Source organism: Gelria sp. Kuro-4, from assembly GCF_019668485.1.
Classification (GTDB): Bacteria; Bacillota; DTU030; order DUMP01; family DUMP01; genus DUMP01.
In genome coordinates this window covers 1,240,816-1,296,301 of the sequence record NZ_AP024619.1, presented here as the reverse complement: position 1 = coordinate 1,296,301, position 55,486 = coordinate 1,240,816, and the positions used below count along the sequence as shown (strand labels likewise).

Here is a 55,486-nt window from a genome sequence, read left to right as displayed (position 1 = left end):
AGACGTTGCTGGTCATGTGGTAGCGGTAGCCCCGCCCCACCGGCACAAAGGGTGGTATGCCGTCAGCATCCGGCCGGAAGGGGGTGTACTCGCCGGGCGGGACCGTCGGCGCCTTGCGCTCCACCAGGGCGATCTCGCTTGGGTCGGGCAGGACCACCTTCTCCCTGAGGTGACCGACGACCGCATCGGACAGGAGAATCACCGGCGTGCGGAACTTCTCTGCGAAGTTAAAGGCGGTGACGGTGAGATCGTACGTCTCGCGGACGGTGGACGGCGCCAGCACGATGATGGGGTGGTCGCCGTGGGTGCCCCAGCGTGCCTGCATGACATCCCCTTGAGCCGGCAGCGTGGGCAGGCCCGTGCTCGGTCCCCCGCGCTGGACATCCACGATGACACAAGGGATCTGCGTCATGGCTGCGTAGCCGATGTTCTCCTGTTTCAGCGTAAAGCCGGGGCCGCTGGTGGCCGTAAGCGCCTTCTTGCCGCCGATGGAAGCTCCGATCACCGCCGCCATGCTGCCGAGTTCATCCTCCATCTGGATAAAGGTGCCGCCCACCTGGGGCAGCCGGGCCGCCAGGATCTCGGCGATCTCCGTCGCCGGCGTGATGGGGTAGCCGGCGAAGAAACGGCAGCCGGCCGCCAGGGCCGCCTCGGCGCAGGCCTCGTTGCCCTGCATCAGCCGCACCCTACCGTTATCACTCATTTTCTACTCCTCCCACCTCAAGCGCAAAGTCCGGACACCTCAGTTCGCAAAGTCCGCAACCTGTACACTCGGTCTGGTTAACCACGTCTACTTTGCCGTCCTGTCCCAAAGCCAAGACTCCCTTGGGGCAAAACTCCACGCAAATCCCGCAGGCCTTGCACCATGCTTTGTTAACCTTGACTTGATAGCGCACCTCTCTCACCTCCATACGCAGCCGAAAGCCAATTAGGGAAGGCTGCCACGCCAAGCAGCAGCCTTCCGTCGGTTTATGCCGCCACTTTGTTGTCAAGGTTCGTGCTTCACAATCCAATACCTTTGGCCAATATGCACAAATCCCCTAAGGTCTGAACTGGGGAAATAGTACCAGGTGGCGCTGCAGCCCGCATATGAGCCGCGGCGCGACCTGTCGGCCACAGACCTCCCGGCACGGCGCTTCCTGAGAGACAGTATTGGGCGGTCCCCACATAAAACTCTGCCCTTCTTTTGTTTATATTGCACAAAGTTTACTTTCCTCAGGCTGTATCGTACTCTTTGCCTACCATCACATATAAAATCATATATGATTTAGCAGGAGTTTACACATCGTTGGAGAAATCATAGTAGCGAAACCACAGAGTGTACCCGTCCACACGAGTAAGAAGGGGGTGCATCATTTGCTTCTGAGCAAAGAAAAAGTGGTGCGTTCCGAGCCGCAGGCTATACTAGAGACTATCTTCGCCGGCATGAGCCATGCCGCACGAGAAGATGTGACCAGCCCTGTTATCGGCCCCTTAGCGAACAGCGCTTACGGTCCCGAGCTGATTCGAACCCTTGAGCAATACCTGGCCGACAACCTTAATGTGTCCCAGGCCGCCAAGCATCTCTATTTACACCGCAATACCCTGCTGTATCGCCTGGCCAAAATCCGTAGCTTGACCGGCCTTGATCCGCGCAATTTTGAACAGGCGCTGGAACTCAAGCTCGCTCTCCTGCTTTGGCAGCAAAACAATGGGCAGAACAGTGGCGGCTTTTTGAGGAGGGGCAAGAACCTTGGTGCAGAACCCGCCAAGTACGCTCTCCGTTGAATCCTCCCCCGATACTGTTCTGATGCGCGTGGCCTGGTTGCTCAATGCCGCTGCCGTCAGCTTTATAGAGGTGGACGACCTGCTTGCCGAAATAACCGCTACGCTACCGGAGGCGGTTTGCTTTCTCCGCAGCACCGAGCTGCCGGACGACCGGTGGCAGTTTCTGCATTCCGAACTCAACCGCTTTGAAAAAGCGCGCACTGCGCTGGCCGCCAGGCTGGCCGCCGCCGGGGGGGCTGTCCGTGAAAACCAAACTTTACCCTAAAATCATGACAGCCAGAGAAGCAGTGAACCACTTTATTCGGCCCGGCACTCATATCGCCTTCGGCGGCTTTGCCATCCTACGACGCCCCATGACCATTGCTCGGGAAATCGTACGCCAGGGCATCGGGGATCTTTTTGTCACCATGAACGGCGGCACCACGGTGGAAGAGATGCTGGCCGGTGCCGGCCTGATCAAGTGGTTAGAAACCACTTATCTGGGCATGGAAGGCGGCATGCCGGTGGCCTACGCCGTGCGGCAGGCCATCGAGCAGGGCGAGATCGAGCTGGTGGAGGATTACAGCAACTGGAGCTTCGCCCTGCGGACGGTGGCCGCGCGCTACGGCTTACCCTTTATGCCGTGCCTGAGCGACCTGGGCAGCGACCTTCTCACCCACGATACCTTCGGCAGGGCCGGGCTGCGCGGACGGGACGAGAATGGTCGCTGGCTGCATCCCGGAATCCCCCCGCGCAAGTATGCGGTCGTGGATGATCCGTTTGAGGGCTGGGGGCTGCGGCCGCGGGAGTACCGGAGCGGCCCCGACACCTGTGCCAACAGGAGCAACGCCTACCGCCGGGCCGACTCGCTTCCCGCCGCGTATACCGGGAAGCCCGGGGTCAAAGTGGCTTTGGTTCCGCCGCTTTTGCCGGAGGTCACGGTGGTCCGGGCGCAGCGGGTCGCCCTGGACGGAACGGTGAGAATTGAAGGCCTGCTCGGGCCGGACGTAGATCAATCCCTCGCCGGTCGCATCCTTATAGTTGAGTGCGAGCGCATCTGCCCACCGGAAGAGCTCAGGGCCGTCCCGGAACACAATCAGATCCCCGGCCACTTCGTCAGCGCCATCGTCGAGCAGCCGTTCGGAGGCTATCCCACCGCCGTCCCGAATTATTACGACTACGACTACGAATGGTTCCGCGAGTACGGGCAGGCCGTGCGCGGCCGAACCCTGGCCGAGGTGCGCGCGTACTGGCACGAACAGGTGGCGACCACCCGTGACGACTGGGACTACCTTTCAAACCGCGTGGGCCTTAAGCGCCTGGCCGCGCTGCGCGCCGATCCACGCCACCACTATAACCCCGAGCTTGGCCGATTTAAGTAGAGGGATGATAGAAGATGTGCGCGCTCGATGCGAAGTACGAAGCCTACCTCGCCCAGCACGGCCTCACGGCCTCCGAGTTTACGCCGATGGAGCTTCTCGCCTGCGCGGTGGCCCGCGAACTTACGGACGGAGCCTTTGCCTTCGTCGGGACGGGGCTTCCTCTTCTGGCGGCCACGCTGGCCAAGAAGACTACGGCCCCTTCGCTTACCATTATCCTCGAGGCAGGAACGTTCGACCCGGAGATCGCCGACCTCCCCATTTCGGTGGCCGATCCGCGCGCGGCCTTTGGCGCCGCAACCCTGGGCACCCTGGCCGACGCCTTTGGTACCATCGCCGCCCGCGGCTACTGTACATTGGGTGTCCTGGGCGCGGCCGAGTGCGATATGTACGGCAACCTGAACTCTACGGCCATCGGCAGCCCCTTTCCGGCCGGCATCTCGCCGACCGGCAGGGGGCCGGACGTTCGCCTCACCGGCAGCGGCGGGGCCAATTCCATCGCCGCTTTGGCCGATAAGGTCGTCGTGATGATGGTCCACGAAAAGCGGCGTTTTCCCCCGCGCGTGAGCTACGTCACCACCGTCGCCGGCCGCCGCGGCCCGGCGGGCGAAAGCCGTTTTGATTACGGCCTCTTTCGGGGCGGGGAGCTTAAGGTTATAACCGACCTCTGCACGCTCAAGCCGGACCCGGTCACCGGCATCCTCGTTCTCGACGAGGTCTTCCCCGGAGTCACCCCGGAAGAGGTGCGGGAAAACACGGGGTGGGACTTGGACGTCTCCCACGCCCGGCCCTTCCGCCCGCCGAGCGAAGAAGAGCTCAGGGTGCTCCGCCTCGAAGTCGACCCGCACCGTTTTTACCTCGGCCGGACGAGGAAGGGCGGACGTTAGGCGGGCGGGAAGCCTCCGGAATGTCAACCAAGGAAAGAGGCAGACCGAAAAACTACCACCGCCGGACATAAGCGGCGGTGGTCGTGCTGTAAAGTTAGGATGCCTTCGCAAAAAGCCCCTCCCTTGGGAGAGAGGCGCTATCTTTTACAGGTTCCCCTAGGTCCGGTGCCGTCTCACCTCGCCCGCCGCGCCGGGACTTGTTCGGAAAGCACCCAACGCCAGGGTGAGGAAGCTCACCAGGAGGCCGGGATAGAGCGGATCGGCCGCCGCGCCGCCCACCTTCCAGAGGATGGCCGTCAAGGGGCCCAAGATGACGGCCAGCCGCCCTGCCGGCCGCGCTATACGGCCGGGCCAAAACAACGCGGCGAGAAGAGGCAGGCATACCGTCGCCCCCCTCAGCCCCATGGAAAGATACGTCCATTCCAGGATGAGACTCTTGAGGTTGCCGCTCAGCACCACCACCAGGCTCAGGCCCGTGACCGCAACGATCACCAGGCGGGAGACGAGGAGGCTCCGGTCCGCTCCCGCGGCACCTGGAAAGTAACGCCGGTAGATATCCTTGGTGACCATGGTGCTGATGCCGAGGGCCAGCCCCGCCCCCGTCCCTACCACGGCGACGAGCAGAGTAGCCAGGGCTACGCCGGCGAGCGGCGCCGGGAGAAAGCGCAGCACAAAGGCCGGGAAGGCCTGAGCCGGGTCCAAATCAGGAAAATTCTTGCGCATGAAAAGCCCGATAAGGATGCCGGGAACCCCGGCCGGAGGAATTAAGAAGGCCGCGAGCAGTGCGCCGCTCCGGGCCGCCCCAATGCTCCGGGCGGAGAACATGGCCTGAATGTATGTTTGGGTGGAAAGCACGCCGACAAGCAAGGAAAAACCGGCCGCGAGGTCTGCGGCTGCGCCGCGCCCCAGCAGGCTGAACCAGGGATGGGCGGGGAAAGTGGCCCGCAGCCCCTCCCAACCCCCTAACCCGGTGTAGGCCAGCGCGCCGGTAATCAGGAGTATCCCGTAGAGCAGCGCAAGTTTGGCCAGGCCGACGAGCCCCGTACCCCAAACGCCGCCGAACGCCACGTATGCCACCATAAGCCCCGCCGCGGCCAGGGCGGCCGCCCAGGCGGGCAGCGCCAGCATTGAGGTGAGTAGTGCCACCGCCGCCAGCACCTGGGCCACGAGGTTGAGAAAAGTGCCCACCGAAGAAAACAGGCTGGCCGTCACCGAGGCGTAACCGCCGTACGCTTTGCCCAAGAGTTCCGGCATGGTTTCGTTTTCCGTCGCGCGCAGCGGCCCGGCCAAGGCCAGACCCAGAATCAGGCAGGCGATACCGCCGCCCAGGGTGAACCACCAGGCCGAAAGGCCGTAGCGGAAGGCCAGCTGCGCCGTGCCAATGGTGGAAGCGCCGCCCACCAGCGTCCCCATGATGGTGGCGGCCACCAGCACGGAGCCGGCGCGGCGGCCGCCGAGAGAAAAGTCCGCGGCCGATTTAATCCTGCGACCGGAATACACCCCGACCGCAGTAACCAGGCTGAGGGTTGCTATTATGCTCACCATGTGAGCCGTGGTCAGGCCGCTCACCTGCCGGCACCCTTCGCTCGGTCCGAGGAAATCTGGAATAAAAGCGTTCGCAGCCGGCGCAGAGCTGACCGGCTACGGGCGCCGTCCGGCACATTCGGTACCTCCATTCCTCGCTCTCCCCCATCTGCGTTCCCTCGCCTCAGGCCTTTTCCTTGAGCACGGCGCCGCGCCAAACGCTGTCCACCAGCTGGCTGTAGCGGCGCAGGTATCTGCTCTGTACCTTGGGCGGAAGGGGGACCCACCTCTCACGCCGCCGCGCAAGCTCTTCCTCGCTCGCATGCAGCGTGAGGGTGCGGGCCGGTATGTCAATAGTGATGAGGTCTCCCTCCTCAACCAGGCCGATGGTTCCGCCCAGCGCCGCCTCCGGTGCCACGTGGCCGATACACGGCCCTCGCGTTGCCCCGGAAAAACGGCCGTCGGTAACGAGGGCCGTACTGTCGCCCAGCCCGAGCCCCATGAGTACCGAGGTCGCAGCGAGCATCTCCCGCATGCCCGGTCCGCCCTTGGGGCCCTCGTAACGGATGACAATAACGTCGCCCCGGTTTATCTTCCCGGCGAACATGGCGGCGACGGCCTCTTCCTGGGAATTGAATACCCGGGCCGGACCGGTGTGCACGAGCATGGTGGGCGAGACGGCCGATTGTTTGACTGCCGCCCCCTCCGGCGCCAGGTTCCCCTTGAGGATGGCCAGGCTGCCCTGTTCGTGAAGGGGCTGCGAAAGCGGCGTGATCACCCGCTCGTCACGGTTACGGAAGCCGGGCAAAATCTCCCGCCAGGTCTTGCCGGATACCGTCCGCGCGTCCAAGTCGAGGTACTTCTCGCCGAGTTCCTTCATGAGCGCGGGAACCCCGCCCGCCAGATCGAAGTCGAAGAGGGTGTACTTGCCCGAAGGCTTCACGTTCACCAGATGCGGCGTGCGCCGGCTGGTCTCCTCGAAGTCGTCCGCCGTCACCGTATAGCCGAATTCGTGGGCCACCGCCGGGATGTGAAGCAGGGTGTTGGTAGAGCCTCCCAAGGCCATGGCTACGGTGAGGGCATTGGCGAAGGAAGAACGCGTCACAATATCTCGCGGCCGGATCCCCTTCTTCACCAGCTCTACCGCGAGCATGCCGCTCTCTTTCGCTTGCCGGAGTTTACGGGAATACACCGCATGGGTTGTAGCGCACCCCGGCACGGTAAGCCCTAAGGCCTCGGCCACACAGGACATGGTATTCGCCGTGCCCATCATGGCGCAGGAGCCGGCCGAGGGGCAGATGTTCTCTTCCATTTCCTTAAACTCTTCCGGGGTCATTTTACCGGCCTTAAGCAGCCCGGCCGCCTCCCGGATTTCGTAGATGGCCAGGTCCCGGCCCTGGAACTTCCCGGGAAGCATCGGTCCCCCGGTCACCACCACTGCCGGCAGGTTAAGCCGGCCTGCAGCCATGAGCATTGCCGGAACGATCTTGTCACAGGAGGCGATGAGCACCAGGCCATCGAGCTGCTGGGCCTCAGCCACCACTTCCACAGAGTCTACAATCACCTCCCGGCTGGGCAGCACGTAACACATGCCGATGTGACCTTGAGCAATGCCGTCGCAGATACTTACCGTATTAAACTCAAACGGCACCCCGCCCGCCAGGCGGATCCCGTCCTTGACCGCCTGGGCCACTTCGCGCAGGTGTTTGTGCCCGGGATGCATCTCGTTCCAGGAGTTGACCACGCCGATAAAGGGACGGCTAAGTTCATCGTCGAGGAGGCCGATGGCCTTCAGGTGGGCCCGCATGCCGGCTCGGTCGATGCCGTCTACGATGATGCTGCTGCGAAAGGGTTTCTTCTCCATCGCCTGCACCTCATTCCCATCTATCATACTGGATACATACTACGGTACTCAGGCTTTTCCTCCTCAGATCTCTTGTGCAGTTTAGACAAGAATATCTTCCTGTCATCTTTTTGTTAAGGTGGGCGAAGGAATTGCCGGGGCTGTGTGGAAAAATGAAGGTAAGCTAAACACCTGCAGAGTGGTTTTGGTGTTCGCACCGGCGAAGGGGAGGAATCTCAACTGCTTCAGCAGCCGCTAAACCAGTACAGGTCAAAGAGCGAACGGGTTTATCACGCCATAAAGGAAGCCATCATCAGCGGCGAACTCAAGCCGGGAGTCCGTCTGGTCATGGCCGATATTGCCGAAAAGCTGCACGTCAGCACGCAGCCCGTGCGCGAGGCGCTAAAGCGTTTGGACACGGAAGGCTACGTGAACTGGACCCTCAACGTGGGTGCCGTAGTTTCCGGCATTTCGATCGCGGACCTCAAGGAGGACATCCCCATCCTGCGCGAGCTGGAGGGGCTGGCAACGCGGGAAGCTACCCGCCACCTGACGCCCGCGGTACTCGAACAACTGGAAAGCATGCTGGGAACCATGCGGCTGTATGTGGCAAACAATCGGCCGGCGGAGTACGGAGTCTTAAATAAAGAGTTTCACCGCACCATCCACGCCTGTGCCGGCAACAACCACCTGCTTAAGATCCTCGACGATCTCTGGGCGCGGCGCGACCGCCTGCGGGCCGTTTTCCTCCTTTCCCCTACGCGGGCGGCGGAATCCCTGCGTGAGCACGAAGCCATTGTCGCGGCCCTCAAGGCTCGCGACGCAGAAGAAGCCGGCAAGCTGGTGGAAGAACACCGCATAAAAGCAGCGGCTGAACTGCTCAAGTACCTCGAGCCGGAAGGTGTGGTCAACCTCTTTCTCTAGGCTCTTGCGGCGCTGGCGTTTCCGTTGCCGGTTGGACGCGAGACTCCTCCTTGTCCTCTGGCGCCCCCGCGACCGGGGTTACCAACCGAGGGTGCCCTGGCAAGTCTCCGTGACAAAAGGGTAACAAAAGGCCCCGGTCGAATGCCGGGGCCTTTCCGCTGCAGGCCGATTGGTCACTCAGTCGGTATAAACGGTCACCGAACCCCTGGTATGAACCCGAAGGCTTGGTTTCCCTTGCCCGAAGACGGCACGAGCCTCCACCGGCCCCTCCGCTTCGGCCGCGCGTTCCCGGTCCGGCCCCGGCGGCGTGTCCGCGCCGGCTATCTGCCAAGGGGCGTTCCCTGCGAGAGCGCCGCGGTGGTCCACCTGGGCTTCCACCGCCAGGTTGGTGCCCTTCGGCACCGTAATGCAGACGTCACCGCCGGCAGTCACCCGCCAGTCCTGGCTCAAAGCGCCCGGCCTAAGCTCCAGCCCCTCCCAGCCTTGGCTGTTCAACTCCAGACCGCAAGCGCGCGGGACCACCAGATCGTACGTCACATCAACCTCCCCTCGGCCGAAAGGTCGCGCCACTGCCTCATGCGCCTCCACCTTCCCTCTCGCTGTTATTCTCATTCGGCTCCTTCTCAGCCGCATCCTCCTCAACCGCACTTCGCCCTGCCGCGCCTTTCTCTGCGGCTCGGCCCGGCACGCGCGTCCCCAGGAGGAGTCTCACGCCGACAACCATGAGGATGACCGCCACCGCTACAGGCTGCAGGTACCGTACCAACCGGGGATTAAGCTGCGGTACCAGCAGCCGGTCCGCCAGAAGAAGGAGTCCCGCACCCACCAGGGCGTAACCCAGCCAGCGTTGGACTGTGCGTTGGCTCCCGCTGGAGAAGCGCGCCGCATTCGGCCCGCTCGTTTCCGCAAGGAGCGGCAGCTCACCCAGCACGTCGAACGCGCTGTAAAACCAGAGCAGCGGCAGAGCGACAAAGGCCAGGTTGAGGCGCAGTAGATTGTTGACGAAGAGCACCAAGAGAAAGCCGCCCAGCAGGCTGAGCCCTTTTTCCATTTGTCCCAGGTACATGTGCCCGACGCCGGGCACCAGGCTCAGCGCCGCGGCGACGGCCCCGCTTCTGCCTCCGTGCAGGAGCGCTGTATCTAATTCTGCCACAAGGCCGGGCCGGGAAGCACCGACCCCTCGTTCCCGCGCGCGCCAGCCCTCGAGCGCATCAAAAAAGCTGTACACCCAGATGATGGGCAGGAGCCCCCAGAGGGTGATGAAGCCGCCGGCCACTCCCGCCGCCAGAAAGCCGACAAAGGTCAACCACCCGAAGAAAAAGACGGCCAGTGGCAGGCCGCGGTCCATCTCCCCCAGGTACATCTGCCCGCCGCCCGGTACGAGGGCGGCGAGAATGAGCAGCTCCCGCTGGAGGGTGTCAGTGCGGCCGGTCAGCTGCTGTGCCGGTTCCGCCGCGCGCCCGGGGAAGAGGAGAAAGGCATCCACCAAGGCTCCCAGCCACACGAAAGGCAGGGGGAGCAAGAGCACCAAGAAATTACTGCTCCCCACGGCTGCAGCCAGAAAGATGACCCCAAGGGTATAAAATGCCGTCAGAGCCATGATGAGAATGCCCCGCCCGCTGTAGCCCAGGTAGATCTGCGGCAGCCCGGGGATCACCCCCAGCAGAAAGGTAACCGCCTTACTTCTTCGCACTATCCTCAAACCTCCTCGTGATGACCTCCTTGAGCGGCGGCAGCGCCAACGGGCGATCGGCCGCGGGGAGCAGCCGCTCGGCTGAGCGGACAGGCCAGGGTGCCGATGAAACGGTTGTCAACCGGTCCTCCTGGTGCTGCAGCGCTTCGGGCAGCAGTTCGCCCAGCCGCACCTGGGGCAGGTCCGCCAGTTGGCTGAAGGCGCCGCCCAGGGTGAGGGCCATGGTCAGCGTCGCCGCCACCGCATAGGAGACCAGCCGCCAGCGCCGGCTGCGCTCTGCGTGCCGCTCCGGCTCCGCTTTCTTCACCGGCGCGGCGTGCCTCCGGGCGGCAGGTAAGCCGCGCATGATTTTCCCGGTGAAGTCATCGGGCAGCAGCAGAGCGGCCGCCTCCTCCGCCCGCGGCGTTACGGACGCCAGGTAACCATCCCGGCAGGCCGGACAGATCGCGAGGTGTTCCAGCATGGCCTGCTCCTTCCCGGCTTCCAGTGTCCCGGCGCGCAGCCGTCGCCATTCCTCTTCTTGATAGTGCCGCACCTACCCCTCCTCCTTTCCCTGCCACCTTGCCCGCAGCCAGCGGCGGGCGCGGTAAAGGCTCGACTCCACCGTCTTTTTACTGATCCCCAGCCGCGCAGCGATCTCTTGGTAACTGAGTTCACAAAAGTAGTACAGGTAGGCCACTTCTTTCTGTTGGGGCGGCAGGCGGGCCAAGAGAGCCGTCAGGGTCAGCCGTTCCTCGGTCGCCGGCCCGGCGGGTGTCCCTGCGCTTCGGTCCAGGTCGGTCGCCTCTTGCGCCATGCGGGCGAAGAGAGCCGCCCGGCGCCTGGCCCGGCGCCGGCTGTCGAGCGCACAGTTCAGGGCGATCCGTCCCAACCAGGCCTTGAAGCTGCCGCCGCGAAAATCGGCCAGGTTTTCGTAGGCGCGGAAGAAGGCCTCCTGGGCTGCATCTTCCGCTTCAGCCGGGCTCGGTACCACCGGCAGCACCACGGCCAGGACGTAGCCGCTGTATTCATTTACCAGGAAGGCATAGGCTTCCTTGTCGCCGGCCAGCACCCTGGCCACGGCCTCTTGCTCGGTAATCGCCGCTCCCTCCTCCCTGCTATATAGACGGCAGCAGTTCACCCGACCCCTGCACCCGCCTTGTTAAATTATTTTCCCAGGAGCTGCGCGCTGTACCGTCTTGACATTGCCCCACAGCCGGATATAATTAGATATGTATCTAATTATTTAACTTCAGTCCGCGGTCTCGTAACCACTTTTAATCCGGATGTCAGCACGGGGAAGAGAGGTGGGGAACACGCCGTTCAATCTGGTATTCAAAGCGCTGGCGGACGGGACGCGGCGGCGCATTTTGGAGCTCCTCAGGGAGAAGGATTTAACAGCAGGAGAAATCGCGGCCCACTTTGCGATCTCGAAACCCAGCATCTCCCACCACCTGGGCATTCTCAAGCAGGCCAACCTGGTGAGCGACGAGCGGCAAGGGCAAAACATCGTCTATTCCCTTAACACCACTGTCTTTCAAGAAGCCCTCGCCTGGCTGCTGGAACTGGCCGGCACCGGGATGGAGGATGGTCCTGCTCCGCCGAAGAATCCTTTAAGGGAAACGGGCGATCGGGAACGCTAACGCCAAGTGGTTATTTGTTCCCTGCTGAAAGCCATCGTTCCTTCGCTGGTAGTGGGTTTACTTTACCCTGACTGCCTTTTGCAGAGTTGAGAAAAACAGCAAAAAGTTGATACCTGACCCCGATAGAAAGGAAGTTGGGCGGAAGTGAAGAAAGACTGGCCCTTGTGGTTGCTTATGGTTGGAACGCTGGCTCTGGGCCTTTACCTGGAGCCGCGGCTGCCAGCGCAGGTCCCCAGCCACTGGAACTGGCGCGGCGAGGTGGACGGGTATGCCGGCCGTACGTTTGCCGTGCTCTTTCAGCCGCTGCTGACAGCTGGTCTCTACCTGCTCTTCCTTGTCTTACCGCGGGTGGACCCGCACCGCGCCAACTACGCCCGCTTCGCCGGCACCTACCAGGTTATCAAGGTGCTGCTGGTTGTCTTTCTGTCCGGGATGCAGCTCGCCATCCTGGGTACAGCACTGGGGTATGTGTCCGGCCCGACGCTTTTCCTTCGTCTGGGGCTGCCGCTCCTTTTCATCTTCTTCGGCAACGTCATGGGGCAAATCCGGCACAACTACTTCGTGGGTATTAAAACTCCGTGGACCCTGGCCAGCGAGGAGGTCTGGCAGCGCACCCACCGCGCAGCGGCGCGGCTTTGGGTGGCGGCCGGCCTGGTCGGGGCCGTGGGCGCGCTGTTCCCACCCGCCATCGGCATGCCGCTTCTCATCATCGCCCTCAGCGTGGCCGGGATCGTCCCCCTGGTTCATTCCTACCTGCTCTGGCGCCGGCTCCAGTAGAAAGCACAGACGGGGCCTGCCGGCCTTTTTCGCAAACCTGAGAAAAACTGTGGAAAGTTGATACCTGACCCCGAAACTTCACGAGTTTTCGGCTCCTTCGTCGCGCTTTACGGCGTGGCGGCGCTCCTTTTCCTCCTGGCCGGCCTGGTGCTCGACTACGGCACCGTGCATTACGCCGAACGGCGCTATCGGACCATCAGCGCCTGATCTCCCACAGCCCACAGGAAGGGAAGGAAAACAGCCGTGGAAAATGAAGCGTTAAAGCTTCTGCAGGCGCGCCTCGCCGACGCCGCCGGCTGGGTGCGCCGTACCGGGCGGGTGCGCAGCACTCCCTTTCTCGATCCGGCGGAAGCCGCCGCCGCCGCCCGCTACCTCAAAGGCGAAGCGGCCGACCTGCGCTTCGCCTTAAGTGGCGGCTACGCCGACGCCGAGCGCCAGGTGCTGCTCCTTTGTCCGGAATACCTGGACCCGGAGGCAGAACTGGCAAGCACCCCGCCCTTTGCCGTTCTTCTTATCACCTGGCCGGCGCGCTTTTACACCCTGCGCCACCGCGATCTTCTGGGGGCCGTCCTGGGGCTGGGGATAAAGCGGGAACAGGTGGGCGACATCCTGGTGGAAGAGGGGCGCGCCCAAGTGCTGGTCCTTAGGGAGATCGCGCCGTACGTGGCCGCCAACCTGAAAAGCGCCGGCCGCGCGCCGGTGAGCGTCGTCCCCCTTTCCCCGGCCGAGCTCACCCCACCGCCGCGCCCGGTGAAGGAGATCCGCACCACCGTCGCCTCCCCGCGGCTGGACAGCATCCTGGCGGCCGCTTACGGCCTTTCGCGCACCAAGGCCGTACCGCTCATCACCAGTGAACGGGTCGAGGTGAACTTCGTACCCGTCACCGACCCGGCGGCTGCGGTGCCGCCTGGCGCCGTCCTCTCGGTGCGCGGCCTGGGGCGGGCCCGCCTGGTGGAACTGGGCGGTAACACAAAAAGAGGCCGCGTCATCGCGGTCCTCGAGCGCTATCTCTAGTCCGGCCCCCGGCCGGGCTCTTTTTTCTGAGATCCCCTGACCCTGACAGGCACTTCTTGATGAGAGCCGCGGAAGAGCGCCCTGACGCCGCGCAGGTCTCCCGGGCCCTCCTCGCCCACGTCACCGCAGGAAATGATGTCCCCACTATTTTGATGCCCGTTTGAGACGCTTCCGCCGGCAGGCTACTTCTCCGGCAAATAGAACTCCACCTTGCGGCACTTAGGACAGGTCCAGACTGCGAGCTCGATCATCCCTTCCCCCAGCTCAGCCCACTCGCCAAAGAGGAGCTTCCAACCGCCCGTCGTCCCGCCGACACGGAACTGTTCGCTTCCGATGAACTCCAAAGGCGTACTGCAGGACGTGCATGTCTTCTCCACCCGTCGTCTCCTCACCTTTCTCTCCAGTTTAGCTCCGCTGCCTCCTTATTGACGTTGGCGCACCGCCAAAGGTTCCACTTAATTAGTATTTACGGCCGGGCCGACCCGCCGCACTCGCCTTGACAATCTTTCCCAGCTGAATCATAAGCTCGCCCGACCGGCGGCTACCCCCCGGGCTGAGTTCTTGGCCGATGCGGTTAAGCGGTTCATCGCTTAGGCGCGGCATCAGAATATAGCGCCCGGAACTCCGGGCGTTTTCTTGCGTCGAGAGCTCCACCGTAAGGGATACTATCCTTAACCGTTCCCGCCTTGAGTTTCGGCAGAGGTTGGCATATACTTAAGGCATCCAACCATTAACCTCTTCAAGTCATGGGAGGGTTTTGCCATGTCCGAAGGCCATGAATCCGAGAGAGAACTGCTGGCTCAGCTAGATAACACCCTGAGCCGCTTTATCCGCCTGCTGCATGCTCGTTACCGCAGTGCCGCCGCCGATTCGCTCACCCCCGCGCAGTTCTTTGTCTTGCGTCACGTGGCCTGTCAGGGTGAAAGCACCATTTCCGATCTCGCCGCCGTGCTGGGGGTGAGCCTGAGCGCAGTCACCAGCCTGGTGGACCGCTTGGTGAACGATGAGCTGGTGGAACGCCGGCACAGTGAGGAAGACCGGCGCCTGGTGCTGGTGCGCCTTACACCGCGCGGCGAGCAAGTGCTGGCGGCCAAACAGGCCGCCCGCACCCAGCTGATCGCCGCCGCCTTCGCCTCGCTGACGCCAAGGGAAATCAGCACCCTGACGGCCCTCCTGGAGAAGGCAACCGTCAATCTGACTGAGGCGCGAAGCAGCTAGCCGGCCAGGTCCAAGGACGCGGGGCTGTTTTCCCGGCCGCTTTCTGCTTCCCGTTCCAGGTCGGCGATAATCTGCATGAGTTCGCCCGAGACCTGCTGCAGCTCCAGAAAGAGCGCGCGGGCCTTTTGTTTTTCGCCTGCACCCCAAGCCGCTGTGATTTCCCGGGCCAGGGCATGGACCCGCGCGTGGGGGGCAGCGAGCGCTGCAAAACTGGGGTAAGAGCCGAACGCGGCCCGCCCCGGACCGTGATACCACCGGCCGAAGCGGCACTCGCGGTCGGAGGTGACCTCCGCCGCGCTCAAACTCTCCCGGCCTTCGAACAAGTTGTGCAAACGCTGGATCCAAGCCAGGTGGTCCACCTTGGCCAGGGCCAGCATGTCGTGGCCGCTCAAAGGGAGGTCGCCGATGGCCGTCAACCGCCGGAGCCCCTCTACCTGCACCGCCAGCTGCGCCAGCTCCTCCCCGGCCCCTCGGACACTCTGGGCCAGGGAGCGTGCCAGGTTACCCGCCTCCTGCAGGCTGCCGGCCGCCTCTTCGCTGGCGGCCGCCTGCTCTTCCGTCGCCGCGGCCATGCTTTCCAGGTGCCCGGTGATGCTGTGCAGGTGCTCCTGGATGGCCGTAAGCTCCGTCGGTGCCTGCGCCATCTCTGCCCCGGCCGCGGATGCCCGTCCGGCCAGCTCCTCGGCCCGCCGGGCGGCCGCTCCCAGGCGCTGCGTGATCTCGCTCACCAGCTCGCGTACCCGCCGCGCTCCTTCCTGAGTGCGGCGCGAAAGGCTACCCACTTCATCCGCCACCACCGCAAAACCGCGCCCCGCTTCTCCGGCGCGCGCCGCTTCGATCTTGGCATTAAGAGCCAGGAGGCGCGTTTGATCGGAAACGTCCGCGATGAAGGCGGCCACCTCTTCGATGCCACGCGCCACTTCCACCAGTCCCAGGACCTCGTCCTTCACCGCCAGCATCTCACTTTGCAGCGTGCCGAACGCCGCCAGCGCCCGGCGGACGGCCTGGATGTTGGCCGTGGCCTGTTCGCCCGCCGTTACCGCGTCCTCTGAGGCCTGGTTGGCGGCCTGGGCCACCTCGGTGGCCGCGGCCGCCAGTTCCTCCACCGCCGCCGCTGCCTGCTGCAGGCTCTCGCTCTGCCGGGAACTGGCCGCCGTCAGATCATCCACCTTCAGCTGCAGGGCGACGGCGCGGCCGGCCAAGCCGACCAAACCCGCGCTGAAACCGCTCACCAGGGTTCGGGCCGCCTGCCACGGCCGGTTGAGTACCGCAAGCGCGCGGTCGGTGAGAGAGGACACGGGGGCCGCCGGGGCCACCAAGCCCTGCCGTACGACGGCCGTGAGTTCCGCAAGGAAGACCGCCTCTTTAGCGCCGCAGGGATCTTGGGAGCCGGAGTGGGCAGTCCCCTTTGACCAAGGCAGAAGCATTGACTTCCCTCCCGGTAATTATAATCGTACTTCTTACTATTTAAGTATACCCGGGAGGGAAGCTATGGTCAAGTAGGTAGATATGCCCTAAGAAAAGAAACGGCCCCAGACCGGCGCGCAGTCTGAGGCAGTAAACGCGGTGTCACCCCGCCTCGGCTGAAGGGCCGGGGCGGGTAGTTTCAGGCTGAGTGCTTCGCGCGTCCTGCCAGGCCCAACGAACGCGCCGGGGCCAGGGCAAGGCCGTAGAGGAAGGGGGTCAGGAAGGTATTGATCACCGCCGTGGGGACCACCACCGTCACGAAAAGGGCCATAAACGGTGCCGGCAGGCCGACGATGAAAGCGACTGCGGTGATAAAGGCCAGGCCGCTCACGATGGTACCGAGGAAACCCACCAGACCCGCCAGCAGGTAAGTGTTCAGTCGTCCACCCAGAAGTTTGATCAACCCCATGGCCACGGCAGCGGTGATGAGCTTATCGATGATGTTCGGAAGCTGGCCACCCGGCATGGAGGTGGTGAGCGCGGCGATGATGCCCGCCGCCAGGCCTGCCGGCAGCGTGAGGCGCGCGTTGCGGATGATAAGGAAGGAGACAAACAGCATGGTGATGACAAAATCCGGCTTCATCCCAGCCAGGAGGCCGACAGTGATTTGGTGAAGGATAAGCCCCAGCGCCAGAAACAAGGCGGTGACGGCCATTTCTTTGACTTTCACGTTATCCACTCCTCGTTTGTTAAGAATCGGCGCCTTAATGGTCTGCTCCGCCCTTCACGTCATGCCGTTCGCCTCCTCCGGTAACAAAAAACCTCTCGTTCCGAAAAGGGACGAGAGGTTTGCTCGCGGTACCACCCTGCTTGGGCCGGAAAGGCCCCACTCGTAAGGTACGGGGCCTGTGCCCGATACCCTGTCCTTGTAACGGCGGACCGCCGGCAGCCACTACTCCGCGCCTCCTGCCGGCCGGCCCTGAGGCGCGTTTCGATCTGCTTCTCCCGGGTCCATTCGGTCCCCGCTCGCGTGACCGGGTTTCCACCTTCCCCGGCTCTCTCGGCACGCCCGCGCGGCCTACTCTTCCCGCTCATTGAAGTTCCCCTTGATTGTCTTTTACCCTATCACAGCCGCCCGGGCTTTGTCAAGCCCTATTCGCCGAAATGGTTCACTGCCTCCTTGAGCATCTCGCGGATGGGCAGGCTGTAGGGGCAGCGGCGCTCGCAGGTGCCGCACTCTACGCAGGCGCCGGCTTTGACGTCCAGGGCGCGGTAACGCTCCTCCGCCCATTCCTTAAGCCCGTAGCGCGTCCAGTACCCATCAAAGGTAAACACAAGGGGGATGCGGATGCCCTGCGGGCAGGGCAGGCAGTACTCACAGCGGCGGCAGAAGCGGTTGCCGAGCCGTGCGATCTGCGCCTTAAGCTCCTCTTTTTCCGCCGCACTAAGGGGGACAGCGTACTCCCCCAAGGCGGCGTTTTCCTGCACCTGCTCCACGGAATCGACGCCCGGGATGATGGTGGAAACCGGGTAAGCAAGCAGGAAACGCAGCGCCAAGGCGGCCGGGCGCAGCGCTCCGCCGGCCAGCGGTTTCATGACGATGACACCCAGGTCCAGCTTCTCCGCCAGCGGGAGCAGCCGCTCCGCCCCTTCCGTTTCCACTGCGTTGAAAGGAAACTGAATCGTTTCGAACTCGCCCGTCTGCACAGCTTCCACCAGCGTGTCCACCACGTGCCCGGTGATGCCCACGTGCCGCACCTTCCCCGCCGCCTGGGCCGTGCGCAGGGCAGCCAGGGCGCCGTCGGGCGCCAGGACCTGCTGGAGCTCTTCCCGGGAGCGGACGTTGTGCAGCTGGTAGAGGTCGATGTAATCCACCTTGAGCTCGGCCAGACTGCGCTCGATATCCGCCGTCATGCCCTCCCGCGTGCGGGCCATGGATTTAGTGGCGATGACGGGGCGCGGTCCTTGCCTGCCGAGCACCAAGCCAAACTTCTCCTCGCTGTCGGTGTAGCCGCGCGCTGTATCGAAGAAGTTGATGCCGGCCGCCAGCGCGGCCCGGAGAATCTCTGCCGCTGCTTCATTACCCACCCGCTGGATGGGTATGCCGCCCATCCCGATGAGCGAAACCTCAAGCCCGGTTCGGCCGAGCCTCCTCTTTTCCATATTTGAAAACCTCCTCAGCTAAAAGAAAACTCCTTCGTAACGTTCGCCACTCTCCGGCCGAATCCTGCCTGGTCTCCAGGCTTTTGTCATTGCTCCCCTCCAGGGTGCGTTCACCTGCCGTGCCGGGCCGGAATACACTGTGACAGGCAGAAAACGTTTCGGCACCTGGCCTCCAGGAACCGCGTCACCCACGCGACCGCGGGGCACATCTCCAGCATCGACACCTTCCGCGGTACGCAGCCGGCGGCCGTTACCGTAAGTGACACGCCCCCGGCATCGACCTCACACCCCGGTCACCGTACTCCACCGCCGACACCGTGGCCGGACCGACACCACAACCTATCTCGGCAGCGCCGACATCCTGGTCGGCTGGCCGCGCTGCACGTGCCGGCCGCCGCACTTTTTGAGAGGAGGGCTCAGACATGACCGGTGTCAACGTCGAGGAACTGCGGGAAATGATTGCGGGGCTCGAAGCCCGCGAAGGCACCCCCGGCTTCACTCCCCTCGACGCAGCGCGGCTTAAGGCCTGCCGGGCTGTGCTGGAACGCCTTAAGAACGGCACCCTGGTGGTAGAATCGTTCAAGGCGGAAAGCCTGGCAGATCTTGAACTCTAACGAGGCGGGGGGGCGAAAACCCCCGCCGCACGCCGGGGCGCAGCACACACGCCCAGCTTGTACTTCTTCGCAATCGGGCCGCCCCCTTGCAGGAACCTGCCTCCACCGTGGCGAATACACTCTAGTACTTCACCTCGAAAACTATCCTCTTCCTAGGAGGTGGGCCGTATGGGCCCGATTTTGGAGACAGCCGTTCGCTTCTTTACGGAAGATGACTGGAAATTTACCCGTATCGAAGGCAAGCCCATCCTCAGCCTGCCCTGCAGCGGCCACAACGGCAACTGGCAGTGCTGGGCCGAAGCCCGGGAAGAGCAGCAGCAGTTTTTGTTTTTCTCCGTGTGTCCGGTGAAGGTTCCGGAGGGAAAGCGAGCGGCGGTGGCCGAATACCTTACCCGGGCCAATTACGGCCTGGTGATCGGCAACTTTGAACTGGACTTTCGCGACGGCGAGGTGCGCTACAAGACCTCCATCGACGTCGAGGACGCCGAACTCACCCCGGCGCTCGTCAAGAACCTGGTTTACGCCAACCTGAGCACCATGGACCGTTACCTGCCCGGGATCATGGGTGTGATTTACGGCAACCTCACACCCCAGCAGGCCATCTCGCAGGTGGAAGGCTGAACGTGCGCCCACTGTCGCCGCGCCAGGCAGCAGGCGAGAAAAACATTGACTTGGTTCAACCGGCGTGCTATAATGCTGTCAAATTAGCTGAGCAAGGCACAGACGGGGTAGAGTAGGTTGCAGGTACCTGTCAGAGAGGTGCTGCCGGCGGCTGAAAGCAGTGCCCAGGGAAAGCAGCTGAAGTGCACTCCGGAGCCGCGGTACCGAAGGAAGTAGGTGCCGCCGGGAAGGCCCGTTAAAAGCCGCGGGGGATGATAGTCCTCCTTGCCGAGGTGGGCGTCTATGCCCAAGCAGAGTGGAACCGCGAAGCAAACCTTCGCCTCTGAAGAGGCGGAGGTTTTTCTTTTGGAAGGAGGTGGGCCTGGTGCGGTACGCGCGATGTCCAGAGGCAGACCGCAGTGAACACGACCGAGAAGACGACAGCTGTTGTGCGGGCTGTTCGCTCCGGCTTTGCGAACACCGGTACATGCGAAGTTTGAAAGGAGGAACCCTTTATGCTCGGCGAGCTCTGGCAGCTGGCACGGGCCATCCAGGCCCGGGACCCGGCGCGCCCTAGCCTGCTGGAAGTCGTCTTTTGCTATCCGGGGCTGCACGCCGTCTTTTTGCACCGCATCGCCCACTGGTTTTATGTACGGCGGTTGCGCTTTGGGGCGCGGCTGGTGTCGCAGGTCAACCGCCACCTCACCGGGATTGAAATCCATCCCGGGGCCCGCATCGGGCGCAACCTCTTTATCGACCACGGCGCCGGCATTGTCATCGGTGAGACGGCCGAAATCGGCGACAACGTCACCTTGTACCACGGGGTGACGCTGGGCGGCACCGGAAAAGATACAGGGAAGCGCCACCCCATCGTGGGCAACGACGTCTTCATCGGCGCCGGGGCGCAGATCCTGGGGCCGATCCACATCGGCGACGGCGCGAAGATCGGCGCCGGCGCCGTGGTGGTGCGGGACGTGGCCCCCGGGAGCACTGTGGTGGGTGTACCGGCACGCACGGTGCGTCCGCGCGCCCTGGCTGAGGCAGAGGCGTGGGCGCCGCTGGCACAGCGGCTGGCTTTTCTGGAACGGCGCGTGGCGGCCTGGGAGGCCCTCTGGACGGAGGCGGGATCTGCTGCCGCCGCTGCCGGCCGGCGCCCGCCGCGCCGCCGCGTCGAACCGGAGTACTACATCTAGAAAGGAGACCCTGCGATGAAAATCGCCAATGATATCACGGAACTGGTGGGGCGCACGCCGCTGGTGCGCCTGCGGCGGGTGGTGCCGCCGCAGGGCGCCACGGTCGTTGCGAAGCTGGAATTCTTTAACCCCTTAGGGAGCGTGAAAGATCGCATCGCCGTGCGCATGCTGGACGAGGCGGCCCGCGCCGGGAAACTAGGCCCGGACTCGGTGGTAGTTGAACCTACCAGCGGCAACACCGGCATCGGGCTGGCCTTCGCCTGCGCCGCGCGCGGCATACGCTGCGTTCTGGTGATGCCCGAGACCATGAGCCGCGAGCGGCAACAAATCCTAAAGGCTTTGGGCGCCGAGCTCGTCCTCACGCCCGGCGACGAGGGAATGAAAGGCGCCGTCGCCCGCGCCCAGCAGCTGGCCGCCGAAGACCCGCGGTATTTCATTCCCCAGCAATTTGAAAACGCCGCCAACCCGGCCGCCCATCGAGAAACCACGGCCGAGGAGATCTGGCAGGATACCGACGGTAAAGTAGACATGGTCGTCGCCGGAGTGGGCACAGGCGGCACCATCACCGGAATCGCCGAGGTAATCAAGGCGCGTAAACCCGGTTTCCGGGCCGTAGCCGTCGAGCCGGCCGCCTCCCCCGTTCTCTCCGGCGGCACCCCGGGGCGGCACGGCATCCAGGGCATCGGCGCCGGTTTTGTGCCCGCAGTGCTGAACCGCGACCTTCTGGACGAGATCATCCCTGTGCCCGACGAGGAGGCGTTCGCCATGGCCCGCCGCCTGGCGCGCGAAGAGGGCATCCTCACCGGGATTTCCGCCGGCGCCGCCGCCTGGGCGGCCGCCAAGCTCGCCGCCCGGCCAGAGAACAAGGGGAAGCTGATCGTGGCCATCTTCCCAGATACAGGGGAGCGGTATCTCTCCACTCCGCTTTTCGCCGACGTGTAGGCGCAAGCTTCCCCTCACTCGTAGGTTCTTGTGCCTTGACTTTCAGGTCTGGGTCAGATATACTACCCCTAGATGGTATGGGTATTCGAGCAGCCGAATGGGGGTAGAAACGATGGACCGTAACCGCTACCTGGTGCCTCTGCTCCTTGGGGCCGTCATCCTCGGCGGAGCTCTCTTCCTGGCCGGGCCGAGCGTCTTCGCCCGCCTCCTGCCGTACGGTCTGTTCCTGCTCTGCCCGCTCATGCACGTCTTCATGATGCACGGCCTGCACGGCGGACAGCACCAGCCGGGAAACTGCCATGAAAAGGCGCCGGCCCAGCTGGATAAAAGGCCTGCCGAACAACAGGACTGAATCTGTTTTCGGGCGAAAAAAGCAGCCAGGAAAAAGCCTGAGCTGCTTTTTTGCACCCGCCGGGCTGCCGGTAAAAGAGGAAACCACGCCTAGTACGTGGCCTCAATGGCCTTGATCAGGTTGGTGAGGACCTTATTCACCGGTGTGGGGATGCCGAGTTTCTCCCCTTCGGCCACGATGGCGCCGTTGATCACGTCTACTTCCGTCCGCCGTTTGGCCCGCACGTCTTGATGCATGGAAGACAGGTTGGGGCCGGTGAGCTCGGCCACCTTAAGACAGTTGGCCACCGGGTCGGCGTGGATAAGCTTTATGCCTTTGGCCGCCGCCACGCGCGCCCCTTCTTCCACCGCCAAACGCACCAGCTCTCGCGTGGCCTCGTGTTTCGGCAGTTCCCCGTTGGCAACCCGCAGGACGGCCGTTACGGCGTTGATCCCCACGTTCACCAGGAGCTTGCTCCACACCAGGCTGTCTACGTTCTCCACCGCCCGCGCTTCCAGGCCGGCGGCGGTAAAGGCAGCGGCCAGCCGCTCCAGCCGGGGCGTCAGCCCGCCCCTCAGCTCCCCCAGCACCGTTTCGCCGCGTCCCGCGTGGCGTACCTCACCAGGGCCGAGCATGGTGCCCCCGTGCGAGGTAACCCCGGCCACCACCTTCTCCGCCCCGACGATGGCCCCGATTTTATCGGCGTTGCCCAGGCCGTTCTGGAGCGTGAGCACCGTGGTCTCCGGGCCGATCAGCGCGGCCGCCTGGCGCACCGCCGTCTCCGTGAAAGCGGACTTGACAAACACGATCACCACGTCCTGCACAGGCAGCCCGGCGGGGCTGGTGACGGCATGCACGGGAATGGTCCGGTCGCCGCTCACGCCGGTAAGTCTCAGTCCCCGCGCGTTGAGGGCGTTGACGTGTTCCGCCCAGACATCGATCAGGGTCACTTCATGCCCGGCTTCCGACATGGTACCGCCGAAGATGCACCCCATGGCTCCCGCGCCCACCACCGCGATCCGCATCCCGACCCCTCCCCCTTAACATTACTCGAGTTTGCGCAGTTCCTCTTCCTTCATGGTGAAAGAGTGCTCCATGTCCGGGAAGGCGCCGGCATCCACCTCAGCGGCGTATTTCTCAAACGCCTCCAGCATGATCTTGCCTATGTTGGCGTACTGCTTCACAAATTTCGGGACAAAACGGTCAAAGAGCCCCATCATATCCTGCGTCACCAGCACCTGCCCGTCGCACCACGGACCGGCGCCGATGCCGATGGTCGGAATGGTAAGTTTTTCGGTAATCAGCCGCGCCAGCTGCGCCGGAATACACTCGAGCACAATGGCGCAGGCCCCGGCTTCCTCCAGCGCCTGGGCATCGGCCAGGAGCTGCGCGGCCATAACCGCATCCTTACCCTGCACCTTGAAGCCGCCCAGGGCAGAGGCCGTCTGGGGCGTCAGCCCGATGTGGGCCATCACCGGAATGCCGGCATCCACGATGGCCCGCACGGTCGGCGCCACCACTTGGCCGCCTTCGAGCTTCACACAGTCCGCCCCGCCCTCCTTCAGCAGCCGGCCGGCGTTCCGGATGGCTTCTTCGCGGCTCACGTTGTAGGACATAAAGGGCATGTCGCCCACCACCAGGGTGTGCGGCGCACCTTTCACCACCGGGCGGATGTGGTGGATCATGTCTTCCATGGTGACGGGTACGGTGCCTTCGTAGCCCAGGACCACCATGCCCAGAGAGTCCCCCACCAGGATCATTTCAATAGGGCTCTTGTCAATAATTACCGCCGTCGGGTAATCGTAGGCCGTAACCATTTTCAGCTTCTGCCCGGCCTTTTTCATTTCCTTAAGCTGTGGGATCGCCACTTTACGCTTTTCCATATCTGTTCGCCTCCTGTAATGTGCTGGCTTGCCGGCTCTTTATATGCACCGGGGTAGGCGCCCAAGCGGCGCGCAGCCAAGCCCAATTCTCCGCATGCCCGTATAAGCAGTCAGGGCCGACGAAAGTCTACTCGCCCCGCGGCCCGCCGCCTCGGCCGGCCAGGGCCGCCGCAAGCGTGTTCTTAAGCAGCATGGCGATGGTCAGGGGGCCTACGCCGCCCGGAACGGGCGTAATGTAACGCGCCACCTCGCGCACCGCCTCGAAATCCACGTCGCCCACCAGCCCTTCCGGCAGCCGGTTGATGCCCACGTCCACCACCACCGCCCCGGGTTTTACCATGTCGCGGGTGATAAGGCGCGGCCTACCCACCGCCGCCACCAGGATATCGGCCGTGCGGGTGAAGGCGGCCAGGTCCCTGGTCTTGCTGTGGCAGACGGTGACGGTGGCATCCGCGGCCAGGAGAAGCTGCACCAGGGGTTTGCCCACGATGTTGCTCCGCCCCACCACCACGGCGTGCCGCCCCGCAACCGGGATGTTATAGGCTGCGAGCAGGTGCATAACCCCCTGGGGCGTGCAGGGTACAAAGGCCGGCAAACCCGCCGCCAGCCGGCCGGCGTTCACGGGGTGGAAGCCGTCCACGTCCTTGGCCGGGTCGATGGCCTGGATCACCCGGTTCGCGTCCAGTTGGCGCGGCAGGGGCAGCTGGACCAGGATCCCGTGCACGGCCGGGTCGGCGTTGAGGCGCCCGATGAGCTGCAGCAGGTGTTCCTCGCCGGTAGCCGCCGGCAACCGGTGGGGAAAGGAGGCAATGCCCACCGCCCGGCAGGCCTTCTCTTTGTTCCCTACGTACACCTGGGAGGCCGGGTCGTCCCCCACCAGGATCACCGCCAGGCCGGGGGTCAGGCCCCGGCCTTTCAGCTGTGTCACCTCTTCTTTGAGCGCAGCCTTAACCTGCGCCGCCACCTTCCTGCCGTCGAGAATCTCCGCCCTCATTTCCCGCCCTCCTGCCTTAAAGATCTCTTGGCCGGCCTAAAAGAGGCCGGTGATGCGCCCTGTGTCGTCTATGTCCATGTCGAGCGCCGCCGGGTGCTTAGGAAGACCGGGCATGGTCATGATCTGGCCCGTAACCGGGATGATAAACCCGGCGCCGGCGGAAAGACGCACCTCGCGCACGGTAAGGGGAAAGCCTTCCGGACGCCCTAGGAGGGCCGGGTCGTCCGAGAGGGAGTACTGGGTTTTCGCCATGCAGATGAGGAGGTTATCCAGGCCCTGGTCGTGGATGGCCTTGAGATCGCGCTCCGCCTCGGGGGTGTACTCCACCCGCGCGGCGCCGTAAACCTTCCGGGCGATGGCGGCGATCTTCGCCTTGGGCTCTTCCGTGGGGTCGTAGAGAAAGTGGAAGTCGGCCGGCCCTTCACAGGCGGTAAGAACCTTCTCGGCCAGTTCGATCCCCCCGGCACCGCCTTTGGCCCAGACCTCCGAGAGGGCAAAGGGCACATTGAGGCGCCTGCAGAGCTCCGCCAGCAGGGAAAGCTCTCTGTCGCTGTCGGTGGGAAAGCGGTTGATGGCCACCACCGGCGGCACGCCGAAGAGGCGCACGTTCTCCACCTGCTTTTCCAGGTTGGCGAAGCCCGCCTCGAGGGCGTCCAGGTTCTCCCGCCCCAGCTCGGCCTTGGGTACCCCGCCGTGGAGCTTGAGGGCGCGCACTGTGGCCACCACCACGGCGGCGCTGGGCTTAAGGCCGGCTACGCGGCACTTGATGTCGAAGAACTTCTCCGCCCCCAAGTCGGCGCCGAAGCCGGCCTCTGTGACGAAGTAGTCGGCCAGCTTGAGCCCCAGCCGCGTGGCCTGGATGGAGTTGCAGCCGTGGGCGATGTTGGCGAAGGGACCGCCGTGGATGAAGGCCGGGACGTGCTCTAAGGTCTGGACCAGGTTGGGCTTTAAGGCGTCCTTAAGAAGAAGCGCCATCGCCCCCTGGGCCTTGAGGTCGCCGGCCGTCACGGGGCGGCCGCCCTCGGTGTAGCCCACCACGATCCGCGCCAGGCGCTCCTTGAGCTCGCTGAGGCTGCCGGCAAGGCAGAGGATGGCCATCACTTCGGAGGCCACGGAGATGTCGAAGCCGTCTTCGCGCGGGACGCCCTGGGCCCTACCCCCCAGGCCGATGACGATGTGCCTGAGCGCCCGGTCGTTCATGTCGAGGACCCGCTTCCAGGTGATGCGCCGCGGGTCCAGCCCCAGGGCATTCCCCTGCTGCAGGTGATTGTCGATGAGGGCGGAAAGAAGGTTGTGGGCCGTGGTCACGGCGTGGATGTCGCCGGTGAAGTGCAGGTTGATGTCCTCCATGGGCACCACCTGGGAGTACCCGCCGCCGGCGGCGCCGCCCTTCACGCCGAAGCTCGGCCCCAGGGAGGGTTCGCGCAGGGCGATGGCCACTTTCTTCCCCCGCCGGGCCAGGGCCTGTCCCAGGCCCACGGTGGTTGTCGTCTTGCCTTCACCGGCCGGTGTGGGGTTGATGGCCGTCACCAGGATCAGCTTCCCGTCCGGCCGCTCCTTTACCCGCTCCCACACCGCCGGGCTCACCTTGGCCTTGTAGCGGCCGTAGAGTTCCAGTTCCTCAGGCGCCAGGCCGAGGGCGGCGGCCACCTCCGTGATGGGCTGCATCGGGGCCGCCTGGGCGATTTCGATGTCGGAAAGCATTCCTTGCACCTCTTCCTTAAATCTGGCTTCGATCCCTGCTATTCTCTCCCGGCAGGGCAATCTCCTACCCAGTTTCATGCGCTGCAGGTCGAAAAGCTTGCTGTTTGTCACTTCCTTTCTACTCGGCGGCGCTTAAGATAGCCCTCCGGGCTGCCAGCGTCACCAGCAAAGGATGAAAGGCTGAGGCGCTCAGGCCTTCCCCTGTCGCAGGGCCACCGCTTTGTTCGGGGCAGACAAACAGGCTCAACCTTTCAGGAAAGCCGGCAGCCACAGACTGAGGGCGGGAACGTAGGTGTAGAGAATAATTAGCGCGGCAGCCAAGACGAAGAAGGGCCAGATGGCGCGCGTGATCTTTTCCAGCGAGATCCCGGAAATGCCGGAAGACACAAAAAGGCAGACGCCGAAAGGCGGGGTAATCTGTCCGATGCCCAGGTTGAACACCGTGACCAGGCCGAAGTGCACCGGATCAATTCCGAGCTGGGCCGCAATAGGGTAGAGAATGGGGACGAGAAGCAGGATGACGGCCACGGTATCGAGCAGCATCCCGGCAATAAAGTAAATCACATTCACGAGGAGCAGGAAGGCAAGCGGCGTGCCGGCTATGCCGATGATGGCTCTGGCCAGCTGCTGTGGAATGTTTTCGCGCGTCATCACCCAGCCGAAGAGGGCGGCCGTCGCGATGAGGAGCATCACCATGGCGCTGGTGAGTCCGGCACTCACGAAGATGCCTCGCAGGTCCTGGAGCCCGATTTCCCGGTAAATGAGGAGTGCCACCGCCAACGCGTAAACCACCGCCACCACCGCCGCCTCGGTGGGGGTGAACACACCCCCGTAGATGCCGCCCAGGATGATGAGCGGCATGAGGAGGCCCCAGAACGCCTCGCGGAAGGAGCGCCAGAGCCGCCCAAAGCCGGCCCGTTCCCCGCTGTGGTAACCCGCCCGACGGCTGAGGGCGTAGGCCAGGAACATATACGCCAGCGCTCCTAAAACGCCGGGAATCACCCCAGAGAGAAAGAGCGCCCCCACGGAAGCCCCGGTGATGATGCCGTAAACCACAAAAGGAATGCTGGGCGGGATCACGATGCCTAGGGTACCGCCCAGGGCCTGAATGGCGGCGGCGAAATCAGGAGCATAGCCCCGCTTCTTCATTTCCGGGTACATCACCCCGCCGATGGCCGCCGTGGTGGCCGCTCCTGAACCTGAGATGGCGGCGAAGAAGGCGCTGGCGGCAATGGAAACCAGGGCCAGGCCGCCGCTGATCCAGCCCAAGAGGTCGTTGGCGAAGGCCACCAGGCGCCGCGAAATGCCGCCCTGCTGCATGATCTCGCCCGCCAGGATGAAGAAAGGCACCGCCAGGAGAGCGAAAGAGTCCGCCGCTGTAAAGAGGCGCTGCGGCACCACCACCAAGGGGACCGCCCCCTGCGCGATGAGCGCCCCGAGGGACGCCAGGGCGAGGGAGAAGGCAATGGGTATACCCAGGGCCGTAAACACCACGAGGAGGGCTAAGAGCACAAAAGCAACCGCAGACATCAGCTTTCGACCTCCTCCGGCGACGGCTTAAGCAGGGCAAGGGCATGGATGAAAAGGCACACGCCCCCCACCGGCACCGCCGCGTAGGCCAGGCCGATGGGAATGTGCAGCGACGGGGAAAGCTGGCCCATGTTCACCTGAGCCAGCTTAAAGCCGTAGACCGCCAGAACCGCCCCTAGGAAAGCAGTGAGGGCATAGCTGCCCGCCTTGAGCAGCCGTCTCGCCCCCGGCGGTAACGCCTCCACCAGGGCCTCCACCGCCACGTGAACCCCGCACCTTAATCCGTAGCTGGCGCCGATAAAGGTAAGCCACACCAGGGCATAGCGGGAGACCTCCTCCGACCAGGGCAGGGAATGAAAGATGACGTAACGGAAAAAGACCTGCAGGAAGGTGGTCGCCACCATGACGGCCAAGAGGAAGTAGAGCAGGCTTTCCGAGAGAGACGCAAGCATCTGGCTGAGCCGGCTGAGAAAACGCATGTCGTTCACGCTCCTTTGCGGGGACGGGCACTGCCTCCCGTCCCCGCCCGACTTAGCACGTCAATTCGTGTTCAGAATCTTCTGGATCAGTTCTTGGCCGAATTGCGGTGCAAATTTATCATAAACGCTCTTCGTTGCTTCCTGGAAAGCCGCGCGATCCGGCTCGGTGATCTCCATGCCGGCCGCCTTCAGCTTGTCCACCTGTTCGTCCTCTTGCTTCTTTATTTGCTCACGCTCGTAGTTGGCGGCCTCAATCGCCGCTTCCTGGATGATCTTTTGTTGTTCAGGAGTAAGCTTATCGAAGGCCGCCTTGCTCATAAGAAGGAGCGACGGCGAGTAGAAGTGCCCGGTGAGGGCCAGATACTTCTGCGCCTCGTAGATCTTCTGATTGTAAATGATGGGGATGGGGTTCTCCTGACCGTCGATGGTCTTCTGCTGCAGCGCCGTAAACACCTCGCTCCAGGCCATGGGCGTAGGGTCGGCCCCCAGCACACGGAAAGTCTCCTGGTGTACCGGGTTTTCCATGGTGCGCACCTTGAGACCCTGCACATCGGCCGGGGCATTCACCGGGTGCTTGGAGTTGGTCAGGTGCCGGAAGCCGTTCTCCCAAAACGCCAGGCCCACGATGTTCTTGGCCGCGAACTTCTTCAAGAGGTCTTGTCCGATCGGGCCATCGAGCACATTGTACGCATGCCGGCGGTCGCGGAAGAGGAACGGCAGGTCCACCACACCCATCTCCGGCACGAAGTTGCTCACCGGGCCGGTGGAGGTGACCACCAGGTCAAGGGTGCCGAGCTGCAGACCCTCGATCATGTCGCGCTCGTTGCCGAGCTGACCGTTGGCATAGATGTCGATCTTAATCTGACCGTTGGTTTTCTGGTCCACCAATTCGGCGAACTTCACCAGGCCCAAGTGGTACGGATGGGTTTCCGCCACCGGGTGGCCGGCCTTAAGAGTGACTGTTTGCGTTTTCCCTGCCTCACCGCCGGACTTAGGAGCGCTGGTTTGGCAACCGGTCAGAACAAGCGTGAGTACGAGGACAACGGTCCCCACCACCATGAAGCCCTTTCTAGTCAACGTGTTTTTCCACCTCCTGTTTTCTTTTCAACTGTCTAGGCCTACCGTTCCCCGGGCATCCCCCCCTTTCCTGGACGGCGCTCTGGCCCTACCCCTGTATTCGCTGGGCAAAACACCCGTCAGCCGCTTAAAAACGCCTCTCCGCCACCTTTGCTCATTTACCACTTGAAGCGCCGTCACGGAGGACACACCTTCCAGAGCATCAACACCTTCAACCTGCGCGTTGGTTTACTATTCGACATGGTTTCAGAATCACCTTTTGTCCAGAACCTGTCCAAAAAGGCGCAGGTTATTGCCCGGCACAGGTAGTTGGGACCACGCTTTCGTGCCGTCCGATCAGCAGGGTAGTGTAGCAAAAAAAGCAATTATGTGGTAATATGAGGTCAATTAACTTTAGAGGGGTTGCCCTAAGGTAACCGAATTTTGTAGTGATATTTTTGAGTAGTTTTGAAAAGAGGAAAAGGAGAGTGAAAGAAGCAACAGCGACCGTTTAGCGGCTGAAACACGATGCCAACTGGGGGAGGAGCGCGTATGAAAGGCAAGGTACAGGGAGACTATCGTTTTCGGCAGTGTGGTAAAGAAGCACTAATAATGTTGGCCCTCTTTGTCCTCAATGTCGTCTGGTGGTATGGTTTCGCATACGGCCTTGGTTCTCGTCCAGTTGAAACATATGGCTATGTTCTTGGCCTGCCTGATTGGTTTTTCTATAGCTGCGTCCTCGGTTATCTCGTTTTCAGTGTCCTGGCTTGGTTGGCTGTACGGGTTTTCTTCCGGGACATCCCTCTGGATGACACGCACACCGCCGAGGGAGGCGATGGGGAACAATGAACGAGCAAGCACTTCTTACAACACTGGTGTTTGTTTACTTGGGCGTTTTAGTGGGCGTAGGCGTATATGCTGCACGCATACGGCAGAAAGAAGGTGGCGGCTTCATCGCCGGGTACTTTCTGGGTGGCCGCGGCTTAAACGGCTTTGTCCTGGCCATGACTCTGGTTGCCACCTACATCAGTGCCAGCAGTTTTCTCGGTGGTCCCGGTACGGCCTATCAACAAGGCTTGGGCTGGGTTCTGCTGGCCATGATTCAATTGCCGGCCATGTACCTAACACTTGGCATCCTCGGAAAGCGCTTCGCCATCATCGCTCGCAGAATCAAGGCTATCACGGTGGTCGACTTCTTGCGTGAACGTTACGACGGCAACAAATTAGTCGTCCTTAGCTCCGCCTTCTTTGTTGTAGTGTTCTTAGTTGCCGCCGTGGTAGCGCAATTTATTGGCGGTGCCCGCCTGTTCCAATCGGTTACCAGATTTGATTACGTCCTCTCTCTAATTCTCTTTAGTTTTGTAGTGATGATCTATGTTACACTCGGTGGCTTCCTAGCGGTGGTGTTGAACGACTCAATCAACGGAACCATCATGTTTGTCGGCACGATAGTCTTGCTGGTAGCCACTGTCAAAGCAGGCGGAGGCACAGCTGCTATCGTTCAACAACTGGCGGCAAAGAATCCTGAGCTGCTCACCCCCTTCGGGGTCAAGCATTTTATCAGCCTTCCTTGGATTTCGTCATTCTGGGTGCTTGTTTGCATCGGGCTTCTCGGCCTACCGCAAAATGCGGTGCGCGCCATGGCCTACCGCGATTCACGTGCAATGCACAGCGCCATAGTCATCGGTACCGTGGTCACGGGTGCTCTCATGCTGGGCATGCACCTTGTTGGTGTATTCGCCCAGGCCGTCATCCCCAAGGTTACCGTCACGGACATGACCATCCCCACACTGGCGCTCCAGGTCCTGCCCCCCTTCCTTGCCGCGCTTGTTCTCGCAGCACCTCTGGCGGCCATCATGTCCACAGTGGATTCCCAGCTTATCTACATGGCCGGAACCATAATTAAAGACATCTATCTCAACTACATCAATCCATCCGCCGATGAAAATTGTTTGAAACGCCTAAGCCAGGCGTGCAACATCCTGCTCAGTCTTCTGATCCTTGCCTTGGCTCTTAAACCACCCAGCCTAATCATCTGGGTGAATCTCTTTGCTTTTGGCGGCCTCCAGGCTGCCTTTTTCTGGCCGCTGCTGTTAGGACTGTACTGGAAACGGGCTAACGCTGCAGGTGCCGTCGCCTCCCAAGTCGGCGGTGTGTTGGCGTTCGTTTGGTTCAGTGCTTTCGTGCCCAGGCCGTTGGGGCTTCACCCCATCGTCCCTACTCTGCTCATCAGTCTGGGCTCCTTCCTGCTCGTCACTGCCCTGACGCAGGAACCCAAGTGCGAAACAATCAAGAAATTCTGGGGCTATGCCGAAGACTAGGAAGAAAGGAGTCCATACGCAGTGAAACCTGATTACCAAAAGGTGCTGGCCGCCATCAGCGAAGGGGACGTGGTTTCCCTCCTGCAGGATCTGGTGAGAATTCCCAGCGTATACAGCCCCGACGAACCCGGCCGGAATGAAGAACGTGTCGCCGATTACGTAGCCGCCTTCCTGCGCAACATGGGAGTTGAGGTACACGTTGAAGAAGTGGCGCCGGGACGCCCCAACGTGATCGGCATCGTCCGCGGCACGCGGCCCGGCCCCTGCCTTCTCCTCGAAGCCCACAGCGACGTTGTGACGCCCGGAAACCCTGCCGGCTGGACCCACGCTCCCTTCGGTGCGGAGATCGTCGGCCGGCGTCTTTACGGGCGCGGTGCCTGCGACACGAAGAACGGCATCACCTCCGCGGTTATGGCGGTGAAGGGCGTCCTCGAAAGTGGCGTGGACTTCCCTGGGTCGATCATGCTGGCCATCCCCGTTGACGAAGAGGGTATGATGCTCGGGATCAAGCACTTCATCGAACAAGGCTGGGCCGATTCTGTTGATGCTGCGTTGATTTGCGAGCCGGAGGATAACCGCATCTGCGTGGCCCAGAAAGGCGCCATGCGCGTGCTGGTGCACGTCAAAGGCAAACAAGCCCACGGCTGCATGCCTTTCGCCGGCGTTAACCCGAACACCCGGATGGCCAAATTCATCCTGGAGGTGGCGGCCTACGAGCAGCAAGAGGTCCAGCGCCTGGGGCGGCACCCTTACCTGGGCGTTCCAAGTCTCACTCCCACCGTGGTTAAAGCTCCGGCCGAAGGCGAAGGGCAGCTGAACGTGTTGCCGGCCGACTGCCTGGTCGCCTATGACATCCGCACGGTTTCCGGCCAAAACCATGAACAGATTTACAAGGACCTGCAAGGTATCGCCCGCCGCTTAGAGGATGCCGACCCCGAGAAGGCGCGCATCGAGCTTGAGTGGATTGAAGACCGGCCGGTTACCGCTACAGCGCTGGAAGAACCCATCGTACAAGCCGTCGCTGCCGCCTACCGCCTGCTCACCGGCCGGGAACCCGTGTACGACGGTGTTCCAGGCGCGACGGACGGCACCTTCCTCTCGGCTTGGAAGAACATCCCCGTAGTGGTAACCGGGTCCGGGGTTCGCGAGGTACCCCACCAGTACGATGAATGGGTGGACATCGATCAGCTGCTGGAAACAACCCGCCTGTATGCGCTTGCCATCCTGGAATTCCTGAACGGGGCCGGTGCCGCGCACTATTAGAATCCAGTGCAACTCACACTCGAGCAGGAGGGGGCTGACCGCCCCCTCCTGCTCGAGTGCGCACTTTCAGGCTAGCTGCGGAGGGCCCGCCAGCCGATGTCGCGGCGGAAGCGGCGGCCGGAAAACCGGATCATTTCCACCGCCTGGTAGGCACGCTCCCGGGCGGCTTTGAGGTCGGAGCCGAGAGCGGTTACGGCCAGCACGCGGCCTCCGGCGGTGACGACCTGGTTTCCTTCCCGGCGCGTACCGGCGTAAAAGACCAGGGTGTCCGGCTGTGCCGCCGCCTCTTTGAGCCCCTGGATGGGAAAGCCCGTCTCATAGTGCCCCGGGTAACCGCCTGAGGCCAAGACCACGGCCAAGGCCGCTGCGGGGCGCCAGGCGAGGCTGATGCGGTCCAGGCGGCCGGCCAGCGTGGCCTCAGCCACCTCCACCAGGTCCGTCGCCAGGCGCGGCAGGACGGCCTGCGCCTCCGGGTCGCCGAAGCGCGCGTTGAATTCGAGCACCTTGGGACCCGCAGCCGTAAGCATCAGGCCGGCGTAGAGCACGCCGCGGTAGGGGGAGCCTTCTGCGGCCAGGGCCGCAACGGTGGGCCGCAGGATCTCGGCCTCGACGCGGCACGCTGTGTCCGGCGTGAGCGCCGGCACCGGCGAGTAGGCGCCCATGCCGCCGGTGTTGGGACCCCGGTCGCCGTCAAACGCCCGCTTGTGGTCCTGGGACGGCGCCAGCATAAGGACGTGCTCGCCGTCGGCGAAGGCCAGCACGGTTACCTCTTCACCCTCGAGGTACTCTTCGATGATGAGGCGCTCACCTGCGGCCCCGAAGGCCTGCTCTTCGAGGATCGTATGGATGGCGTCAAGGGCTTCTTCTTCGGTCGGCGCTACGATAACTCCCTTGCCGGCGGCCAAGCCTTCGGCCTTGAGAACGAGTGGAGCGCCCTTTGCTCTGACATAGCGGCGGGCTTCTTCCGCATCGGTAAACACCCGGTATTCAGCGGTGGGTATCCCGTACTTGTGCATCAGGTTTTTGCTGAAGACCTTGCTGCCTTCAATGGCCGCCGCCTTGCGGGTGGGCCCATACGCTGAAAGTCCCCGCGCCCTGAAGGCATCCACCAGCCCCGCCGTGAGCGGCGCCTCCGGGCCGACCACGGTGAGGTCGATGTCGTGCGCCGCCGCCCACTCCGTGAGCGTGGCGACATCCGTGGCGCCGATGGGCACGTTCTCCGCCAGCTCCGCCGTCCCGGCGTTGCCCGGCGCGCAGTACACCTTCTTCACCCGCGGGCTCTGCGCCAGCTTCCACACCAGCGCGTGCTCCCGCCCGCCTGCACCCACCACAAGCACCTTCATCCGGCTCACCTCCACTCAGTGCCGGAAGTGGCGGATGCCGGTGAAGACCATGGCGATGCCGGCCGCGTCCGCCGCGCGGATGGAGTCCGCATCGCGGATGGAGCCGCCCGGCTGGATGATGGCCGTCACCCCGGCCCGCGCCGCCGCTTCCACCGAGTCCGGCATCGGGAAGAACGCATCTGAGGCCAGCACTGCGCCCTGCGCCTTCTCCCCCGCCTGGCGCACGGCGATCTCCACCGCCCCCACGCGGTTCATCTGCCCGGCGCCCACGCCCACCGTGCCGCTGTCCCGCGCCAGGACGACGGCATTGGACTTCACATACTTAACCACCTTCCAGGCAAAGGTCAGGTCCGCCAGCTCCTCTTCCGACGGCGCGCGCCGTGTCACCACCTTAAGGTCCGCCGGGTCGTAATCGCGCCCGTCCAGCTCCTGCACCAGGAGACCGCCGCGCACCGCCCGCAGGTCCCAGGCCTGCGGCGACCGGCCGGGCTCGGCAGCCAGCAGGATCCGGTTTTTCTTTTCCTTGAGAACCTCCAGCGCCGCGTCGCTGAAGCCCGGCGCAATGACCACCTCGAGGAAGATCTCACTCAGCGCCCGGGCCAGTTCCGCCGTCACCTCGCGGTTAAAGGCCACGATGCCGCCGAAGATGGAGACGGGGTCGCCCGCATAAGCCTTCCGCCAAGCCGCCAGGAGGTCCGGACCCGTCCCCACGCCGCACGGGTTCATGTGCTTTACGCCCACGGCACAGGGCGCACTGAACTCCTGCACCAGCTCCCAGGCGGCGTTGGCGTCGCTGATGTTGTTGAAGGAAAGTTCCTTGCCGTGCAGCCGGCGGGCAAAGGTGATGCCCCCCTGCGCGCCCGGCTGGGCGTAAAGGGCCGCCTTCTGGTGCGGGTTCTCCCCGTAGCGCAGGTCGCGCAGCTTGGTGTAAGTAAGGGGGAGGCGCGCCGGGAAGGCTTCGCGGCGCCCGGCCAGGTAGGAGGCGATGACGCTGTCGTACTGTGCGGTGTGGGCAAAGGCCTCGGCAGCCAGGTGGTAGGCCGTCTCAGGGCTGATGCCGCCTTTTACGCGCAGCTCCCGCAGGACTTCTTCATAGCGCACCGGGTTCACTACCACGGCCACGCCTTGGTGGTTCTTGGCCGCCGCCCGGATGAGGGTCGGCCCGCCGATGTCGATGTTCTCGATGGCCTCTTCCAGCGTCACGTTCGGCTTGGCGATGGTGGCCGCGAAGGGATAGAGGTTCACCGCAACAAGGTCGATGGGTTGGATGCCCAGCTCCGCAAGTTTGGCCAGGTGTTCCTGGACGTCACGCCGGGCCAGAATGCCGGCGTGAATGGCCGGGTGCAGCGTTTTGACACGCCCGTCCAGGATCTCCGGAAACCCGGTAACCTCCTCCACCCGGCGTACCGGAACCCCGGCCTCCGCCAGCGCCTGCGCCGTGCCACCCGAGGAGATAATCTCTACGCCCAGTTCGGCCAGTCCCCGCGCGAACTCGACGATGCCATCCTTATCCGATACCGAAAGCAAAGCGCGTTTAACGGTGATCATAAGGTAACCTCCTCCGGCGAAATGTACACCCGCCGCCCCTCCACCTTGAGGCGCCCGGCAGCCAGGAGGCGGATCGCCTCCGGGTAGAGGCGGTGCTCCTCCTTGAGGATGCGGGCGGCCAGGGTTTCTTCCGTGTCATCCGGGAACACCGGCACCGCCGCCTGCAGCACAATCGGCCCCGTGTCCATCCCCTCGTCCACCAGATGCACCGTGCAGCCCGACACCCGCACCCCGTACTGCAACGCCTGGCGCTGCGCGTGGAGCCCCGGAAAGGCCGGCAGCAGCGCCGGGTGAATGTTGAGAATGCGGTTGGGAAAAGCTCGAACCACCACCGGGTCCACCAGGCGCATGAACCCTGCCAGCGCCACCATATCTGTTCCCCAGGACTTCAAGAGTTCCACCAAAGCCGCCCCGTACGCCCGCCGGTCCGGGTACAGCGCCGCCGGGAGTACGGCGGCGCGCAGCCCGTGCGCCCGGGCGCGCTCCAGGGCCTGTGCATCCGGATTATCGCTCACCACGCCAACGATGTCCACGGGCAGCCGGCCCGCCTGCCAGGCCTCTATGATGGCCTGCAGGTTCGTCCCGCGCCCCGAGGCCAGCACCGCCAGGTTCGCCGTCACGGGAAGACCCTCCCCTCCACCTCCACACCCGGTTCGCCGGCTGTTACCGCACCGATGACCATCGCTTTTTCGCCGGCGGCGGTCAGGACCTCTAGTGCTTCTTCTTTATCCTCCCGAGCGACAATCAGCACGTAGCCGATCCCGACGTTGAAGGTGCGCAGCATCTCCGGCTCGGGCACGTTACCCTTGGTGCGCAGCAGCTGGAAAATAGGCGGCACCGGCCAGCTGCCGGCCGCAAGGCGCACCCGCGTGCCGGGCGGCAGCACGCGCGGGATGTTCTCCAGGAGCCCCCCGCCCGTTATGTGCGCCATGCCCTTTACTTTGACTTGCCGCATGAGTTCCCGGACCGGCCGCACGTAGATGCGCGTCGGCCGCAGCAGCTCCTCACCCAGCGTGCAGCCCAGCGCGGGCAGCCGGTCCCTAAGGCTGAGCCCTGCTTCTTCCAGGAGCACGCGCCGCGCCAGGGAAAACCCGTTGCTGTGCAGGCCGGCCGAGGCCAGGCCCAGCACCACATCGCCCGGCCGGATCGCGCTCCCGTCCACCAGCGCCGCCTTCTCCGCCACACCCACGGCAAAGCCGGCCAGGTCGTACTCGCCGGGCGGGTAAAAGCCGGGCATCTCCGCCGTCTCCCCACCTAGGAGGGCACAGCCCGCCGCGCGGCAGCCGGCGGCCACGCCCGCCACCACCTGCTCCACCTGCGCCGGCTCCAAGCGCCCCACGGCCAGGTAATCCAGGAAAAAGAGCGGCTCCGCTCCCTGCACCAGGATGTCGTTCACGCACATGGCCACGGCATCGATGCCCACCGTGTCGTGCCGCCCCAGGGCGAAGGCCACTTTGAGCTTAGTCCCGACCCCATCGCAGCCTGCGACCAGCACCGGGTCACGAAACCGGCCCCACTCCAGCTGGAACAGCCCCGCAAACCCGCCGATGCCGCCCAGGACGCCGGGGCGGGCGGTGGCCGCCACGTGCCGCTTGATCCGCTCTACGGCCTTATTCCCGGCGTCGATGTCCACCCCCGCCCGCGCATAGCTCCAACCCTCCTCAGGCATCGGGTTCTCCTCCTTCCCTCGGGCAACGGCCGGCGAGGTAGTTGCCATTAAAGCAGGCCAGGCAGTACGGCTCGCCCGGAAGCCCCACCGCTTCCTTGAGCCCGTCGAGGCTCAGGTACCCCAGCGAGTCCGCATCGATCGCCCGGCGTATCTCCTCCACCGGGCAGCGCGCCCCGATCAGCTCCGCCGTAGTGGGCGTGTCGATGCCGTAGTAGCAAGGGCTCACGATGGGCGGCGAACTCACCCGCACGTGCACCTCCCGCGCTCCGGCGCTCCGCAGCAGCCGCACAATGCGCCGGCTGGTGGTCCCGCGCACGATGGAATCGTCCACCAGGACGATGCGCCTGCCGTCCAGCACCTCGCGGATGGGATTGAGCTTCAAGTGCACACCGAATTCCCGCGTCTTCTGCGCCGGCTGGATGAAGGTGCGCCCTACGTAGCGGTTCTTGATAAGGCCCACGGCGTAAGGAATCCCGGAAGCTTCCGCGTAGCCCAGAGCGGCCGAGATGCCCGAGTCCGGCACCGGCACCACCAGGTCTGCCGCCGCCGGCCACTCCTGGGCCAGCCGGCGCCCGGCCCGCCGCCGGGCCTCGTGCACGCCCACGCCCTCAATGCGGCTGTCCGGGCGGGCAAAATAAATGAATTCGAAGATGCAGAACGCCTTGTGGGGCGCCGCATAACGGATGGAGCTCACCCCGTCCGGCCCGATGCTCACCAGCTCCCCCGGTTCCACATCGCGCACGAACTGCGCCCCCACCGTATCCAAAGCACAGCTCTCCGAGGCGAGCACGTGACCGGATCCCAGCCGCCCCAGGCAGAGCGGGCGCATGCCGTGCGGGTCCCGCACGCCCAACAGCCGGTCCGGCGTGAGCACCACCAGGGCGAAGGACCCTTCCACCTGGCTCAGCGCGCTGATGAGCGCCCAGGTTGTATCCCGCGCCTCCGCCTGCGCCGTCAGGCTGGCGATGACCTCGGTGTCGCTGGTGGTTTGAAAGAGGTACCCGCGCTCGCTCAGCTCCTCGCGCAACGCGGCGGCGTTCACCAGGTTGCCGTTGTGCGCCAGGGCCAGGGAGCCGCGCCGCGAGGCCACCGCCAGCGGCTGGGCGTTATTCAGACCCCCGCCTCCGGCGGTGGAGTAACGCACATGGCCGATGGCAATCTTCCCCTGGAGCCCCGCCAAGAGCTTTTCGTTAAACACCTCGCCCACCAGGCCCAGGCCGCGCTCCAAGGCGATGCTGCGCCCGTCGGTCACGGCGATGCCGGCGCTCTCCTGCCCGCGGTGCTGCAGGGCGAACAGCCCCATGTAGGTCAGGCGGCCGACATCCTCTCCCGGAGCGTAGACCCCGAAGACCCCGCACTCCTCGTGCAGCTTGTCCGCCTCTAGAGGTGGCATGCCAGCCCCTCCCTCCAGGCCTCTTGGAGCGCCGCCAGGGGCAGGGAAATGGCGTCGTCCACCTCCAGCCGCTCGCCCCCCGTCCGGCCCAGCACCTGGTACGGCACCCCTAAGCGCTGCACAATCTCAGCAAGCTGCGGCAGGTTCTCCTCCGGCAGCGAAACCAGGATGCGCGACTGGGTCTCGCTGAAGTATGCGCTGGTGCGGGAAAGCTCACCCCGCGGCACAGTTACGCGGGCGCCGACCGGCCCCTGCCGGCCCGCCAGGCAGCACTCGGCCAGCGCCACCACCAGGCCCCCTTCCGAGAGGTCGTGGGCCGAAGCGAGCAGCGCGCGGCGGACGGCCGTGCGGCAGGCCTCCTGCACCCGCGCCTCGCGCTCCAGGTGCAGCCGGGGCGGCCGGCCCTGCTCTACGCCGTGGAGGGCGTAGAGGTACTCGCTCCCGCCCAGTTCATCCTCGGTGGAGCCGAGGAGCACAATCACGTCTCCCGGCCCGCGGAAGCCCTGCACCGCCCGCTTCGCGATATCCGGCAGCAGGCCCACCATGCCCACCACCGGCGTCGGGAAGATGGGGCGTCCCTCGGTCTCGTTGTAAAGGCTGACGTTGCCGCTCACCACCGGGATGCCGAGCGCCCGGCAGGCGTCCGCCATGCCCTCGACGGCCTGCTGGAGCTGCCAGTACACCTCGGGCTTCTCCGGGTTTCCGAAGTTGAGGCAGTCGGTGATCCCCAGGGGCTCAGCGCCGCAGGCGGCCAGGTTGCGCGCCGCCTCGGCCACGGCGATCATCCCGCCGGTGTACGGGTCAAGGTAGGTGTAGCGGCCGTTGCCGTCGGTGGTGAGGGCCAGCCCCTTCGGCGTGCTCTTAACGCGCAGCACCGCCGCGTCGGAACCCGGCAGCACCACCGTGTTCGCCTGTACCATGTGGTCGTACTGGCGCCAGATCCACTCGTGGCTGGCGATGTTCGGAGAAGCGATGAGCTTAAGGAGCGCCGCGTTGTAGTCGGCCGGCTCGGGCAGGACGTGCCAGTCGAAGGCCTGCGCCTCCTTGAGGTAGGCCGGGACGCGGCCCGTGCGCACATAGGTCGGTACCTCGTCGGTGAGGTAGCGCACCGGGATCTCAGCCGCCGGCGTCTCCCCGTCCCACACCCGCATCACGCCGTCGTCGGTGACGTGGCCGATCACCGTGGCATCGAGCCCCCAGCGGGAGAAAACCCGCCTGGCCGCGTCTTCATACCCTTTCTTAATGACGAGGAGCATCCGCTCCTGGGACTCGGAAAGCATCACCTCATAAGGGGTCATGCCGGGCTCGCGCCGCGGCACGCGGGAAATATCGAGGCGCATGCCGGTACCGGCGCGGCCGGCCATTTCCACCGCCGAAGAGGTGATCCCCGCCGCGCCCAGGTCCTGGATGCCCACCACGTAGTCCGTCTTGAGGATCTCCAGGCAGGCCTCAATGAGGAGCTTTTCACGGAAGGGGTCGCCCACCTGCACGGCCGGGCGCCGCTCCTCCGACCCCTCACCCAGCTCTTCCGACGCAAAGGTGGCCCCGTGGATACCGTCGCGCCCGGTCTTGGCGCCCACCAGGAGCACCGGGTTGCCCACGCCGGCGGCAATTCCTTTAGCGGGGGCCCCCTCTAAAAGGCCCACGCACATCGCGTTCACCAGGGGATTGCCCTGGTAGGAGGGGCTGAAGAAGGCCTCGCCGCCCACGGTGGGCACGCCGATGGCGTTGCCGTAGCCGGCGATGCCGGCCACGACGCCGGAAAAAAGGTAGGCGGTGCGCCGGTCCTTCAAGTCGCCGAAGCGCAGGGAGTCCAGGCAGGCGATGGGACGCGCCCCCATGGCAAAAATGTCGCGCACAATGCCGCCCACCCCGGTAGCCGCCCCCTGGTAGGGCTCGATGGCCGAGGGGTGGTTGTGGCTTTCCATCTTGAACACCACGGCCTGGCCGTCCCCGATGTCGATGACGCCGGCGTTCTCGCCCGGCCCCTGCAGCACGCGCGGCCCCTGGGTGGGGAAAAGCTTGAGCAGCGGCCGCGAGTTCTTGTAGCCGCAGTGTTCGGACCACATCACGGCGAACATCCCGAGCTCCGTTTCATTCGGTTCCCGGCCCATGAGTTCCAGGATGCGGCTGTACTCCTGGTCGCTGAGGCCCATGCTGCGCCACCTGCCGGTCACCGCGCCCGCCTCCTTTGCAGGTACTGGAGCATGGAGGTTAGGATGCCGCGGCCGTCCTCTGAGCCCAGGATGGCCTCGGAGGAGCGCTCCGGGTGTGGCATCATCCCTAAAACGTTGCCTTCTTTGTTGACGAGGGCGGCGACGTTGCCGAGCGAGCCGTTGGGGTTGGCCGCCGGCGTTATGCGGCCGTCAGGTTCGGAGTAACGCAGCACCACCTGACGGCCGGCCTCGAGCGCCGCCAGGGTTGCCGGGTCGGCGTAGTAGTTGCCCTCGCCGTGGGCGATGGGCAGGCGCAGCACCTGGCCCGCCTGGTAGGCGCTGGTGAAGGGGGTGGCCGCGTTTTCCACACGCACGTTCACAAACTCACAGCGGAAGGAAAGCCCGGCGTTGCGGCGCATGGCCCCGGGGAGCAGGCCGGCCTCAAGCAGGATCTGAAAGCCGTTGCAGATGCCGAGCACAAGACCACCAGCGCGGGCAAAGTCGGCCACCGCCGCCATGATGGGGGAAAAACGGGCGATGGCGCCCGTGCGCAGGTAGTCGCCGTAGGAGAAGCCGCCGGGCAGGATGATGGCGTCGTAACCGGCGACGCTGGTGTCCTGGTGCCAGAGGTAGTCGCACTCGGCGCCGAGGACGTTTTTTACTGCGTGGTGGCAGTCGGCGTCGCAGTTGGAGCCGGGGAAGACGACCACGCCGAACTTCATGCCTGCGCCTCCTCCACTTCCAGGCGGTAGTCCTCGATCACCGGGTTGGCGAGGAGCCGCCGGGCCATCTCCTCGGCTTGCTCCCGGGCCGCCTCGGCCGTGGGCGCCTCCAGTCTGAGTTCCATGTACTTGCCGGTGCGCACGTCGCGGACGCTCTTGTAGTCGAGCGCTTCCAGCGCTCCCTGAATGGTGACGCCCTGCGGGTCAAGGATCCCTTTCTTGAAGGTCACATAGACCTTAACCAAGTACATCATTCCGTCCCTCCCGTCAACCGGCGCCAGATTTCCTGGTAGGCCTCCTCCACGCCGCCCATGTCGCGGCGGAAGCGGTCCTTATCGAGCTTCTCGTGCGTCGCCTTGTCCCAGAAGCGGCAGGTATCGGGGGAAATCTCATCGGCGAGGATCACCCGGCCGGCGGCGGTGCGGCCGAACTCGAGCTTAAAGTCCACCAGCTCCAGGCCCCGCTCCGCCAGGTATGCGCTCAGGATGGAGTCCACCTTCAAGGCGTAATCGGAAAGTGCCCTGAGCTCGCCCGCGCTCGCCAGGTTCAGCGCGTAAACATGGTACTCGTTGATCATGGGGTCGCCCAGCGCGTCGCTTTTGTAGTAAAACTCGAGCACAGGGCGCGCCAGGGGCGTCCCTTCAGCCAGCCCCAGGCGCTTGGCCAGGCTGCCGGCGGCGATGTTGCGCACCACAACCTCAATGGGGAGGATGGTGACCTTCTTCACCAGCATCTCGCGGGGGGAAAGGAGTTTTTCGAAGTGGGTGGGGATGCCGTGCTCTTCCAGCAGGGCGAAGAAGTGGGCGGAGATGCGGTTGTTGAGCTCGCCCTTGCCGGTGATGGTGCCCTTTTTGAGGCCGTTGAAGGCGGTGGCGTCGTCCTTATAGTACACGATGTAGCGCTCGGGATCGTCGGTACGGTACACTATCTTGGCCTTGCCCTCATACAGCTGCTCGCGCTTTTCCATGGCGGTCCTCCTCCCTTATAACCCGAAGCGGGCAAAGATCTCGTCCACGTGGCGCAGGTGGTAGCGGTAATCGAAGAGGCCCTCGATCTCCTCGGCGGTAAGGTGGCCGCGGATGCGTGCGTCGCCCAGCACCCGCTCCTTGAAGCTGCCGCCCTCCTGCCAGGTGGCCATGGCCTGCTCCTGCACCCAGGCGTAGGCGTCGCTGCGGGCGACGCCCTTGTCCACCAAGGCCAAGAGCACCCGCTGCGAGTAAATCAACCCGCCGGTGCGCTCCAGGTTGGCGCGCATGCGCTCCGGGTAAACGATGAGGTTTTCCATGATGGTGGTGAACTGGCGCAGCATGAAGTCGAGCACCAGGCAGGAGTCGGGGATGATCACGCGCTCTACCGAGGAGTGGCTGATGTCGCGCTCGTGCCAGAGGCTGACGTTTTCCATGGCCGCCTGGGCGTTCCCCCTGAGCAGCCGGGCCAGACCGGCGATGCGCTCGCAGTTCACCGGGTTGCGCTTGTGCGGCATAGCCGAAGACCCTTTTTGCCCCTTGTGGAAGGACTCCTCCACCTCCAAAATCTCGGTGCGCTGCAGGCTGCGGATCTCGGTGGCGAACTTCTCCAGGGAACTTCCTACCAGGGCCAACGCCGTGAGGTACTCGGCGTGCCGGTCGCGCTGCAGGATCTGCGTCGATACCTCGGCCGCCTTGAGGCCCAGGCGCGCGCAGACGTAGCTCTCCACACGCGGGTCCACGTTGGCGTAGGTGCCCACCGCGCCGGAGATCTTCCCGACGCTGATCGTGGCCAGGGCGTGGCTGAGCCGGTCGCGCGCCCGCTCCATCTCCGCCGCCCAGAGAAGCAGCTTCAGCCCCCAGGTGGTGGGCTCGGCATGCACCCCGTGGGTGCGGCCGATCATCACCGTGTACTTGTGCGCCGCCGCCTCCTCCTTGAGCACCCTGAGAAGGCGCTCCACGTCACCCAGCAAAAGCTGGGCCGCCTCTTTCATCTGCAGCGCCAGCCCGGTGTCCAGCACGTCCGAAGAGGTAAGGCCCCGGTGGACGTACTTGCCGGCCTCGCCCACGCGCTCGGCCACGCACTCCACAAAGGCCGCCACATCGTGCCGGGTCACCCGCTCGATCTCCTTGACACGCGCCACGTCAAAGCCGGCGCGTTCGCGGACGGCTGCCGCGGCCTCCTGCGGGATCTGGCCCAGCTCAGCCATGGCCTCGCAGGCCAGCACCTCCACCTCGAGCCACTTCTGCATCTTGTTCTCTTGCGTCCAGATCCGGGCCATTTCCGGATACGTGTAGCGCTCGATCATGCCTGTCCCTCCTCAAGCTGCCAGCCCTGTCCCCCAAGCCTCCGGTCTTTGGCCTCCACCTGTTCTGCCAGCCCCTTCCGGTACTGTACCAGGCGCGCGGCCAGGCCTGGTTCCGCGGTCGCAATTACGGCCACCGCCAGGAGCGCCGCGTTCTTCGCCGCGCCGATGCCCACCGTGGCCACCGGCACCCCGCCGGGCATTTGGGCCATGGCGAGGAGCGCATCGATTCCCCCCAGCGTCCCGGCTGCCACCGGCACCCCAATCACCGGGAGCGTGGTCTGCGCCGCCAGCACGCCGGGCAGGTGCGCCGCCAGCCCGGCCACCGCGATGATGACCTTGAGACCCCGCCCTGCCGCCTCCCGGGCGTAGCGACCCGCTTTCTCCGGCGTGCGGTGCGCCGAGGCAATCACCACCTCGCAGGGCACGTCGAACTCCGCCAGCACCCGGGCTGCTTCCCGGCCCAGCGGTAAATCAGAGTCGCTCCCCAGGACAATCCCCACCACGGGCTCGCCCATCTTTACTGCCCCCTTTTATGTACCTGCCTTCCTTTGGTCTTTCGTTTGCCGGCGTGCAAAATCAAAGCCCCACGGCAATCTTCGTTTCCCGGGCCGTGCTCAATCTGCCGCCGTCCGCTCGTGCCTGAGGCTTCTTCACCCAAGGTCATGGTAACAGACGGGAAATTTCCTGTCAAGGGTAAAACCGAACTTTTTCTATTTGTTTATGTTAAACGTTCGTCACCACCGGGGGTGAAAAAGAGGAGCGTCAGGCGACGCTCCCGCTCCTTTGATCAGTTTTATTCCCACTCGATAGTGGCCGGCGGTTTGGATGTGATGTCGTAGACCACGCGGTTCACGTGCGGTACCTCGCCTACGATGCGCGCCGCAATCCGGTCCAGCACCTCATACGGCAGGCGCACCCAATCGGCCGTCATGCCGTCGGTGCTTTCCACCGCGCGCACCGCCACCGTGTGGGCATAGGTGCGCTCGTCGCCCATCACTCCCACGCTGCGGATGTCCGGCAGCACGGCAAAGGCCTGCCAGATCTTGCGGTAAAGCCCGGCCGAGCGGATTTCCTCGGTGACGATGGCATCGGCCCGCCGCAGGATCTCCAGCTTCTGAGCCGTAACCGCGCCCAAAACGCGGATGGCCAGGCCCGGTCCCGGGAAAGGCTGGCGCCAGACGATCTCCTCGGGAAGGCCCAGCTCTTCACCCAGCCTGCGCACTTCATCCTTAAAGAGCAGGCGCAGGGGTTCGATGAGCCGAAGGTTCATCTCCGCCGGCAGCCCACCGACGTTGTGGTGCGACTTGATGGTGGCCGCCGTGGCCGTGCCGCTCTCGATCACATCTGGATAGACGGTACCTTGGACCAGAAAGTCAACCTGCCCCAGGCGGCGCGCTTCCTCCTCGAAGACGCGGATGAACTCCGCGCCGATAATCTTGCGCTTCTTTTCCGGGTCGGCGACGCCTTCCAGTCGCTTGAGGAAACGCTCGCGGGCGTCTACGTGCACCAGCCGGAAGCCGCGTTCCCGGAAAGTGGCCGCCACCTGCTCCGCCTCGCCCTGGCGCAGGAGCCCGTGGTCCACGAAGATGCTGGTGAGCTGGTCGCCTACGGCCCGGTGGACCAGGGTGGCCGCCACCGAGGAGTCCACCCCACCGCTCAAAGCGCAGATGACCTGGCCCCCACCCACCTGCTTTTTGATGGCGGCAATGGTTTCCTCGGCAAACGATCCCAAATCCCACTTACCGGTGCAGCCGCAGACGTCAAAGAGGAAGCGGCGAATCAAGGCCTCGCCCTTGGGGGTGTGCACCACCTCCGGGTGGAACTGCACGCCATACAGGTTGCGCGCGAAGTCGGCCATGGCGGCGACCGGCGTGGTGCCGGTGTGGGCCAGTACCTTAAAGCCCGCCGGCGGCTCCTCCACCTCTACCCCGTGGCTCATCCAGCACTGTTCCTGCCGTCCCCAGTCCTTGAGGATGCCGCGCGGTTCGTCCACCGTCACCACCGTCCGGCCGTATTCGCGCCGCTCCGCCCGCCCCACCTTGCCGCCCAAGAGGTAAGCCATGAGCTGGTGGCCATAGCAGATCCCCAGCACGGGCACGTTCAGCGCCAGAAGACCCGGATCGCACTGCGGCGCGCCCGGGGCGAAGACCGTAGCCGGACCGCCGGAGAAGATAATGCCCTGCGGCCGACGCGCGGCAATCTCCGCCAGCGGTGTGCTGAAAGGAAGGATCTCGGCGTAAACCTTTTGCTCCCGCACGCGCCGGGCAATAAGCTGGGCGTACTGCCCGCCAAAGTCCAGGATGATGATTCGCTCTATATCCTCAAGCACCACGTCGCATCTTCCCTTCCCGAGTTTTCTTTCTGATCTTAACCAACCGCTGACGGCCTGTCAAGAAAGGGCGCGGCTTTCACAAAACTGAAGATTAAGTCTGTCCACTTGCTTGACTTTTCATGTTCGCTTTGTTACAATAAGTGCACTTAATTTCCTTGGGCTTAGTTCTACTAAGCCTCCCCCTTTTCTTGGCGGAGCAGGCCTTAACTGCTCCTCTTTTTTATCCCGGCGCGTGGCGGGCATTCTGGGTCGGGACGGGCTGCGGCACCCGCCCCGGTGCGCCGGCCGGCGGCGCCGCCGGCACCGGGCCGACCAGGTGCACCTCGGGCTGGGGATGGTAGGTGTCACGCGACAAAACCTCCTCGCGCACCACCTGCCCGCCCCGCCGGAAGCGCCGGCGCACGGTGACCTTGTAACCCGGTTTGCCTTCCTGCTTGAGCTTGTTTTCTCCCGGCTTTAAGGCCGGGTCTTCTTGGAACAGCACGGGAAAGGGAATCTCCTCTTCGACCGCGGTGATGATCTCCACCCTTTCTTCCCGCGGCGTGCCGAAGACGGCGATGGTCAGCTCGTCGCCGTGCACGCGGCTGCCGAGCATCACCGGCTCGGGCCGGGTGTTCTTGAACTTGAAGTCAATGCTGCCGTAAGCCACCGTGGCATCGCGGCCCAGGCCGATGTAAGCGCTGGGCAAAGAGTGGTTACTCCTTTCCACCGGGTCAAGCCCGGCGAGGAGCACGGCGTTATACAGCGTGCTGGAAACCTGGCAGATGCCGCCGCCGATCCCCGGCACCAGCTCGTTTTTAATGATCACCGGCGCCTCGCGGTACCCCTGCTCTTCCTCCCGGGGACCCACCACCTCATTAAAAGAAAAAACCTCCCCCGGAGCCACGATGTGACCGTCAATGGCCGCGGCGCCGAGCTTCAAGTTGTAGGTACGGTCGCGGTTGCCGGCCTGGAAGCGGGTGGTGTAAAGGGCCACCACATCGCGGATGCCCAGGCGCCACAGATCCGCCACCGTCTGCTTCGGCGGTATTTCCTGCACGGCCAGCTCTACGCGCCCGCCGCCCCGGCGTACCGCCGTAACTATCCGCTCCTCGGATTCCGGCAGAGCCAGCGCGCAGCCGGCCTTCCCCGCCACCGGTCCGGCTTCGTTCTTTTCATTAAGAACAAGCCGCGCATCCCGAGGCGGGCTGTCCACATCCTGCGCCAGTTGCATAAGATATCCCTGCAGCTTCCGGGTATCCAGGCTGAGTTCAAGGGGTAGATGCCGGCCTTCCCGTCGCACCCGGCGGCGTTCGTAAAGCTGCTGCCACAAGGTGCCGCTGTGGCCCACCGCCAGGGCGTTTTGCACCGTTTGTGCTACGTCGGCGCCGATGCCGATGTCCGCCGCTTTCACGGTATAAGTGCGTTCCTTGGCCTGGAGAAAGAGCTCGGTCGCCGCCAGGGCCGCCGCCCGCAGCGCCAGGCGTTCCTCCGCCTGGGCAGCCGTCAGGCCGGAAAGGTCCAGCCCTTCCACCTGGACCCCCGGCACAATCTTGTCCGGCGCCAGGTAGCTGCTCAGCACGAGGGCGGTGCCGAAGCTCAGGAAAAAGAGCAGGGTTAAGGCCAGGGCAGCCAGGAGGTAAGGTCGAGGTAGTCGACTCATCGGTTCGGGCACGCTGTCCACCCTTTCCAGGCTCTCTCCTTCAGAATAGAGGGTAAAAATTAAGCCGCGGTTACGGAAAGGTAAATTCTTCAGCCCCCTCAATACCTATGCCGAAACGCTGTACGTTTTTCCTTCCGCTGCAAGTTCAGCGGCGGGAAACTCCGCCTGCGCTTCCTGAAGCAGCACCCGGTGATCCTGCGGCGGCGAAAGGTGGGTAAGCAAGAGACGCTTCACACCGGCCGCCCGCGCCGCCCGGGCCGCCTGGCCCGCCGCCAGGTGATTCCGCGCCCCCTGGCTCAGCTGCGTCTCTGTGTAGGTGGCCTCGCAGAGGAAAAGGTCCGCCCCCTGCACACGGGCAGGGAAGTCCGGGTACAGCTCTGTGTCGCCCGAGTAGGCGAGCTTCGCCCCGCCCGCCGTGAAAAGCCACCCGAAAGCCGGGACGCTGTGCCTGCCGGCAAAGGGGACCGCCGTCAGTTCCCCTACCTGGACGGCCTGCCCTTCCAGCACCGGGCGCACGGTGAAAACGTTGCGGTAACCCAGGCGGCCGAACTCCTCCGCCGGCTCGGGCGGCGCCCACACGGGCAGGGGTTCCCGGCGCCGGCCCTGAAACTGGGCCACCTCCAGAGCGTAGCGCAGGACAAAGTAATCGCTGGTATGATCGCTGTGGAGATGGGAGAGGATAACCCCCGTAAGGCCTTCCAGGGGCAGGTGGGCGGCCAACCGGCTCAGGACCCCCGCCCCGCAGTCCACCAGCAGGCGCGTGGTGCCGGCCGTGACAAGATAACCCGAACAGGCCCCGCCCGCTGCCGGATAGGGCCCGTAGCGGCCGAGAACGGTGAGTTCCATAACCGACTCTCCTTTACTCCTTTTGCGGCGCGCGCTGCTTGGGCTCCGACCTGTCCTGCCTCTTTCCCGGTGTACAATGGAAAACAGAGCTGCGGGAGGTGATGGCATGTACCAACACATCAGCGTAGTGGGGATTCTCGTCCCCCACCGGGCAGAGCTCGGTCCTCAGGTGCAGGAAGTGCTGACGCGCCACGGCGACGCCATTTTAAGCCGGGCCGGACTCCCCGACGGCGACAAGGAAAATGGGATCATCACCCTCACCCTGGCCGCCGATCAGGCGCGCGCCGAGGCCGTGGCGGCCGACCTGCGCCGGCTCCCCGGCGTCACCGCCGCCAGCCTTTCGCTGCGTTAGCGGTGCCGGCCTTACACCCTGATCCGCTCCACCTTGGCCCCCAGGGCCTGCAGCTTGGCGGAGAGGTGCTCATAACCGCGGTCGATGTGCTCGAGGCCGCTGACCTCGCTGCGCCCCTCGGCCGCCAGCGCGGCAATCACCAGCGCCATGCCGCCCCGGAGGTCCGTGGCCTCCACCGGGGCCCCGGTTAGCTTGGCCGGCCCGGTAATGATGGCCGTGTCCCGTTCCACCTTGACGTCCGCACCCATGCGCCGGAGCTCGTCCACGTACTTGAAGCGGCCGTCAAAGATGGTCTCGCGCAGGGTGCTCACGCCATCGGCCTGGGTGAGGAGCACCGCCAAAGGTGCCTGTAGGTCGGTGGGAAAGCCCGGATAGGGCTGGGTGACTACATTAAGAGGAGCCAGGGGCTCCTTTTTCTTTACACGAACGGCCGTGGTGGTCTCTTCAACGGCCACGCCGATGGCCTCCAGGCTGGATAGGAGCGCCCGGAGGTGTTCGCCCATGGCATTCACCACCGTCACCTCACCCCCGGTCATGGCGCCCAGGATAAGGTAGGAACCGGCCTCAATCCGGTCGGGGATAATCTCATGCTCGGCCCCATGAAGCTTCTTGACGCCTTCAATACGGATGACATCCATGCCTGCGCCCTTAATCCGCGCCCCCATGGTGTTGAGAAAGTTAGCCACGTCCACCACTTCCGGCTCGCGGGCGGCATTCTCCAGGATAGTGGTTCCCTTGGCCAGGACCGCGGCCAGCATGGTGTTGATGGTGGCCCCTACGCTGGCGCGGCTGACATAGTACTTGGAGCCTGTGAGGCGCGGTGCTTCAGCTTTCATGAAGCCGTGCTCCAGGGAGACCTTCGCCCCCAGGGCCTCAAAGCCCTTGATGTGGTAATCCACCGGCCGCGAGCCGATGGAGCAGCCGCCCGGCAGGGCGACCACCGCCCGTCCCAGGCGCCCCAGGAGGAGGCCGGCAACATAAAAAGAAGCCCGCATCCGGCGCACCAGCTCGTACGGAGCCTGCGCCTGCGTCAGGCCGGCACCGCTCACCCGCAGGCGCCCGGGGCCGTCGGCGCGCACGCTGGCTCCCAGGGCCTTAAGAATAGCGCACATCACGTCCACATCGGTGTCGTGCGGGACGTTCTCCAGGAGGGACTCCTCTTCGGCAAGGGCCGCTGCGACGAGGAGCGGCAGGGCGCTGTTCTTCGCCCCGCTCGCGACGATGGACCCGTTTAGGGCGCGCCCGCCCTCAATCACCAGCTTTTCCACCGCCGTGCCCCCCTTTCACCGCCGCCAGATAGCCGCGCACAATTTCCTCCAGCAGTTCTTCCCGGCCCAGGCCGCGGATCAGGCTGCGCGCGTTGCCGTAGCTGGTGATGTAGGTGGGGTCACCGGAGAGCAGATAGCCCACCAGCTGGTCCACCGGGTCGTAACCCCGCTCCTCCAGCGCCGCCCCCACCGCCAGGAGAACAGCGCGCGCCGGACTCTCCGGGGCAGGGGGAGAGAAGAGCATCGTATCCTGCCGGTCATCCTTGGCTGCCACTTCTAGCCCTCCCGTTCCACCAGCCGGCGCAGCAACCCTTTAGCCTCCACCGTCCCTACCACGTGCAGCAGGTCGCCGGCTTGAAAGGCCATCTCGGAGGAGGGGGAATAGTACTCTTTGCCGTCGCGCTCAATGGCCACCACCGTGGCCCCTGTCTCCGAGCGCAGCCGGCTGGAAGAGAGCGACTGCCCCACCAGCCAGGAGTTCTCCGGGATTTCCACCTTCTCCAGGTACTGCAGGTTGTTCAGCATCCCCCACAGGTAGTTCACCATCTGCCGGGTGGTGGTCTCGATCTCCTCGTCCAAGCGCTGCTTTTCCACAAAAAGCTGGCTCAATTTCTCCTGCAGGTCGGCCAGGGCCTGCTGGCCGCGGAACTGGTGAAAATATGATTCCGCCGCCTTCTTGGACTTGATGATGACACCCATGCCCGCCGCCGTCTCCACCACGCCGGCGTCCTCCAGGAGCGAAACCGCCCGGCGGATGGTTTCCGGTGAAACCTTGTAACGGCCGGCCAGGGTAGAGCGGCCGAAGATCTTATCGCCTACCTTGTACTCGTCGCGCAGGATGCGCGCCGCAATGTCGAGGGCAATCTGCTCGTAACGGGAAAGGACCCCCAGGCTCTTGTGCGGTGCCAACTTCAAACCCCCTTCGCCAGGTGTTCTTTTTTGTCCAACAGCTCAAAGGCCAGTTGCCTTAAGAACCACTCCACATCGCTCACCACGCCCACCGCCTGGAAACTCCCGCGGTCCACCAGTTTCGTCACCACCGCCGGATTGATGTCCACGCAGACGAGGCGCACCCGGGCTGGCAGCAGGTTCCCGACGGCGATGGAGTGGAGCATCGTCCCCAGCATTAAGGCCAGCTCCGTGCCGGGCAGCAGCGCCCGCATGGCCTCCTGCGCCGCCAGCGTGTCGCTGATAACATCAGGAAGCGGCCCGTCGTCGCGGATGGAGCCCGCCAGCACATAATCTACACCCGTCTGCACAGCAGTATACATAACGCCTTTTGTTAGGAGGCCGCTCGCGACCGCCGGCCGGATGCCGCCGGCACCCCGAATGGCGTTGATCGCCCGCAGGTGGTGCGAGTGCCCCTCGGGAACGGCTTCGCCGCTGGCCAGGGAAACCCCGAGGGAGGTACCGTACAGGGCGCTTTCAATGTCATGCGTGGCCACCGCGTTACCGGCAAACAGGGTTTGCACAAACCCGGCGCGGATCAAGCGCTCCAGGTACTGCCCCGCTCCCGTGTGGATGACGGCCGGCCCCAGTACCACCAGAATCTTACCGCCGCGCCGGCGCACGGCCCGCATTTCCCGGGCAATACCGGCAATTACCAGGCCCTTCGGCCGTTCGCTGGAGACGGCGCTACCCATAAAGCTGAAGACCTCGCGCTGCCGCGGCCGCTCCAGAGGCGTCACCTGCACCCCCTCGTTCCCCACCACGATCAGGTCGCCGCGGCGCACCTGGTGGATGGGTACGCAAACCGCCCGGCCCGCCGGCGGATCCACGCGAATGCCGCAATCCATCTCCATCCCTTCGACGGGTACCCAGCCGCCGGCCAGGCGCACGCGCGTCTCCAGGTTGGTGGTGGTGTAAAAGTTGTCCGGGAAAACACCGTCCTGCGGCGCCGGCTTAAGTTCCGCCTCCTTTTCCGTAAGTAGTACCGCCCCCAGGGGCTGAATCGCTTCCCAAACCTGCTCCCAAACGCCCTCGTCGGCCGCGGCGACGGCCAGCCGCGCGTAACTGGGGTCGGTGTTGGTCTTGCCGATGCTGATGTGCTCGATGCTGAAATCGCCGCCCTGCTCGACGATGGCATCGAGGACGCGTGGCAGAATATGGGAATCCAGGATATGTCCTTTAAGCTCTATTATCCGCCGTTGCACCTTAACCTGTCTCCCTTATCTTTTACCTTCACTCATGCTACCACATTGTCCAAATGCCGTCAACGAGCAGCCCTTGACCGCCCCGTCCTAACAGAGCGGGGGACCGGTGCCTGCGCACCGGTCCCCCGCCACCGCGCTTTCTATCCCAGCCCCCCGCTGTGAAGCAGTACCCAACACCGGCGGTGCTCCTTTTCGGCGCCCGACCTCCAGGGGCCGGTCGGGGTTCGCTGAACCGAGCCTCTACAGCAACCCCTTCTCCTTAAGGAAGTCGCGCGCCACCTTGGCCGGCTCCTCTTCGTCCACATCCACCCTGGCGTTGAGCTTGGTCATCGTTTCCGTATCCATCAGTCCGCCCAGGGGCTTCAGCGCCTCCTTGACCTCCGGGTACTTCTCCAGCATGTCATTGCGCGCCACCAGGATGCCGTAATAGGGCGGGTTAAACCCCTTATCGTCCTCCAGGATCACCAGGTTGTGCGAGATGTTGCGGCCGTCCGTGGAATAGGTACAGACGGCATCGACTTCCCCACTCCTCACGGCGCGGTACATGAGCCCGAAATCCATGGGCAGCGCGTCCTTGAATTTGAAGCCGTACAGCTCCTGAAACTCCTTATACCCTTGGCCGGGGTAATCCTGCCACGTGGTATCGGTGGCCAGCACCATGTCCTGGGCGTAAGGCTTAAGGTCGCTCACCTTCTTCAGGTTCAGCTTTTCCGCCGTTGCCTTGGGTACGGCAATGGCGTAGACGTTGTTGTAGCCATAGGCAGGGAAGGTGTAGACGCCGTACTTCTTCAGCATCTCATCGTGCACGTACTGCCAGACCTTATCGGGATTACGCCACTCGGGTGTCAGCTTCTGCCGGAGCAGCCCCAGGAACAAGGTCCCGGTGAACGAAATCGCCATGTCCAGATCGCCGTTGACCATCGCCTCATGCAGGGCCATGGCGCTGCCCAGGTTCTTGACGTGCTCCACCTTGTGGTTGGTTTTAGCCTCGATGAGCGCCTTGGCGATCTCACCCTGGATCTCCACTTCGGCGTAGCCCTGCGAGCCGATGCGCAAGGTCGAGCCATCACCCGGCTTGTTGGCCGCCCGCCCGCCCGGTGCCTCTGGCGCCTGCCCGCCGCCCGCGCAACCGGTGGCAAGCAGGGTGAGGACAACAACGAGCGCCAGTACCGCTGGAAACCTCTTTTTCCGCATGCAGTTTCTCCTCCTTCCCGTGGCCGTGATCAAGAAGGTGTACCATTTACCCCTTCCGTCCTCCGTTCGTGCGAGCGCGGCGCCGCGGTCTACTCGTACTTTTTCCGGGAGAGCCGCAGGCCTTCCGGGGTCACCCAGTGTTCCAGGCGGCCCAGGATAAAGTCGGCCACCAGCGCCAGCGCCGCCGCCGGCACCGCTCCCACCAGGATAAGGTAGTCGCGCATCAGCTGCAGGCCCCGGTAGATATACCGCCCCAACCCGCCGCCCCCCACCATGGCCGCCAGCGTCGCCGTCCCGATGGCGATCACCGCCGCCGTGCGCACCCCGGCCATGATCACCGGCACCGAAAGCGGCAGCTCTACCCGGATGAGCCGCTGTAACTCCGTCATGCCCATGCCGGTGGCGGCCTCCTTAAGGTCCGCATCCACGCCCTTGATCCCCGTGTAGGTGTTGCGCAGAATGGGCAGGAGCGAGTAAAGGAGCAGGGCCACAATGGCCGGCTTGTTGCCGATGCCCAGGCCCAGCGGGATAAAGAGGGCCATCATAGCCAGGCTGGGGATGGTCTGGATGACGTTTACCACCGAGAGGACTATTCTCTCCAGCCAGGCCCAGCGGGTGGCTGCAATGCCCAGCGGCACTGCAATCAGCACCGCCACCGCCACCGGAAAAACGACCAGCAGCAAAACATGCTCCTGGATGGCGAGGAGCACTTCAGGCAGATTATCCACCAGGTACTGCCACATTTTGATCCACGTCACTTCGCCCCACCTCCTCCGGCCGCTGCCTTCTTCTCTTCTGTTGAACCGCTGCCGCCGTTCCAAGCGTCGAGCAGCACGCCCACCAGGCTGGCCCGCGTGAGCACGCCCAGGAGGCGCCCATCGTCGCCCACCACCGGCACCAGGTACGCCCCGCCGGCTGTCAGTTTCTCCGCCGCCTGACTGAGGGGCAGGTCGGGAGATACGGTAACCGCCGCCTGCACCGCCACCTGTGCCACCGGCACCGTCTCGTCTTTCAGGAGGTACGGGTAAAGGTCGCGCGCCTGCACCAGGCCCATGAGCCGCCCGTCACTCAGCACCAGCAGGCTGTCCACCTTGTACTTCTGCATGCGCTTCAGGGCTTCGCCCAGGCCACGCTCGGCCTCAATGGTGACCGGTGCAGGGTTCATCACATCCCGCACCAGGAGGTCTGCAGCTGCCTGCGGCTGAGCCGCGCGACCGACAAAACTGGCCACAAAGTCGTTGGCCGGGTGGCGCAGCAACCCCTCCGGCGTATCGTCCTGGACCACCACGCCGTCTTTCATGAGGATGATGCGGTCGGCCAGGAGCAGGGCCTCGTTCATGTCGTGGGTTACAAAGATAATGGTTTTCTTGAGCCGCTCTTTGAGGCGCTTGAACTCAAGCTGCAGCTGCTCGCGCGTCAAAGGATCCAGCGCGCCGAAGGGTTCATCCATAAGAATAAGCTCCGGGTCCGCCGCCAGCGCCCGGAG

The 55,486-nt window shown here is 64.2% G+C and carries 60 protein-coding genes (2 of these 60 running past the window's edge); 19 read left to right on the top strand and 41 right to left on the bottom strand.

Going from position 1 to position 55,486, the window contains the following annotated elements; translation table 11 throughout:
- Nucleotides 1-703, bottom strand: the 5' portion of a protein-coding gene (locus K5554_RS06455) for a 2-oxoacid:acceptor oxidoreductase subunit alpha (RefSeq protein WP_221040323.1). It extends 443 nt beyond the left edge of the window; the window shows 703 of its 1,146 coding nt (coding positions 1-703); its start codon is at nt 701-703; the stop codon falls past the left edge of the window.
- Complete coding sequence (locus K5554_RS06450) at nt 696-911, bottom strand: 4Fe-4S binding protein (protein ID WP_221040536.1); 216 nt, start codon at nt 909-911, stop codon at nt 696-698. The genes K5554_RS06455 and K5554_RS06450 overlap by 8 nt, the downstream gene beginning before the upstream one ends.
- A gap of 445 nt (nt 912-1,356) precedes the next feature.
- Between K5554_RS06450 and K5554_RS06445 the strand changes: the two genes are divergently transcribed.
- From K5554_RS06445 to K5554_RS06430, 4 genes are read left to right on the top strand one after another with little or no spacing between them, the layout of a single operon-like run.
- Complete coding sequence (locus K5554_RS06445; protein ID WP_221040322.1) at nt 1,357-1,767, top strand: CdaR family transcriptional regulator; 411 nt, start codon at nt 1,357-1,359, stop codon at nt 1,765-1,767.
- Entirely contained in the window at nt 1,733-2,032 is a 300-nt protein-coding gene (locus K5554_RS06440; protein ID WP_221040321.1) for a hypothetical protein, read from the top strand. Before K5554_RS06445 ends, K5554_RS06440 begins: the two co-directional genes overlap by 35 nt.
- Nucleotides 2,010-3,128: a CoA transferase subunit A gene (locus K5554_RS06435; protein ID WP_221040320.1), complete on the top strand. Its 1,119-nt coding sequence runs from the start codon at nt 2,010-2,012 to the stop codon at nt 3,126-3,128. The genes K5554_RS06440 and K5554_RS06435 overlap by 23 nt, the downstream gene beginning before the upstream one ends.
- Nucleotides 3,129-3,142: 14 nt before the next feature.
- Complete coding sequence (locus K5554_RS06430; RefSeq protein WP_221040319.1) at nt 3,143-4,012, top strand: CoA-transferase subunit beta; 870 nt, start codon at nt 3,143-3,145, stop codon at nt 4,010-4,012.
- 156 nt (nt 4,013-4,168) lie between these two features.
- Here K5554_RS06430 and K5554_RS06425 read toward each other — a convergent pair whose 3' ends face one another.
- Nucleotides 4,169-5,581, bottom strand: coding sequence for a sodium:solute symporter (locus K5554_RS06425; RefSeq protein ID WP_221040318.1), 1,413 nt, complete (start codon nt 5,579-5,581; stop codon nt 4,169-4,171).
- Between the two features lie 139 nt (nt 5,582-5,720).
- Nucleotides 5,721-7,400: a dihydroxy-acid dehydratase gene (gene ilvD, locus K5554_RS06420; protein WP_221040317.1), complete on the bottom strand. Its 1,680-nt coding sequence runs from the start codon at nt 7,398-7,400 to the stop codon at nt 5,721-5,723.
- Between the two features lie 171 nt (nt 7,401-7,571).
- Between ilvD and K5554_RS06415 the strand changes: the two genes are divergently transcribed.
- Complete coding sequence (locus K5554_RS06415; RefSeq protein ID WP_370636972.1) at nt 7,572-8,303, top strand: GntR family transcriptional regulator; 732 nt, start codon at nt 7,572-7,574, stop codon at nt 8,301-8,303.
- 177 nt (nt 8,304-8,480) lie between these two features.
- On the opposite strand, the gene K5554_RS06410 is transcribed toward K5554_RS06415, so the two are convergent.
- The 4 genes from K5554_RS06410 to K5554_RS06395 are packed head-to-tail and all read right to left on the bottom strand — an operon-like array spanning nt 8,481 to nt 11,056.
- Entirely contained in the window at nt 8,481-8,840 is a 360-nt protein-coding gene (locus tag K5554_RS06410; protein ID WP_221040315.1) for a hypothetical protein, read from the bottom strand.
- 37 nt (nt 8,841-8,877) lie between these two features.
- Complete coding sequence (locus K5554_RS06405; RefSeq protein ID WP_221040314.1) at nt 8,878-9,996, bottom strand: hypothetical protein; 1,119 nt, start codon at nt 9,994-9,996, stop codon at nt 8,878-8,880.
- Nucleotides 9,983-10,531: a hypothetical protein gene (locus tag K5554_RS06400; protein WP_221040313.1), complete on the bottom strand. Its 549-nt coding sequence runs from the start codon at nt 10,529-10,531 to the stop codon at nt 9,983-9,985. Before K5554_RS06400 ends, K5554_RS06405 begins: the two co-directional genes overlap by 14 nt.
- Nucleotides 10,532-11,056, bottom strand: coding sequence for an RNA polymerase sigma factor (locus tag K5554_RS06395; RefSeq protein WP_221040312.1), 525 nt, complete (start codon nt 11,054-11,056; stop codon nt 10,532-10,534).
- A 205-nt stretch (nt 11,057-11,261) separates the two neighbouring features.
- Here K5554_RS06395 and K5554_RS06390 point away from each other — a divergent pair, with 205 nt between their 5' ends.
- The 4 genes from K5554_RS06390 to K5554_RS06375 all read left to right on the top strand — a co-directional run bounded on the left by K5554_RS06390 (nt 11,262) and on the right by K5554_RS06375 (nt 13,409).
- The gene (locus K5554_RS06390) at nt 11,262-11,618 is read left to right on the top strand and encodes an autorepressor SdpR family transcription factor (protein ID WP_221040311.1); all 357 of its coding nucleotides are present in this window, start codon (nt 11,262-11,264) and stop codon (nt 11,616-11,618) included.
- A gap of 144 nt (nt 11,619-11,762) precedes the next feature.
- Nucleotides 11,763-12,395 carry an SdpI family protein gene (locus tag K5554_RS06385; protein ID WP_221040310.1) on the top strand — a complete coding sequence of 211 codons (633 nt, stop codon included), beginning with the start codon at nt 11,763-11,765 and terminating at the stop codon, nt 12,393-12,395.
- 57 nt (nt 12,396-12,452) lie between these two features.
- Nucleotides 12,453-12,602, top strand: a complete 150-nt coding sequence (locus K5554_RS06380) for a hypothetical protein (protein WP_221040309.1) — start codon at nt 12,453-12,455, stop codon at nt 12,600-12,602.
- Between the two features lie 36 nt (nt 12,603-12,638).
- Nucleotides 12,639-13,409 carry an RNA-binding protein gene (locus K5554_RS06375; protein ID WP_221040308.1) on the top strand — a complete coding sequence of 257 codons (771 nt, stop codon included), beginning with the start codon at nt 12,639-12,641 and terminating at the stop codon, nt 13,407-13,409.
- A gap of 182 nt (nt 13,410-13,591) precedes the next feature.
- On the opposite strand, the gene K5554_RS06370 is transcribed toward K5554_RS06375, so the two are convergent.
- On the bottom strand, nt 13,592-13,786 hold the full coding sequence (locus K5554_RS06370; protein WP_221040307.1) for a hypothetical protein: 195 nt from the start codon (nt 13,784-13,786) through the stop codon (nt 13,592-13,594).
- Between the two features lie 82 nt (nt 13,787-13,868).
- Entirely contained in the window at nt 13,869-14,063 is a 195-nt protein-coding gene (locus K5554_RS06365; RefSeq protein WP_221040306.1) for a hypothetical protein, read from the bottom strand.
- A 108-nt stretch (nt 14,064-14,171) separates the two neighbouring features.
- Here K5554_RS06365 and K5554_RS06360 point away from each other — a divergent pair, with 108 nt between their 5' ends.
- On the top strand, nt 14,172-14,627 hold the full coding sequence (locus K5554_RS06360) for a MarR family winged helix-turn-helix transcriptional regulator (RefSeq protein WP_221040305.1): 456 nt from the start codon (nt 14,172-14,174) through the stop codon (nt 14,625-14,627).
- Here K5554_RS06360 and K5554_RS14565 read toward each other — a convergent pair.
- The 3 genes from K5554_RS14565 to K5554_RS06345 form a co-directional block, all read right to left on the bottom strand.
- On the bottom strand, nt 14,624-16,054 hold the full coding sequence (locus tag K5554_RS14565; RefSeq protein WP_221040304.1) for a methyl-accepting chemotaxis protein: 1,431 nt from the start codon (nt 16,052-16,054) through the stop codon (nt 14,624-14,626). The genes K5554_RS06360 and K5554_RS14565 overlap by 4 nt on opposite strands.
- A gap of 179 nt (nt 16,055-16,233) precedes the next feature.
- Nucleotides 16,234-16,764, bottom strand: a complete 531-nt coding sequence (locus K5554_RS06350; RefSeq protein ID WP_221040303.1) for a tryptophan transporter — start codon at nt 16,762-16,764, stop codon at nt 16,234-16,236.
- Between the two features lie 422 nt (nt 16,765-17,186).
- On the bottom strand, nt 17,187-18,197 hold the full coding sequence (locus tag K5554_RS06345; RefSeq protein ID WP_221040301.1) for an aldo/keto reductase: 1,011 nt from the start codon (nt 18,195-18,197) through the stop codon (nt 17,187-17,189).
- A gap of 422 nt (nt 18,198-18,619) precedes the next feature.
- Here K5554_RS06345 and K5554_RS06340 point away from each other — a divergent pair, with 422 nt between their 5' ends.
- From K5554_RS06340 to K5554_RS06320, 5 genes are all read left to right on the top strand, one after another.
- Nucleotides 18,620-18,811: a hypothetical protein gene (locus K5554_RS06340; protein ID WP_221040299.1), complete on the top strand. Its 192-nt coding sequence runs from the start codon at nt 18,620-18,622 to the stop codon at nt 18,809-18,811.
- A 168-nt stretch (nt 18,812-18,979) separates the two neighbouring features.
- Nucleotides 18,980-19,432: a YbjN domain-containing protein gene (locus K5554_RS06335; protein WP_221040298.1), complete on the top strand. Its 453-nt coding sequence runs from the start codon at nt 18,980-18,982 to the stop codon at nt 19,430-19,432.
- A gap of 494 nt (nt 19,433-19,926) precedes the next feature.
- The gene (gene epsC, locus K5554_RS06330; RefSeq protein WP_221040297.1) at nt 19,927-20,604 is read left to right on the top strand and encodes a serine O-acetyltransferase EpsC; all 678 of its coding nucleotides are present in this window, start codon (nt 19,927-19,929) and stop codon (nt 20,602-20,604) included.
- Between the two features lie 15 nt (nt 20,605-20,619).
- Nucleotides 20,620-21,546 (top strand): cysteine synthase A, encoded by a 927-nt coding sequence (gene cysK / locus K5554_RS06325; protein ID WP_221040296.1) that lies wholly within the window; start codon nt 20,620-20,622, stop codon nt 21,544-21,546.
- A gap of 112 nt (nt 21,547-21,658) precedes the next feature.
- Nucleotides 21,659-21,898: a DUF2933 domain-containing protein gene (locus K5554_RS06320; protein WP_221040295.1), complete on the top strand. Its 240-nt coding sequence runs from the start codon at nt 21,659-21,661 to the stop codon at nt 21,896-21,898.
- 89 nt (nt 21,899-21,987) lie between these two features.
- On the opposite strand, the gene K5554_RS06315 is transcribed toward K5554_RS06320, so the two are convergent.
- From K5554_RS06315 to K5554_RS06285, 7 genes are all read right to left on the bottom strand, one after another.
- On the bottom strand, nt 21,988-22,902 hold the full coding sequence (locus K5554_RS06315; RefSeq protein ID WP_221040294.1) for a ketopantoate reductase family protein: 915 nt from the start codon (nt 22,900-22,902) through the stop codon (nt 21,988-21,990).
- Between the two features lie 21 nt (nt 22,903-22,923).
- Nucleotides 22,924-23,760, bottom strand: coding sequence for a 3-methyl-2-oxobutanoate hydroxymethyltransferase (panB, locus tag K5554_RS06310; RefSeq protein WP_221040293.1), 837 nt, complete (start codon nt 23,758-23,760; stop codon nt 22,924-22,926).
- A 127-nt stretch (nt 23,761-23,887) separates the two neighbouring features.
- Entirely contained in the window at nt 23,888-24,754 is an 867-nt protein-coding gene (gene folD / locus K5554_RS06305) for a bifunctional methylenetetrahydrofolate dehydrogenase/methenyltetrahydrofolate cyclohydrolase FolD (protein WP_221040291.1), read from the bottom strand.
- A gap of 36 nt (nt 24,755-24,790) precedes the next feature.
- The gene (locus K5554_RS06300) at nt 24,791-26,458 is read right to left on the bottom strand and encodes a formate--tetrahydrofolate ligase (protein WP_221040535.1); all 1,668 of its coding nucleotides are present in this window, start codon (nt 26,456-26,458) and stop codon (nt 24,791-24,793) included.
- Nucleotides 26,459-26,701: 243 nt separating this feature from the next.
- Complete coding sequence (locus K5554_RS06295) at nt 26,702-27,988, bottom strand: TRAP transporter large permease (RefSeq protein WP_221040290.1); 1,287 nt, start codon at nt 27,986-27,988, stop codon at nt 26,702-26,704.
- A complete protein-coding gene (locus K5554_RS06290) occupies nt 27,988-28,467 on the bottom strand; it encodes a TRAP transporter small permease (RefSeq protein ID WP_221040289.1) in 480 nt (159 codons plus the stop codon). Before K5554_RS06290 ends, K5554_RS06295 begins: the two co-directional genes overlap by 1 nt.
- A gap of 60 nt (nt 28,468-28,527) precedes the next feature.
- On the bottom strand, nt 28,528-29,544 hold the full coding sequence (locus tag K5554_RS06285; RefSeq protein WP_221040288.1) for a TRAP transporter substrate-binding protein: 1,017 nt from the start codon (nt 29,542-29,544) through the stop codon (nt 28,528-28,530).
- A 531-nt stretch (nt 29,545-30,075) separates the two neighbouring features.
- Here K5554_RS06285 and K5554_RS06280 point away from each other — a divergent pair.
- From K5554_RS06280 to K5554_RS06270, 3 genes are read left to right on the top strand one after another with little or no spacing between them, the layout of a single operon-like run.
- On the top strand, nt 30,076-30,372 hold the full coding sequence (locus K5554_RS06280) for a YhdT family protein (RefSeq protein WP_221040287.1): 297 nt from the start codon (nt 30,076-30,078) through the stop codon (nt 30,370-30,372).
- Nucleotides 30,369-31,844, top strand: a complete 1,476-nt coding sequence (panF, locus tag K5554_RS06275) for a sodium/pantothenate symporter (protein ID WP_221040285.1) — start codon at nt 30,369-30,371, stop codon at nt 31,842-31,844. Before K5554_RS06280 ends, panF begins: the two co-directional genes overlap by 4 nt.
- Before the next feature lie 21 nt (nt 31,845-31,865).
- Nucleotides 31,866-33,107: a M20 family metallopeptidase gene (locus tag K5554_RS06270; protein ID WP_221040284.1), complete on the top strand. Its 1,242-nt coding sequence runs from the start codon at nt 31,866-31,868 to the stop codon at nt 33,105-33,107.
- Between the two features lie 71 nt (nt 33,108-33,178).
- Here the strand turns inward: K5554_RS06270 and purD are convergent, their stop codons facing one another.
- The 14 genes from purD to K5554_RS06200 all read right to left on the bottom strand — a co-directional run bounded on the left by purD (nt 33,179) and on the right by K5554_RS06200 (nt 49,033).
- Nucleotides 33,179-34,450 carry a phosphoribosylamine--glycine ligase gene (gene purD, locus K5554_RS06265; RefSeq protein ID WP_221040283.1) on the bottom strand — a complete coding sequence of 424 codons (1,272 nt, stop codon included), beginning with the start codon at nt 34,448-34,450 and terminating at the stop codon, nt 33,179-33,181.
- A gap of 15 nt (nt 34,451-34,465) precedes the next feature.
- Entirely contained in the window at nt 34,466-35,995 is a 1,530-nt protein-coding gene (gene purH, locus K5554_RS06260; protein WP_370636971.1) for a bifunctional phosphoribosylaminoimidazolecarboxamide formyltransferase/IMP cyclohydrolase, read from the bottom strand.
- Entirely contained in the window at nt 35,995-36,618 is a 624-nt protein-coding gene (purN, locus tag K5554_RS06255; protein ID WP_221040281.1) for a phosphoribosylglycinamide formyltransferase, read from the bottom strand. The genes purH and purN overlap by 1 nt, the downstream gene beginning before the upstream one ends.
- Nucleotides 36,615-37,667 (bottom strand): phosphoribosylformylglycinamidine cyclo-ligase, encoded by a 1,053-nt coding sequence (gene purM, locus K5554_RS06250; RefSeq protein ID WP_221040280.1) that lies wholly within the window; start codon nt 37,665-37,667, stop codon nt 36,615-36,617. The genes purN and purM overlap by 4 nt, the downstream gene beginning before the upstream one ends.
- Entirely contained in the window at nt 37,660-39,060 is a 1,401-nt protein-coding gene (gene purF / locus K5554_RS06245) for an amidophosphoribosyltransferase (RefSeq protein ID WP_221040279.1), read from the bottom strand. Before purF ends, purM begins: the two co-directional genes overlap by 8 nt.
- Nucleotides 39,048-41,216: a phosphoribosylformylglycinamidine synthase subunit PurL gene (gene purL, locus K5554_RS06240; RefSeq protein ID WP_370636970.1), complete on the bottom strand. Its 2,169-nt coding sequence runs from the start codon at nt 41,214-41,216 to the stop codon at nt 39,048-39,050. The genes purF and purL overlap by 13 nt, the downstream gene beginning before the upstream one ends.
- Nucleotides 41,217-41,233: 17 nt before the next feature.
- Nucleotides 41,234-41,938, bottom strand: coding sequence for a phosphoribosylformylglycinamidine synthase subunit PurQ (gene purQ / locus K5554_RS06235; RefSeq protein ID WP_221040277.1), 705 nt, complete (start codon nt 41,936-41,938; stop codon nt 41,234-41,236).
- Nucleotides 41,935-42,189 carry a phosphoribosylformylglycinamidine synthase subunit PurS gene (gene purS / locus K5554_RS06230; protein ID WP_221040534.1) on the bottom strand — a complete coding sequence of 85 codons (255 nt, stop codon included), beginning with the start codon at nt 42,187-42,189 and terminating at the stop codon, nt 41,935-41,937. The genes purQ and purS overlap by 4 nt, the downstream gene beginning before the upstream one ends.
- Nucleotides 42,189-42,905: a phosphoribosylaminoimidazolesuccinocarboxamide synthase gene (purC, locus tag K5554_RS06225; protein ID WP_221040276.1), complete on the bottom strand. Its 717-nt coding sequence runs from the start codon at nt 42,903-42,905 to the stop codon at nt 42,189-42,191. Before purC ends, purS begins: the two co-directional genes overlap by 1 nt.
- Before the next feature lie 15 nt (nt 42,906-42,920).
- Nucleotides 42,921-44,213, bottom strand: a complete 1,293-nt coding sequence (gene purB, locus K5554_RS06220; protein WP_221040275.1) for an adenylosuccinate lyase — start codon at nt 44,211-44,213, stop codon at nt 42,921-42,923.
- Entirely contained in the window at nt 44,210-44,728 is a 519-nt protein-coding gene (gene purE / locus K5554_RS06215) for a 5-(carboxyamino)imidazole ribonucleotide mutase (RefSeq protein ID WP_221040274.1), read from the bottom strand. The genes purB and purE overlap by 4 nt, the downstream gene beginning before the upstream one ends.
- Before the next feature lie 278 nt (nt 44,729-45,006).
- On the bottom strand, nt 45,007-46,545 hold the full coding sequence (guaA, locus tag K5554_RS06210) for a glutamine-hydrolyzing GMP synthase (RefSeq protein WP_305038871.1): 1,539 nt from the start codon (nt 46,543-46,545) through the stop codon (nt 45,007-45,009).
- Between the two features lie 220 nt (nt 46,546-46,765).
- Nucleotides 46,766-48,199: a VanW family protein gene (locus tag K5554_RS06205; protein WP_221040273.1), complete on the bottom strand. Its 1,434-nt coding sequence runs from the start codon at nt 48,197-48,199 to the stop codon at nt 46,766-46,768.
- A 93-nt stretch (nt 48,200-48,292) separates the two neighbouring features.
- Nucleotides 48,293-49,033, bottom strand: a complete 741-nt coding sequence (locus K5554_RS06200) for an MBL fold metallo-hydrolase (RefSeq protein WP_221040272.1) — start codon at nt 49,031-49,033, stop codon at nt 48,293-48,295.
- Nucleotides 49,034-49,139: 106 nt separating this feature from the next.
- Here K5554_RS06200 and K5554_RS06195 point away from each other — a divergent pair, with 106 nt between their 5' ends.
- Complete coding sequence (locus tag K5554_RS06195) at nt 49,140-49,385, top strand: hypothetical protein (RefSeq protein WP_221040270.1); 246 nt, start codon at nt 49,140-49,142, stop codon at nt 49,383-49,385.
- An 11-nt stretch (nt 49,386-49,396) separates the two neighbouring features.
- Here K5554_RS06195 and murA read toward each other — a convergent pair whose 3' ends face one another.
- The 7 genes from murA to K5554_RS06160 all read right to left on the bottom strand — a co-directional run.
- Entirely contained in the window at nt 49,397-50,653 is a 1,257-nt protein-coding gene (gene murA, locus K5554_RS06190) for a UDP-N-acetylglucosamine 1-carboxyvinyltransferase (RefSeq protein ID WP_221040269.1), read from the bottom strand.
- Entirely contained in the window at nt 50,634-50,897 is a 264-nt protein-coding gene (locus K5554_RS06185) for an IreB family regulatory phosphoprotein (protein ID WP_221040532.1), read from the bottom strand. The genes murA and K5554_RS06185 overlap by 20 nt, the downstream gene beginning before the upstream one ends.
- 32 nt (nt 50,898-50,929) lie before the next feature.
- On the bottom strand, nt 50,930-51,562 hold the full coding sequence (locus K5554_RS06180; RefSeq protein WP_221040268.1) for a TrkA C-terminal domain-containing protein: 633 nt from the start codon (nt 51,560-51,562) through the stop codon (nt 50,930-50,932).
- Nucleotides 51,563-51,564: 2 nt separating this feature from the next.
- Nucleotides 51,565-52,806 (bottom strand): TIGR00300 family protein, encoded by a 1,242-nt coding sequence (locus tag K5554_RS06175; protein ID WP_221040266.1) that lies wholly within the window; start codon nt 52,804-52,806, stop codon nt 51,565-51,567.
- A 240-nt stretch (nt 52,807-53,046) separates the two neighbouring features.
- Nucleotides 53,047-54,000: a glycine betaine ABC transporter substrate-binding protein gene (locus K5554_RS06170; protein ID WP_221040265.1), complete on the bottom strand. Its 954-nt coding sequence runs from the start codon at nt 53,998-54,000 to the stop codon at nt 53,047-53,049.
- 89 nt (nt 54,001-54,089) lie between these two features.
- Nucleotides 54,090-54,758 (bottom strand): ABC transporter permease, encoded by a 669-nt coding sequence (locus K5554_RS06165; protein ID WP_305038870.1) that lies wholly within the window; start codon nt 54,756-54,758, stop codon nt 54,090-54,092.
- Nucleotides 54,755-55,486 carry the 3' portion of an ABC transporter ATP-binding protein gene (locus K5554_RS06160; RefSeq protein ID WP_221040264.1) on the bottom strand. The gene runs 441 nt beyond the window's last position, so 732 of the gene's 1,173 nt are visible here — the last part of the coding sequence; its start codon lies off the right edge, out of view; it ends in the stop codon at nt 54,755-54,757. The genes K5554_RS06165 and K5554_RS06160 overlap by 4 nt, the downstream gene beginning before the upstream one ends.

Coding starts and splice junctions, on each gene's coding strand:
- K5554_RS06430 (WP_221040319.1), top strand. CDS start 3,143: ATGTGCGCGCTCGATGCGAAGTACGAAGCCTACCTCGCCCAGCACGGC.
- K5554_RS06295 (WP_221040290.1), bottom strand. CDS start 27,988: ATGTCTGCGGTTGCTTTTGTGCTCTTAGCCCTCCTCGTGGTGTTTACG.
- K5554_RS06335 (WP_221040298.1), top strand. CDS start 18,980: ATGGGCCCGATTTTGGAGACAGCCGTTCGCTTCTTTACGGAAGATGAC.
- K5554_RS06170 (WP_221040265.1), bottom strand. CDS start 54,000: ATGCGGAAAAAGAGGTTTCCAGCGGTACTGGCGCTCGTTGTTGTCCTC.
- K5554_RS06300 (WP_221040535.1), bottom strand. CDS start 26,458: ATGCTTTCCGACATCGAAATCGCCCAGGCGGCCCCGATGCAGCCCATC.
- K5554_RS14565 (WP_221040304.1), bottom strand. CDS start 16,054: ATGCTTCTGCCTTGGTCAAAGGGGACTGCCCACTCCGGCTCCCAAGAT.
- purB (WP_221040275.1), bottom strand. CDS start 44,213: ATGATCGAGCGCTACACGTATCCGGAAATGGCCCGGATCTGGACGCAA.
- purS (WP_221040534.1), bottom strand. CDS start 42,189: ATGTACTTGGTTAAGGTCTATGTGACCTTCAAGAAAGGGATCCTTGAC.
- purM (WP_221040280.1), bottom strand. CDS start 37,667: ATGCCTGAGGAGGGTTGGAGCTATGCGCGGGCGGGGGTGGACATCGAC.
- purE (WP_221040274.1), bottom strand. CDS start 44,728: ATGGGCGAGCCCGTGGTGGGGATTGTCCTGGGGAGCGACTCTGATTTA.
- purL (WP_370636970.1), bottom strand. CDS start 41,216: ATGGGCCTCAGCGACCAGGAGTACAGCCGCATCCTGGAACTCATGGGC.
- panB (WP_221040293.1), bottom strand. CDS start 23,760: ATGGAAAAGCGTAAAGTGGCGATCCCACAGCTTAAGGAAATGAAAAAG.
- K5554_RS06195 (WP_221040270.1), top strand. CDS start 49,140: ATGTACCAACACATCAGCGTAGTGGGGATTCTCGTCCCCCACCGGGCA.
- panF (WP_221040285.1), top strand. CDS start 30,369: ATGAACGAGCAAGCACTTCTTACAACACTGGTGTTTGTTTACTTGGGC.
- K5554_RS06360 (WP_221040305.1), top strand. CDS start 14,172: ATGTCCGAAGGCCATGAATCCGAGAGAGAACTGCTGGCTCAGCTAGAT.
- K5554_RS06200 (WP_221040272.1), bottom strand. CDS start 49,033: ATGGAACTCACCGTTCTCGGCCGCTACGGGCCCTATCCGGCAGCGGGC.
- K5554_RS06280 (WP_221040287.1), top strand. CDS start 30,076: ATGAAAGGCAAGGTACAGGGAGACTATCGTTTTCGGCAGTGTGGTAAA.
- purQ (WP_221040277.1), bottom strand. CDS start 41,938: ATGAAGTTCGGCGTGGTCGTCTTCCCCGGCTCCAACTGCGACGCCGAC.
- cysK (WP_221040296.1), top strand. CDS start 20,620: ATGAAAATCGCCAATGATATCACGGAACTGGTGGGGCGCACGCCGCTG.
- ilvD (WP_221040317.1), bottom strand. CDS start 7,400: ATGGAGAAGAAACCCTTTCGCAGCAGCATCATCGTAGACGGCATCGAC.
- K5554_RS06185 (WP_221040532.1), bottom strand. CDS start 50,897: ATGCTCTTCTCTCCCCCTGCCCCGGAGAGTCCGGCGCGCGCTGTTCTC.
- purC (WP_221040276.1), bottom strand. CDS start 42,905: ATGGAAAAGCGCGAGCAGCTGTATGAGGGCAAGGCCAAGATAGTGTAC.
- K5554_RS06290 (WP_221040289.1), bottom strand. CDS start 28,467: ATGCGTTTTCTCAGCCGGCTCAGCCAGATGCTTGCGTCTCTCTCGGAA.
- purF (WP_221040279.1), bottom strand. CDS start 39,060: ATGCCACCTCTAGAGGCGGACAAGCTGCACGAGGAGTGCGGGGTCTTC.
- K5554_RS06320 (WP_221040295.1), top strand. CDS start 21,659: ATGGACCGTAACCGCTACCTGGTGCCTCTGCTCCTTGGGGCCGTCATC.
- K5554_RS06345 (WP_221040301.1), bottom strand. CDS start 18,197: ATGGAAAAGAGGAGGCTCGGCCGAACCGGGCTTGAGGTTTCGCTCATC.
- K5554_RS06315 (WP_221040294.1), bottom strand. CDS start 22,902: ATGCGGATCGCGGTGGTGGGCGCGGGAGCCATGGGGTGCATCTTCGGC.
- folD (WP_221040291.1), bottom strand. CDS start 24,754: ATGAGGGCGGAGATTCTCGACGGCAGGAAGGTGGCGGCGCAGGTTAAG.
- K5554_RS06390 (WP_221040311.1), top strand. CDS start 11,262: ATGTCAGCACGGGGAAGAGAGGTGGGGAACACGCCGTTCAATCTGGTA.
- K5554_RS06340 (WP_221040299.1), top strand. CDS start 18,620: ATGACCGGTGTCAACGTCGAGGAACTGCGGGAAATGATTGCGGGGCTC.
- epsC (WP_221040297.1), top strand. CDS start 19,927: ATGCTCGGCGAGCTCTGGCAGCTGGCACGGGCCATCCAGGCCCGGGAC.
- K5554_RS06450 (WP_221040536.1), bottom strand. CDS start 911: ATGGAGGTGAGAGAGGTGCGCTATCAAGTCAAGGTTAACAAAGCATGG.
- purD (WP_221040283.1), bottom strand. CDS start 34,450: ATGAAGGTGCTTGTGGTGGGTGCAGGCGGGCGGGAGCACGCGCTGGTG.